The 45799-nt window shown below is 71.3% G+C and carries 38 protein-coding genes and 1 pseudogene (1 of these 39 cut by a window edge); 27 read left to right on the top strand and 12 right to left on the bottom strand.

Annotation, left to right across the window (positions count from 1 at the left end):
- The first annotated feature begins 524 nt into the window (after positions 1–524).
- Entirely contained in the window at positions 525–1592 is a 1068-nt protein-coding gene (locus ACFYT4_RS26590; protein WP_389274021.1) for a PPK2 family polyphosphate kinase, read from the top strand.
- A 2-nt stretch (positions 1593–1594) separates the two neighbouring features.
- Positions 1595–4480, top strand: a complete 2886-nt coding sequence (locus tag ACFYT4_RS26585; RefSeq protein ID WP_389274018.1) for an HAD-IC family P-type ATPase — start codon at positions 1595–1597, stop codon at positions 4478–4480.
- 148 nt (positions 4481–4628) lie between these two features.
- On the opposite strand, the pseudogene ACFYT4_RS26580 reads toward ACFYT4_RS26585, so the two are convergent.
- The 3 genes and pseudogenes from ACFYT4_RS26580 to ACFYT4_RS26570 form a co-directional block, all read right to left on the bottom strand.
- A pseudogene (locus tag ACFYT4_RS26580) lies at positions 4629–4956 on the bottom strand (MFS transporter); the annotation flags it as partial.
- A 713-nt stretch (positions 4957–5669) separates the two neighbouring features.
- The gene (locus tag ACFYT4_RS26575) at positions 5670–6674 is read right to left on the bottom strand and encodes a helix-turn-helix domain-containing protein (RefSeq protein ID WP_389274015.1); all 1005 of its coding nucleotides are present in this window, start codon (positions 6672–6674) and stop codon (positions 5670–5672) included.
- A gap of 783 nt (positions 6675–7457) precedes the next feature.
- Positions 7458–8225, bottom strand: coding sequence for a TetR/AcrR family transcriptional regulator (locus tag ACFYT4_RS26570; protein ID WP_389274012.1), 768 nt, complete (start codon positions 8223–8225; stop codon positions 7458–7460).
- A gap of 379 nt (positions 8226–8604) precedes the next feature.
- Here ACFYT4_RS26570 and ACFYT4_RS26565 point away from each other — a divergent pair, with 379 nt between their 5' ends.
- Together ACFYT4_RS26565 and ACFYT4_RS26560 are read left to right on the top strand one after the other, a co-directional pair.
- Positions 8605–8985 carry a VOC family protein gene (locus ACFYT4_RS26565; RefSeq protein ID WP_389274009.1) on the top strand — a complete coding sequence of 127 codons (381 nt, stop codon included), beginning with the start codon at positions 8605–8607 and terminating at the stop codon, positions 8983–8985.
- Positions 8986–9173: 188 nt separating this feature from the next.
- Positions 9174–9614 (top strand): VOC family protein, encoded by a 441-nt coding sequence (locus ACFYT4_RS26560; RefSeq protein ID WP_389274006.1) that lies wholly within the window; start codon positions 9174–9176, stop codon positions 9612–9614.
- Between the two features lie 627 nt (positions 9615–10241).
- Here the strand turns inward: ACFYT4_RS26560 and ACFYT4_RS26555 are convergent.
- Positions 10242–12530, bottom strand: a complete 2289-nt coding sequence (locus tag ACFYT4_RS26555; protein ID WP_389274003.1) for a N,N-dimethylformamidase beta subunit family domain-containing protein — start codon at positions 12528–12530, stop codon at positions 10242–10244.
- Positions 12517–13986 (bottom strand): sodium:solute symporter, encoded by a 1470-nt coding sequence (locus ACFYT4_RS26550; protein WP_389274000.1) that lies wholly within the window; start codon positions 13984–13986, stop codon positions 12517–12519. Before ACFYT4_RS26550 ends, ACFYT4_RS26555 begins: the two co-directional genes overlap by 14 nt.
- Positions 13987–14365: 379 nt before the next feature.
- Here ACFYT4_RS26550 and ACFYT4_RS26545 point away from each other — a divergent pair, with 379 nt between their 5' ends.
- Positions 14366–15271 carry a DeoR/GlpR family DNA-binding transcription regulator gene (locus tag ACFYT4_RS26545; RefSeq protein WP_389273997.1) on the top strand — a complete coding sequence of 302 codons (906 nt, stop codon included), beginning with the start codon at positions 14366–14368 and terminating at the stop codon, positions 15269–15271.
- 198 nt (positions 15272–15469) lie between these two features.
- On the opposite strand, the gene ACFYT4_RS26540 is transcribed toward ACFYT4_RS26545, so the two are convergent.
- Entirely contained in the window at positions 15470–16333 is an 864-nt protein-coding gene (locus ACFYT4_RS26540) for an SDR family oxidoreductase (RefSeq protein WP_389273994.1), read from the bottom strand.
- A gap of 398 nt (positions 16334–16731) precedes the next feature.
- The gene (locus ACFYT4_RS26535) at positions 16732–18381 is read right to left on the bottom strand and encodes a class I adenylate-forming enzyme family protein (RefSeq protein ID WP_389273991.1); all 1650 of its coding nucleotides are present in this window, start codon (positions 18379–18381) and stop codon (positions 16732–16734) included.
- Between the two features lie 207 nt (positions 18382–18588).
- Between ACFYT4_RS26535 and ACFYT4_RS26530 the strand changes: the two genes are divergently transcribed.
- Both ACFYT4_RS26530 and ACFYT4_RS26525 read left to right on the top strand, forming a co-directional pair.
- Positions 18589–19743, top strand: coding sequence for an acetyl-CoA C-acetyltransferase (locus ACFYT4_RS26530; RefSeq protein ID WP_389273988.1), 1155 nt, complete (start codon positions 18589–18591; stop codon positions 19741–19743).
- A gap of 4 nt (positions 19744–19747) precedes the next feature.
- Positions 19748–20941, top strand: a complete 1194-nt coding sequence (locus ACFYT4_RS26525) for an acyl-CoA dehydrogenase family protein (protein WP_389273985.1) — start codon at positions 19748–19750, stop codon at positions 20939–20941.
- A 398-nt stretch (positions 20942–21339) separates the two neighbouring features.
- Here the strand turns inward: ACFYT4_RS26525 and ACFYT4_RS26520 are convergent, their stop codons facing one another.
- Together ACFYT4_RS26520 and ACFYT4_RS26515 are read right to left on the bottom strand one after the other, a co-directional pair.
- Positions 21340–22497 (bottom strand): acyl-CoA dehydrogenase family protein, encoded by a 1158-nt coding sequence (locus ACFYT4_RS26520; protein WP_389273982.1) that lies wholly within the window; start codon positions 22495–22497, stop codon positions 21340–21342.
- Between the two features lie 73 nt (positions 22498–22570).
- Positions 22571–23713: a CaiB/BaiF CoA transferase family protein gene (locus ACFYT4_RS26515; RefSeq protein ID WP_389273979.1), complete on the bottom strand. Its 1143-nt coding sequence runs from the start codon at positions 23711–23713 to the stop codon at positions 22571–22573.
- 115 nt (positions 23714–23828) lie between these two features.
- Between ACFYT4_RS26515 and ACFYT4_RS26510 the strand changes: the two genes are divergently transcribed.
- On the top strand, positions 23829–24491 hold the full coding sequence (locus ACFYT4_RS26510) for a TetR/AcrR family transcriptional regulator (protein WP_389273976.1): 663 nt from the start codon (positions 23829–23831) through the stop codon (positions 24489–24491).
- A gap of 184 nt (positions 24492–24675) precedes the next feature.
- Here ACFYT4_RS26510 and ACFYT4_RS26505 read toward each other — a convergent pair whose 3' ends face one another.
- Positions 24676–25335 (bottom strand): TetR/AcrR family transcriptional regulator, encoded by a 660-nt coding sequence (locus ACFYT4_RS26505; RefSeq protein WP_389273973.1) that lies wholly within the window; start codon positions 25333–25335, stop codon positions 24676–24678.
- Positions 25336–25512: 177 nt separating this feature from the next.
- On the opposite strand from ACFYT4_RS26505, the gene ACFYT4_RS26500 reads away from it, so the two are divergent.
- Positions 25513–26439, top strand: a complete 927-nt coding sequence (locus ACFYT4_RS26500; RefSeq protein ID WP_389273970.1) for an HpcH/HpaI aldolase/citrate lyase family protein — start codon at positions 25513–25515, stop codon at positions 26437–26439.
- On the top strand, positions 26436–27467 hold the full coding sequence (locus tag ACFYT4_RS26495; protein WP_389273967.1) for a MaoC family dehydratase: 1032 nt from the start codon (positions 26436–26438) through the stop codon (positions 27465–27467). Before ACFYT4_RS26500 ends, ACFYT4_RS26495 begins: the two co-directional genes overlap by 4 nt.
- Before the next feature lie 251 nt (positions 27468–27718).
- Here ACFYT4_RS26495 and ACFYT4_RS26490 read toward each other — a convergent pair whose 3' ends face one another.
- Positions 27719–28516, bottom strand: coding sequence for an SDR family NAD(P)-dependent oxidoreductase (locus ACFYT4_RS26490; protein WP_389273964.1), 798 nt, complete (start codon positions 28514–28516; stop codon positions 27719–27721).
- Positions 28517–28651: 135 nt separating this feature from the next.
- Here ACFYT4_RS26490 and ACFYT4_RS26485 point away from each other — a divergent pair, with 135 nt between their 5' ends.
- The 3 genes from ACFYT4_RS26485 to ACFYT4_RS26475 are packed head-to-tail and all read left to right on the top strand — an operon-like array spanning position 28652 to position 30505.
- Positions 28652–28888, top strand: coding sequence for an SDR family NAD(P)-dependent oxidoreductase (locus tag ACFYT4_RS26485; RefSeq protein ID WP_389273961.1), 237 nt, complete (start codon positions 28652–28654; stop codon positions 28886–28888).
- Positions 28885–29649 (top strand): enoyl-CoA hydratase/isomerase family protein, encoded by a 765-nt coding sequence (locus ACFYT4_RS26480; RefSeq protein ID WP_389273958.1) that lies wholly within the window; start codon positions 28885–28887, stop codon positions 29647–29649. Before ACFYT4_RS26485 ends, ACFYT4_RS26480 begins: the two co-directional genes overlap by 4 nt.
- A gap of 1 nt (position 29650) precedes the next feature.
- Positions 29651–30505, top strand: a complete 855-nt coding sequence (locus ACFYT4_RS26475) for an enoyl-CoA hydratase/isomerase family protein (RefSeq protein WP_389274029.1) — start codon at positions 29651–29653, stop codon at positions 30503–30505.
- A 196-nt stretch (positions 30506–30701) separates the two neighbouring features.
- Here ACFYT4_RS26475 and ACFYT4_RS26470 read toward each other — a convergent pair whose 3' ends face one another.
- Entirely contained in the window at positions 30702–31736 is a 1035-nt protein-coding gene (locus ACFYT4_RS26470) for an MBL fold metallo-hydrolase (protein ID WP_389273955.1), read from the bottom strand.
- Between the two features lie 81 nt (positions 31737–31817).
- Between ACFYT4_RS26470 and ACFYT4_RS26465 the strand changes: the two genes are divergently transcribed.
- The 14 genes from ACFYT4_RS26465 to ACFYT4_RS26400 form a co-directional block, all read left to right on the top strand.
- The gene (locus ACFYT4_RS26465) at positions 31818–32615 is read left to right on the top strand and encodes an enoyl-CoA hydratase/isomerase family protein (protein WP_389273952.1); all 798 of its coding nucleotides are present in this window, start codon (positions 31818–31820) and stop codon (positions 32613–32615) included.
- A 157-nt stretch (positions 32616–32772) separates the two neighbouring features.
- The gene (locus ACFYT4_RS26460; RefSeq protein ID WP_389273949.1) at positions 32773–34488 is read left to right on the top strand and encodes a class I adenylate-forming enzyme family protein; all 1716 of its coding nucleotides are present in this window, start codon (positions 32773–32775) and stop codon (positions 34486–34488) included.
- Positions 34485–35744, top strand: a complete 1260-nt coding sequence (locus ACFYT4_RS26455) for an aromatic ring-hydroxylating dioxygenase subunit alpha (protein ID WP_389273946.1) — start codon at positions 34485–34487, stop codon at positions 35742–35744. The genes ACFYT4_RS26460 and ACFYT4_RS26455 overlap by 4 nt, the downstream gene beginning before the upstream one ends.
- A 2-nt stretch (positions 35745–35746) precedes the next feature.
- Positions 35747–36244: an aromatic-ring-hydroxylating dioxygenase subunit beta gene (locus ACFYT4_RS26450; RefSeq protein ID WP_389273943.1), complete on the top strand. Its 498-nt coding sequence runs from the start codon at positions 35747–35749 to the stop codon at positions 36242–36244.
- 1 nt (position 36245) lies between these two features.
- Positions 36246–36503, top strand: a complete 258-nt coding sequence (locus tag ACFYT4_RS26445; protein WP_389273940.1) for a hypothetical protein — start codon at positions 36246–36248, stop codon at positions 36501–36503.
- A complete protein-coding gene (locus ACFYT4_RS26440; protein WP_389273937.1) occupies positions 36496–37788 on the top strand; it encodes an acetyl-CoA hydrolase/transferase family protein in 1293 nt (430 codons plus the stop codon). The genes ACFYT4_RS26445 and ACFYT4_RS26440 overlap by 8 nt, the downstream gene beginning before the upstream one ends.
- Entirely contained in the window at positions 37785–39008 is a 1224-nt protein-coding gene (locus tag ACFYT4_RS26435; RefSeq protein ID WP_389273934.1) for an acetyl-CoA C-acetyltransferase, read from the top strand. The genes ACFYT4_RS26440 and ACFYT4_RS26435 overlap by 4 nt, the downstream gene beginning before the upstream one ends.
- Positions 39008–40396 (top strand): OB-fold domain-containing protein, encoded by a 1389-nt coding sequence (locus ACFYT4_RS26430; protein WP_389273931.1) that lies wholly within the window; start codon positions 39008–39010, stop codon positions 40394–40396. Before ACFYT4_RS26435 ends, ACFYT4_RS26430 begins: the two co-directional genes overlap by 1 nt.
- Positions 40393–41586 carry an acetyl-CoA acetyltransferase gene (locus ACFYT4_RS26425; protein ID WP_389273929.1) on the top strand — a complete coding sequence of 398 codons (1194 nt, stop codon included), beginning with the start codon at positions 40393–40395 and terminating at the stop codon, positions 41584–41586. Before ACFYT4_RS26430 ends, ACFYT4_RS26425 begins: the two co-directional genes overlap by 4 nt.
- Before the next feature lie 82 nt (positions 41587–41668).
- Complete coding sequence (locus tag ACFYT4_RS26420) at positions 41669–42937, top strand: enoyl-CoA hydratase-related protein (protein WP_389273926.1); 1269 nt, start codon at positions 41669–41671, stop codon at positions 42935–42937.
- A gap of 4 nt (positions 42938–42941) precedes the next feature.
- Entirely contained in the window at positions 42942–44102 is a 1161-nt protein-coding gene (locus ACFYT4_RS26415) for an acyl-CoA dehydrogenase family protein (RefSeq protein WP_389273923.1), read from the top strand.
- A 30-nt stretch (positions 44103–44132) separates the two neighbouring features.
- On the top strand, positions 44133–45437 hold the full coding sequence (locus ACFYT4_RS26410; protein ID WP_389273920.1) for a phytoene desaturase family protein: 1305 nt from the start codon (positions 44133–44135) through the stop codon (positions 45435–45437).
- A gap of 34 nt (positions 45438–45471) precedes the next feature.
- The gene (locus ACFYT4_RS26405; protein WP_389273917.1) at positions 45472–45663 is read left to right on the top strand and encodes a ferredoxin; all 192 of its coding nucleotides are present in this window, start codon (positions 45472–45474) and stop codon (positions 45661–45663) included.
- Positions 45664–45740: 77 nt separating this feature from the next.
- Positions 45741–45799 carry the start of an NAD(P)/FAD-dependent oxidoreductase gene (locus tag ACFYT4_RS26400; RefSeq protein ID WP_389273914.1) on the top strand. It continues 1207 nt past the right edge of the window, so the window shows 59 of its 1266 coding nt (coding positions 1–59); the start codon lies at positions 45741–45743; the stop codon falls past the right edge of the window.

Below are 45799 nucleotides of genomic sequence, written 5' to 3'. Positions count from 1 at the left end.
CCGGTGCACGAACCGCTCATGCAGAGCGTCCAGCTCACCCGCCCACAACCTGACACCAGCAAGGTCCCCACCCATAACTGCATCAACGACCGAGCCTGCCACCAGTCACGCCAAGCACCGTTGCAGTACTAGCGGACCCCGCCCGCGACGAGGTCCGGCAGCACCCACACCCACCCGTTGCGACCGCCGTCCGCCGGTCCGCGACGGCAGCGGCTCGAACTCCGTTCCCAACAGGCGGTCCAGGGCCGATGCAACTACTGGGACAGAGCCCGCTCCACCGGTGCAGGGCGCGTACGGGAACGCGGCCCGGCCCTCGAAACCTGCCACCGCCGGTGGGGAACGGGCACACCCCTGGACAGGCCGTACGCGGCGTGGAGCGGCGTACGGGGACGGCCACCGCCCGGATCGTCCCCCGGACGGAGTCAGGCGAACGGCCGCCGTGCGTTTGACGCGCGGTACCACCCGGCGGAGCGTGGCATTACCTCCCCCTGTCGGCGCGGGGCGGCACGGAAGGCTGGTCGGAGATGGCGCGGAAGAAGTCCGGGACGGGCGGGAAGGCGAAGGCCGGCACGAGGCGACCCGAGACGGACGGGGACCGGAAGGCCGGCAGGAAGCCGGAGGCCGGTACGGAACCGGGCACGGCAGAGCGTCTCGCGCGCGTCGCGGAGTTCGTCGCTCCCCTGCGGGTTCCCCCGGGGAGCCAGGTGAACCTGGCCGAGGACTACGACCCCCGGTACAAGGCCCAGGTGAAGAAGAAGGACGGCCCCGGACTGCTCGCCTGGGGGGTGTCGCTGCTCACCGAGTACCAGGCGCGGCTCGCGGCCCAGGACACCTACGGAGTGCTGTTCTGCCTCCAGGCGCTCGACGCCGCGGGCAAGGACGGCACGATCCGGCACGTGATGAGCGGGATGAACCCGCAGGGGGTGACCGTCAGCAGCTTCAAGGTGCCGTCCGCCGAGGAACTGGACCACGACTATCTGTGGCGGTACGCCGAACGCCTGCCCGCACGAGGCGACATCGCGGTCTTCAACCGTTCCCACTACGAGGAGGTCCTCGTGGCCCGGGTGCGCCCCGAGGTCCTGGACCGGCAGAAGCTGCCGGACCCGGCGCGCGGCGCGGGGATCTGGGAGCGGCGCTTCCGCGAGATCAACGACTGGGAGCGCCATCTCACCGACAACGGCTTCAAGGTGGTGAAGATCTTCCTCAATCTCTCCAAGGAGGAGCAGCGCATCCGCTTCCTCAAGCGGATCGACCGTCCGGAGAAGAACTGGAAGTTCTCCGCCGCCGACGTCCGGGAGCGCCACCGCTGGGGCGACTACCAGCAGGCGTTCTCCGAGATGCTCTCGGCCACCAGCACCGAGTGGGCGCCCTGGTACGTCGTGCCGGCGGACCGCAAGTGGTTCGCCCGGGTCTGTGCCGCTGCCGTGCTCGTCCACACGCTCATGGAGATCGACCCACGGTTCCCCGCGATCGGTGAGCAGGCCCGCAAGGACCTGCAGACGGTCAGGAGGGAACTGGAGGAGGAGGCCCCGAAGGGGGCCGCCGCCGACCCGTACGCGGCGCGCCGCCGGGTCGCCGGGCCGGAGAGCTGAGCATGGCGGCACAACCGGGCCCGGAGCGCGGGAGGCCGTCCACCCCGGCCGGCGGACGGCCTCCCGCGGTCGAGGGCCCGGCCTGGTACTCCCGTACCCCCGAGGACGTCGCCTCCGCGCACGGTGTGGATCCCGCCGCCGGGCTCACGGCCGCCCGCGCCGCCGAACTGCTGGCCGCCCACGGCCCGAACGCGCTGCCCGAGGAGAAACCCGCCCCGGCCTGGCGGCGGTTCCTCGGCCAGTACCGCAGCTACATGCAGATCATCCTGGTGGCCGCGGCCGTCGTCTCCCTGGTCGTCCAGCAGTGGAGCACGGCGATCCTGCTGGTCCTGCTGACCCTGCTGAACGCGGTCGTGGGCCTGCGCCAGGAGGGCAAGGCCGAGAGCGCGATGAACGCGCTGAAGTCGATGATGAAGGCGACGGCCCGGGTACGCCGCGACGGCACCGAGTCCGAGATCCCCGCCGAACGGCTGGTCACGGGGGACATCGTGCTGATCGCCGCCGGGGACCAGGTCCCGGCCGACGGGCGCGTCGTGGAGGCCAGCGCCCTCCAGGTCGACGAGTCCGCGCTCACCGGTGAGAGCACCCCGGCGGCCAAGGACACCGGTACCCTGCCGGACACCCGGCTCGGACCGGGCGACCAGACGAACATGGCTTTCATGAACACCCCCGTCACCCACGGCAGCGGGGTGCTCGTGGTCACCGGCACCGGGGCCGGTACGGAGCTCGGCAAGATCTCGGGGATGCTGTCCGCCACCGCGGTGGAGGAGTCGCCGCTCACCCGGCAGCTCAACAATCTGACGCTGTGGATCGCCGGGGCGGCCGGCCTCACCATGATCGTGATGTTCGCCCTCGGCCGTACCCGGGGCCAGGCGTGGGACACGCTGTTCGTCAGCGGGGTCTCGCTGGCGATCGCCGCCATCCCCGAGGCCCTGCCCACGGTCACCCAGGTGATCCTCTCCGTCGGCAGCCTCAACCTCGCCAAGCGCAACGCGATCGTCAAGGAGTTGCCGTCCGTCGAGACCCTGGGCTTCACCTCGGCCATCAACGCGGACAAGACCGGCACCCTGACGATGAACCAGATGACCGCCGTCGAGGTCGTCACTCCCGCCGACCGGTACACCGTCTCGGGCACGGGTTACGGACTCCAGGGCCGGGTCCACCACGCAGTGGGATCTTCCGCCGGCATCGAGGACGCGATCCTGCCGTATCTGATCGCCAATGACGCCGAACTGGCGGACGGGGAGGTCGTCGGCGATCCCACCGAGGGCGCCCTCCTGGTACTCGGCCACAAGGCGGGGCTCGACATCGCGGCCACCCGGGAACGGCTGCCGCGACTGGCGACCCTGCCGTTCGACCCCGGCTACAAGCTGATGGCCACCTTCAACTCCGCCACCGACGCGCAGGGCCGCCCGGTGGTGCGCTGCTTCGTCAAGGGGGCCGCCCCGGCGGTCACGGACCGGGCCGCCACCGCCCTCTCGGACGGCACCGAACGTGTCTGGGACGAGGCCCTGAGCGAGCGCGCCCGCCGGGAGACCGAGCGGATGGGAGGCGAGGGGCACCGGGTGATGGCGGCCGCCACCCGGGACATCGACCCCGCGCGCTTCGACCCCGACGGAGACCTCCTCGCGCTGGTCACCGGGCTGCGGATGACCAGTCTCGTCGGCATGGTCGACCCGCCGCGCGCCGAATCCCGGGCGGCGGTGGAGAGCGCGCAGCACGCCCACATCCGGGTCCGCATGGTCACCGGCGACGACGTCACGACGGGCGCGGCCATCGCCCGGCAGCTCGGGATTCCCGGCGAGGCCGTCCTCGGCGCGGACTTCGCCGCGCTGCCGGAGCACGAACAGATCGACCGGATCGACCGGATCGGCGTCGTCGGCCGGGTCGCCCCGGAACACAAGGTCCTGCTCGCCGACACCCTGAAGAAGAAGGGCGATGTGGTGGCGATGACCGGGGACGGCGTCAACGACGCGCCCGCCATCAAAGCCGCCGACATCGGCATCGCCATGGGCACCGGCACGGACGTGGCCAAGAACGCGGGCCGGATGATCCTCTCCGACGACAACTTCGCCACGATCGTCTACGCCGTCGAGGAGGGCAGGAAGCTCTACGACAACCTCACCAAGTACATCCGGTTCGTCCTGCTGCTCCTGGTCGCGTTCGTCCTCACGTTCCTCGGTGCCGCGATCCTCAACATCGCCGCCGGCGAGCCCTTCACCCCGGCCCAGGTGCTGTGGATCCACTTCGTCGTGAACGCGCCCTTCGGCTTCGCCCTCGGCTTCGACCGGGAGAGCCCGGGCCTGATGCGGCGTACCCCGCGCCCCCGGGGCGAATCGGTCCTCACCCGGTCCCTGCTGCTGACCGTCGTGCTCAGCGGGTTCGCCGTCACCGTCATCCTGCTCGGGTTGATCAAGCTCGGTGAGGCGCGCTTCGGCAGTGTGGAGGCGGGCAGTTCCATGGCCTTCACGGCCTTCGCGCTCTGTCTGATCGTGGCGGCGTTCGAGTGCCGCAGTGAAACCGCTTCGGTTGTGACGACCGGCACGTTCGACAGCAGGCAGATGAACCGGGCTGCTCTTTCGGAGTTCGTGCTCGCCGTGCTCGTGACTCAGATGGATGCCTTCCGCCGGGTCCTGGGTACCACCCGGATCGATCTGCGGCAGTTCGGCTGGGCGCTGCTGTCCGCGCTGGTGCTGCTGGTGGTGTGGGAGCTGGCCAAGTTCCTCGCCCGCCGGGCGGGAGCGGGCGAGGAGACCCGTACGGATGGAGGCGGGACCGACACCGCCGTCGGGGCCGCCGAGGGCACCGGCGGCGGTACGGGCACGGACGCCCTCACCCCGTCCGGTGCGAGCGCCGATGGCCCTGGGCTCGGCGCCGGGGCGCAGTGACGTCGATCGCCGCCGGATTCCCCCTGGTTGTTGTGCGGACCGCGTCGCGCCGGGACTCACCGGTTCGGCCGCCACCGTGCGGATACCCCCGCACGGTACGTATGGTGCGGGCGGGGTTCGGCAGTCGTCGGGTGCTCCGGAGGTCACCTCACCCCGCGCGCCGCTCGTTGGCCGACTCGGTCGCGGCGGGGCCGCCGCGCATGAAGAGGGCGGTGAGGAGCCCACCGGCCGCCGCGATCGCCGCCGCGCCGACGAAGGCGGAGCCGAAGCCGTTGGTCAGCGCGGGCAGGTCGCCCGGCTTTCCGGCCCCCTGGGAGGTGGCGACCGCGGTCAGGGCGGCCAGGCCGAGTGAGGAGCCGACCTGGTAGGTGGTGTTGACGATGCCGGAGGCGAGCCCGGCCTCCTCCTGGCGCCCCCCCGGAGATCGCGGACATCATCGCGGGGATGTACGCGAGGGACATCCCGGTGGCGGCGACAGAAGCATCCGACCTGTGGGCGGGCTTCCGTGGCCTCGCACGCTCTACGGCCGGGTTTGTGCAGGAATGGCCAAGCGCTGTGTGCGGATGGGCAAAGACCTCCGGCCCCGGCCGCCTGAGAATGGGTACCGCAGCGCAACGGAGCATCAGGGAAAGGGGAACACGATGCGTGTGCGGCGTTTCGTTACGAGCGGGGTGTTGGGTGGGGCGATCGTTCGGGGAATCGCGGCGGTGCCGGCCACGGCAGCCGACAGTACGCAGCGGGCGATGCCGAGGGCGGGTCCCCCGGGCGCTGGGAGCGGCGGGTGAGGTCTGGTGGTCCAAGGTCCGTTTCGACCCCTAGGGACGAGTGGTCCGGCTCTTGGACGGAACGGAAGTACTGTGCGGCATGGGTCCGCAGCCGGTCATCGGTTGCGGACCCGTGTCATGTGCGGCCGGACATACGGTTGTCGGTGGCTCCCATGCCGGGCCGACGGCGAGGAGGTGCGGGCCGGGGTGCCAGGCTGACTTCCGTGACGGTCGCCTTGCGTCCGTGCGCCGAACAGCCCTGCCGGGGCGGAGTTTCACCCGGCTGCATGGTGCAACGGTCCGCGGTAGCGGATGGTGAGGTGCGTTCGTGGCCGTGATCCCGGTCGGCTTTGCCGTGAGTGCCACCGGTCCATGCCCGGGAGCGCCGTTCTGAGGGACCGTGCGATGACCCCGTCCGCCGCGGCTCATGTGCCGGTACCGTCCCGGAGTCCGGCCTTCGGTCCGGCGAGCGCTTGGCGCCGGTAGTCCCGGGGCGTGGTGCCGTAGGCGCGGTGGAAGAGACGGCTGACGTGCGCGCTGTTGGTGAATCCGCGCCGTGCGGCGAGCGCGGTGATCGAGTGCGAGTTCAGCCGAGGGTCGGTGAGGTCGCGTCGGAGGCGTTCGAGGCGCTGGGAGCGGATCCACGCGGCGAGGGACGGGCGCTGGTCGCTGAAGATCCGGTGGAGGTAATTGGCGGATATGTGGTGGGCCGCGGCGATGGCGCTGGGGGTGAGAGCGGGGTCGTCGAGGTTGCGCCGGACGAAGTCGCGGATCTCCGCTCGCAGCGCGTGCGGGCGGGCCTGTGGCTTCGCAGCCTCCTGGCCGGCTGTGTGGTGGTCGATCAGTGTCGTGAGCAGTTCGGTGGTGATGTCGGCCAGGGTGGGAGCGTCGGCGGGCTGGAACTGCGGGGCGAGAGTGCTCAGGTCGGCCAGCCAGCGTGCGAACACGGCGCCGATTCCGCTGTGCGCGGGCACGGCGGTGGCGGTCAGGTCTCTCAGCGTCCTCTGCGGAAGGGGCAGGCCGCGGCGGGGGAGTAACAGCACCAGTGAGCAGGGCGCGCCGAGATCCGCGGTGACGGTCCCGCGGTAGGGGCGCGAGCTGTCGACGACTACCAACTGCATGGGGCGCACGGACGTTTCCCCTTGACCCTGGGCGAAGGTGCCCGTGCCCTGGAGCAGGATATGGAACTGGAGGACCTCCGAGTCGTTCCCGCGGATGTGCTGGAGTGAGCGGTTCACTTCCAGGTGGGGGTAGGCGAGGGAGGTCACATGAAGGCTGCCGAGATCCAGAATCCGCATGCTTGCCCGGAAGTCGTCCCCCTGGTCACTCCTGAAGGAGTTGGGCACATGCCATCGGTCGGCTACTTCCTGGAACAGGGCGAACCGCTCCGGCCGGCTCACACTCTCCGTACTGAACTCCGTCACCAGCATCGCCGTCACCTCTGTGATAGGTCCGTCCCCCGTGACGACCGACAACAACGGGCCTTGTGAGAACCCGCACGATCGGAACCGAGGATGACCGCTTCATCCTTGACGGTCCATGCGCATCAGTCCACAACACTTGTCTTTCCGTGCACAACGGGCGAGTCACGGCCGGGACCGCTCCCTCGATCGCGTCAGCGCCGGTTCACCAGTCCGGCCCGGAGCCCTCTGACCAGGACGGGGCAACCCGGTCGCCCGAGGGATCCCGGACGGAGCAGACGCGGACGCCGTACGACTGCTCGGCGGGATTCCGCACGACCTCGGCCCCCGGCGTTCTCCCGCCCGAAGGCCCCGAGGCCGGCCGTGGCCGGGAGGGTGTTCGCGTAGGTGCCCTCGGCCGTCATCTCGGTGATCGTGCGGCGCTCGTCGCAAGCCGTCGCGGCCCCACAACGTTGCGGACCTCGGAACCGGGCGTGTCGGGGTACCAGGCGAGCGAGGCGTCCGGGCCTGCGGGGGAGGAGGCTCGCGTGAAGGGCGATGTCATGCCCTCACGCTAGACACGGCTCGGGCGCAAGCGCTTCTCCAATCCTGATCGCTGGGAAGTGGCCTGGGAGGGGCTGTCCAGGTCCGGAACACAGTCGCCCTCGCCGTGAGAGCGGGCCGTCGCCCACCGCAGGAGGCGCCTGTTCGGACGGCGAGCCGGGGTCGGCTGCGCCCTGCGCGGGCCGTGCCTGCAACCGGGCGAGGCGCGGGGCCCGGTGGGGCGTTCCCCGCGTCCGTTCCGTCCCGGTGTCACTGGTCGGGCATTCCCCCCGTGGATCCTGCGGCCGGTATGCGCCGATGGATGTCCTCCAGCATGTTCCGCATGGACACGGAGAAGATCTCGCCCTGGTGGGCGCCGATGAACGCGGTGTGCCCCATCACCTCCAGCATCACCAGGCCGTGCATGTGCCCCCACGCGCTCAGCAGGAGGGAGACCCCGGGGGGTGGCAGCGCGCCGAAGCCGCTCACCGGCAGCCGCTCCAGGTGTTCCCGCAGCGCGGGTGAGAGAGCGGGGGCGTCGGCGGCGTCCAACTGCGCCGTGGTGAAACCGCCCAGCAACTCCCGCTGGAAGATCGCGCTCATCCGGCGGAGTGCCAGGGTGGTGGAGCCTCCGGCAGGCGCCGCGTAGTTGCGCAGCGGGACGCCGTAGATGAGCTGGAACCGTTCGGGGTGGGTGACGGCCCACCGGCGGTAGCCCTCGGCCGCGACCACCATGCGCGGTACGGCCGGGTCGTCCGGCGTGCCGTCGACGGCCGCCTGTACGGCGTCGGCCAGATCGTCGTACGCCTTCGTGACGAGCACCGTGACGAGGCTGTCCCGGCTCGGAAAGTAGTGGTAGAGCGCCTGCACGGTCATTCCGAGACTGCGGGCGACCGCCCGCAGGGACAGGGAGTGGGGCCCGTGCTCGGTGATGTGGACTTCGGCGGTGCTCACGATCTCCCGGACGGCGACGGCCCGGCGCCGCTCGCGCAGGGAAAGCCCGGGCGATGCGGACGGTGCGGATTCGGCTGCGGTCATGCCGCGACCGTACGACGCCGGACCTGGCGGGGTCACTACAGAGTTCCCATGTGCAGGGAATCCGAACACTGTCAGATAAATTTCATACTGCTCAGACTTCCCTCGTCCTACCGCACCATCGGGCCGCCATCGACCTGATCGCGGACCGGCCGGCGGCAATCGCCCGCAGTCGTCAGCCTGTACGGACCGACTGACACGCCGACGGTCGGTCCTGTGTCCCGGTCGAAGCTGCGCGATGCCCGAACAGGGGCGGCCCTGAAATCCCTTCGCCCGTGCTCGCCTCGTCCGGTACGGTCGCGGGGTCGTTTTCACTGCTGGGAGCCCATGAGGTTCGCGTGTGGTCTCCCCGGCAGTTCCCAGGCTGAGAGCAGGTTCCGCTATGGCATGTCGTATCAGTGAGCTCGTGCTCGAATGCCGCGACCCTGAGGCGCTGGCGCGGTTCTGGTGCGAGGTTCTGGACTTCGTCGTGCTCGATCGCGAGGACGACGGCTCGGTGGAGATCGGGCCGCGCGAAGGGTTCGGTGGTCCGCAGCCGACGATCATCCTCAGTCCCCGGGATGAGCCGGAGGAGGGGAAATCCCGGCTGCACATCGACGTCAACGCCACCGACCGCGATCAGGACGCCGAGCTCGAACGCCTTCTGGAGCTGGGTGCGCGCCCGGCCGACATCGGCCAGACAGGGGAGGAGCCGTGGCATGTCCTGACCGACCCCGAAGGCAATGAGTTCTGCCTCCTCAAGGCCCGCCTCAACCCACTCTGATGCTCATCGGGCACGCCGCGGCACCAGGTACCCGGGTCTGCCGCAGCGGTACGCCCGGCGGGTGACGGCTCTGCCGCGTCAGAAGGTTCTCGAAGAAGACGGGGCAGAGGATGTCGAGAACGGCCTGGCCGCTCCGTCCCAGGGGCAGACGCGGCCACCGAGGCCGTACCACACCAAGGAGACCCAGCATGACGATTCAGCGGATGGACAACGTCCTCATCGTGGTCGACGACCTCGACGCTGCTGTTTCGTTCTTCGTCGAGATCGGCATGGAGCTGGAGGGCAAGGCCCCGATCGAGGGACGTTGGGTGGAGCGTGTCATCGGGGTCGACGACGTACGCCAGGACATCGCCATGCTGCGGACGCCGGACGGCCACGGCCGAGTCGAGCTGGCCATGTTCCACACGCCGAAGGCGATCAGCCCCGAGCCGAGGGACGCACCGGCGAACACGCTGGGCATTCGTCGCATCATGTTCGCCGTCGACGACATCGAGGACGTCGTTGCCCGCCTGCGCACCCACGGCGCCGAACTCGTGGGCGAGCTGGCGCAGTACGAGGACAGCTATCGGCTCTGCTACGTCCGCGGCCCCGAGGGCATCATCGTCGGGCTGGCGGAACAGCTCGGCTGAAGGCCGCCGAAGGGACCGCGCGGTCCGCAGCACCTGCTCGCCGACGCGAAGCGGGAGCCGGACGACACCCGCGACGACCTGGAGGAATACGTCGCTGACAACCTCGGCAAGGACGGCGGAGTCCGGATCGTCGACGACGCCGGAGCCGATCGCGGCGTGCACCGGCGCAAGGCGCCGGGCCGTCGCGCGGGCACTCGGCGAGCCCCTGGTCCGTGCTGGGCTTCCCGGTTGCCCAGTAGCCCCGGGGGCGTAGGCAGCCGTCGGCCGGGCAGGCAAGCCGCCTCATGAAGGCGGCTTGCCTGCCCTTTCGGGTGACTGGCCGTCTGGTCCCGGGGTGCGGGACGTCCGCGTACACCCGAGCCCCGACCCCGGGCCGGCCAGGAGCGCGCCGGACTGAGAGCCGGCCCGGGTGCCCCCGGCCTTTCCCGTGCGCTCATCACCGCGACGACGGTGTCCTCGCCGGTGCCGGTGATGTCCGGGACGGCCGGGCCCGGCCGGAGGGTGGCCGGCGCCCGTCCTTGGCAGACCTGGCATCGGCCGACCTGCGCCGCTGCCGTGCCGCGGTCCCGTACCTCGGGTGGGCGGCCGGGGACATCAGGGTGGCGGGCCGTGCGGTCCGCCCACGGCCTACCGGTCCTGGGTGAACCTCGCCAGCACATTGCGGGTGACCCGGGCCACGTTGTTGTCGAAACCGTTCCAGGCGAGGCTGCCCGCCCAGCAGATCGATCCCGTGGAGAAGACGGCGCCGCCCCCGTCGATCTCGAAGTAGGTGAGATCGGAGCGCACCAGCTCGTTCTCCGTGCCGCCCTGGCCCGGCGCGGTCATCAGCAGCTCCTCCTGGGTGATCTGGTAGCGGTCGTCCAGTCCGGTCGACGTCGCCAGGCGGAAGGCGTTCGCGGGCGTCCCCAGGTCGAAGCCGAATCGGTCGACCTCGTCGCCGGCCGCGCCGCCCAGCACATAGCCGAAGTCCCCGATCACCTCGTCCGCCGCGATGCCGTCGAAGACGAAGGCGACGGACTCGTCGTGGCTGTCGTCCAGCCGCCGGTACCCCGCGGCCTCACCCCAGCCCTGCGCGGCCATGCCCACACCCACCAGCTGCTGCGGCACGTATCCGTTGAAGCGCCACAGACCGCCGCGGTCGCCGCTCGCGCTGTGCACGAGCTCGCCGGGGGGCGAGTCCCAGCACCTGGTTCCCGAGTTGCCCCGCCGGACCTCGATGAGGTGCGGTCGGTCCTCGAATGCGCTGGTGACCCAGTAGAACCCGTTGCCGCCCAGGTACATGAGCCGTCCGCCGTCGCCCAGGTACGCGGTCAGCGAGTCCATCATGTCCCGTGTCCAGTACTCCGGGTGGGAGCCCGTCACCAGGGTCTGGTACCGCGCGAGGAGTCCGGGCCCCTCGCGGTGCAGGTCCTCGTCGAGGGCCACGTCGAAGTCGTACTCCTCGCCCAGGGAGCGCAGCCACCCGAGGATGAACAGGTCCGCCGCCAGGTGCCGTACATGGCCGGACAGCCAGTTGTGGTAGTGCGGGCGGAGGTTCAGCACGGGGCGCAGCCGGGACGAGTAGGCGACACCGCTGCCGTCCGTATGCGTGTCGTACAGCGACTTCCCGACCTCGTCGTGGCGCACGATGAACTCGTCCTGGGGCGCGAGTGCCATGTCGTGGACCATGAAGTCCTCTTGCAGACCGGACTCGAACAGCCGCTCGTTCGCGTACGCCTGGTACGTGAAGCTCGGCACCAGGAAGAGCACCTTCGCGCGGCTGTTCTCCGGGCGGCGGACGAAGAACGGGATGTGGTCCACCTCCTCGCCGGCCCGCAGCCGCAGTGCGTAGGCCCCGGGGGGAGTGCCGGCGGGCACCGCCCAGGTCAGCGACGGCCGCCACCCGGCGTCCTCGATGTCGTCCTCGTGGAAGTGGACCGCCGCGTAGTGTGCGGGCGCGGAGTGGAAGTCCGCATGCCGTCCGTTCCAGCGGCTGCTCGTCACACCCCGCTGCGGTGCCTGGTGCAGCGTGCCGTGGTAGTTGTTCCCCGAGAGGTCGTGCAGCCGGCTCGACGAGAAGTCCCTGCCGAGGTCGTAGTCGGCCACCAGAGCAGTCGGCCGGACCGTCCCGCCGATCTCGGCGGCCTGCACCTCGGCCGGGTCCAGTACGCGGCCGTAGCAGCGAGGGTTCTCGATCTTGCCGTTGAAGTGCCTGTCCAGGTACGGCCGGCCGTCGATCACGGCCGGTGCCGCGGCCAGATACGTCCGGGCGGCCCGGGCTCCGGTGAAGTCCGGCGCGGCGGACGTTTCGGCGGTGTCCCGCTGGACCCGCCGCTGCCAGCCGCTCGTCTGGGCGACATACAGCCGTGCCCGGCCGCTCTCCCCGTCGTGGTCCGCGCTCACGAAGAACCAGCAGCCGGACCGCAGTTCCACGTCGGAGACCAGGCGGACGTCACCGGAAGCGCCGTGGAGGGTGAGGGCGAGCCTGCCGTCGGTGCCGATGGCCAGCTCGACCGAGTGCCCTCGGCCCTCCCCGTCCCCGTCCGCGGAGTCGCCGGAGTGGAAGAGGACCTGCTCGTGTGCGGCCTGCGGCATGGTGGGCAGGAAGCGGAGCTGAACGCTGAAGGCACCGCCGGCGAGCCAGTGCTCCGGAAGCGGCAGCGTGGCGTACGAACCGGTGTCGGTGTGCTGGACGGTGCCCGCGTGGACGCCGTCGCAGTCAGCCCCGACCTCCCGCACCGGGAGTTCCGTCGACCGCGGGTCGGTCATGCCCCCGAGCAGTTCCACGATCTCGGCCCGGTATTCGGGGCGATTCGTGCTGACGTGGAAGGTGACCGGCTCACCGGGGCGTGCGCTCCAGCGGTCGGCGTATCCGGTGATGTTGAGGATGTCGCCGTTCTCGTTCAGCCGGAGGTAGGCCTCGTCAGGCTTCGACATGCTCCAGCTCTCCCTTCTTGCCGTGGGCGGTCGCGTAGAACTGCTCCACCCGTGGATCGATTGCCTTCCGGCCCGCCGCCAGCGTCATGATCGTGCCGACGACGGCGCTGAGCGCGATGCCGACGGGGCTGACGAAGTGGTACGGGAAGTCCGCCAGCAGCGCGATGACGACGTACACGACGCCGACGGCCAGCGAGCCGAGTGCCGCCTCGGTGGTGAAACGCTTCCAGTACAGGCCGGCCAGGATCGGGAAGGCGAGCAGGGCGGTGAACACGGAAACGTAGGTGAGGACGAGGAGGATGTTGCCGACGAAGGTGAGCGCGAACACCAGGGTCGAGATGCCGAGCACCAGGAACACGACGCGGCTGGACTGCACGTAGAACCGGTCGGTGCGCTCGCGGAACACGTACCTCTTGAGCAGGTCGTTGACGACGATCGACACCGCGGAGTTCCAGATCGCCACCATCGTGCTGATTCCGACCAGGAGCAGCGTCACCAGCAGCAGGCCCTGGATGATGGGCGGGGTGTACTCCAGCACCAGCCTCGGCAGCGCCTCCTCGGGCTTGTCGAGGCCGGGCATGACCACGCGGCTGAACATGGTGGCCATCGCGACGAGCGCGTACAGCACCACGATCAGGACGGTGTTGACCAGCATCGCCCGGTAGGCGACCCGCTCGTTGCGCGCGGAGAAGATCCGCTGTCCGTACCACGGGGCCGCGACGTAGAGCATGATGTTCTGGAAGCACCACGTCAGGATCGCGGCGAACCCGAAGTTCTCCAGATCCCAGATGGGTTCGAACGACAGGTACTCGGGGTCGAAGACCTTGCTCAGCTCGCCGAAGCCGCCCGCGTTGGAGTATCCGACGTAGAAGATCACCGGTATGAAGACGAGGATCATGACGTAGGCCACGATGTCGAACGAAATGGCCGTCATGAAGCCGCCGGCCAGGGACAGGACCAGGCAGAGCAACGTGATCACGATGACCGTGGTCAGCGGTTCCACGCCGAGCAGTACCGACGCGACCACCGAGAGGCCGGCGAGGTAGGTCGCGGGCGCGATCCAGGTGAAGGTCAGGGTGACGACGCTCGCCAGCGCCCGGGTGGTCTCCGCGCCTCTGCCGTGGAAGCGGCGCTCGAAGAACTCGGCGATGGTCGAGATCTGCAGGCGCCGGTAGGGCTTGGCCACCGTCCAGGCGTAGATGCTGAAGACGAAGACGAAGATGAACGACGTGTACCAGAGCCCCACGGTGCCGTAGAGATAGGCGACCGAGGCACCTCCGATCAGCGTCGCGGTATTGAACTCGGCCGCGCCCAGAGTGGCGACGAGCGCGAGGAAGCCGGTGTTGCGCCCCGCCAGGTTGTAGTCCTGGTAGCTGTTGATGCGCCGGTAGGACCGGTAGGCGAGATAGATCAACAGGGCGGTGAACGCGATGGTCATCGCGTACTTCTCTGTCACAACACTCCCTAGTTCATGTCGTGCCTCCTCAGCGGGCGCCACTGCCACGGAGGCGGAAGCGTCTCGTGCCCGGACGCCCAAGGCGCTGGGAGTGCGTGGGCCGCAAGCCCGATGAAGACTGGTTCTGACTGCAAACGTGGTTTTCTGTGAGTTCCGATGGTCATGTTGACTGTCCCTGTGGTGATTGACAAGGCCTTGTTCGTTTCGTGACCAACTCGACCTCGTCACTCTGTGCGGAAACCGCTGTTCACACATGGCCAGGCAACGGCGAGACACGGCCGTGGGGCTCTCTGGGTGCCCGGAAGTCTTGACTGGCATGACCGCGGCGACCAATACTTCGGCTCAGAAGGCCATACTTCGCCACAGGAACGGTCTGAATATGCTCTCAGTCGAGCGGCACGCCCTTATCTCGCAGGCGATCCAGGAAGGTCGCGTGGTGTCGACTGCCGAACTGGCGGACACCTTGCGCGTTTCCGCCGAAACCATCCGCCGCGACTTCGCCGAACTGGAGGCCAAGGGGCTGCTGGTACGAGTCCGCGGCGGCGCCACCCGTACCGATCACCTCAGCAACGAGCCGTCGTTCGGGGAGCGCTTCGGAGCCGCCGCGGAGGCGAAGTCGGTCATCGGGAAGCTCGCCGCCGGACTCGTCCGGCCCGGACAGACGGTGGTCATCGACGTCGGCACCACGGCGATGCACGTCGCCCGCGCCCTCGCGGGCAACTTCACCGGCGTGGTGCTGACGTGCTCGGTGCTGGCCGCCAACGAACTGGCCGAGGCCACCGGCATCGAGGTCCACCTCAGCGCCGGCCGTATGCGCCGAGGCGACCTCGCGCTCTCCGGCCCTCTGGCGCAGAGATTCTTCGAGGACGTCTACGCCGACGTGGCGTTCCTCGGCTCCGGCGGGGTGCACGACGAGGCCGGGCTGACCGACTTCCACCTCGACGAGTGCCATGTCCGACGGGTCATCATGCGCAACTCGGCGATGACCTATGTGCTCGCGGACAGCTCCAAGCTTCAGCGCGTCGCCCCCTACCGGGTGGCACCGCTGGAACAGACAGGCGGCCTGATCACCGATCGGCAGCCGCCCGGGGAGCTGACCCGCGCCCTCACCGGCGCGGGCGGTCGCGTCATCTGGCCGGGACACCTGCCGGACGACGCTGGCGGAACCGGCCGGCGGTACGAGAGCATCGCACCCGGCCCCGCGGACAGAGGCGGCCATGACCGCCATCCCGGCGACCGGGCAGGCGACCTCAGGCACCAGGCCGACGGTGGGGGACGCCGCTGAGACGGTCCACGGCGCGGCCGAACCCGGCTCCCGTCCCGGCGGCGGAGCCGCGCAGGGCGGGCGGAGTTCCGCTCCGGTGAGCCTGACGCCGTGGTCGGTGGCGGTGGCGTCGCGCGCTGTGCGGTGCCGCCGACTCGCGGAGCGATGGGGCAGGGTGCGCGGGCAGGGCCGGGACGTCCCCGGCGTAGGGCGCGCTCCTCAGCCGAGAGGGTTGGTGCCGGGCAGCGCACCTTCCATGTCCGTGATCTCGCCCCAGCGTTCGGCGACCTGCTCGATGGTGGGTACGAAGTCGAAGGAGGCGCCCCGGGACCGGTACAGCCGGGTGCGGTGCACCTCGCCGCCGCCCGCCACGACGACCGTGCCGCTGTCGGTGCACTCCTCGGTGAGCAAATGGCCCACGACGGGTGCCACGAACGCGGGGTCCAGCTTCCCCTGCAGCTCGGGCGGGGTGACGTCCTCGGTCATCCGGGTCGATGCGAGCGGCGCCACGGCGTTGGTCAGGATGTTGTACTTCGCGCCCTCCACCGCGAGGGTGTGGGTCAGCCCGACGAGACCGGCCTTCGCCGCACCGTAGTTGGCCTGGCCGAAGGAGCCGTAGAGCCCGGAGGTCGAGGTGGCCATCACCACCCGGCCGTACTCCTGCTGCCGGAAGTACGGCCACACGGCGCGGGTGACGTGGAAGGCACCGAAGAGGTGGACATGCTGGACCGCCTCCCATTCCCCGGCGGTCATCCTGGCGAAGGACCGGTCGCGCAGGATGCCCGCGTTGCTGACCAGACCGTGCACCGTGCCGAAGGCGTCGACCGCGGTGCGGACGAGCGCGGCGGCGCCCTCCTCGGTGGCCACGCTGTCGTAGCTGGCGACGGCCTCGCCGCCGGCCCCGCGGATCTCGGCGACCACTCCGTCGGCCATCGTGGTGCCGGAGCCCGAGCCGTCGCGGGCGCCGCCCAGGTCGTTGACCACGACACGCGCTCCGGCCCGGGCCAGCAGCAGGGCGTACGTGCGGCCCAGGCCGCCTCCCGCGCCGGTGATGACGATCACGCGGTCCTTGACTCCAGGCATCTGTCTTCTCCCTCGGTGGGTGGGGTGGGTCTCGGCGGGTACGGGGACGGTTCGGCACCGACCTCCGGTGCCCGGAGCGGGGCCTTGCGCGGGGCCGTCGACAACCGTGGAGGGGTCGCTTCGGTCCGTACGCGCCGAGGCGTCCGCGGCCGGGGCCGGTCGCGGACACAGCGGCGGACCTCCGGCGGGGGCTCGTGTCCGGAAGTCCGGATGCCGCGGGGGTTTTGATGGCCGCCGCAGGCGCCGAAGCGTCTGCTCCGAGGGCCGGTCGGCCGTCCCGGAGGGCGTCGCCGGGGGGTTCCGTACGACCGGTTCGGACCATCCCCACCGCAGGGCGACGGCCTTCGCCGGATCGTCGGTGCGCTCCTCTAGTACGCGCGACGGCTCTTGACGCGGCGTCAGGGCAGCGGCTCCAGGCGGCCCTCGGTGATCGCCTCCAGCAGCTTGAACCGCTGCACCTTGCCGGATGGCGTGATCGGCAGCTCCGGGACGTGGAACCAGTGCTGGGGCACCTTGTACGGGGAGAGCGCCGCGCGGCAGTGCGCTTCGAGGGCGGCGCGGACTCCCGGGGCCGCCGCTTCCCGCAGCCGGACGGCCACGCCCACCGTCTCACCCCACTTCTCGTCGGGTACGCCGACGATCGCGGCCTCCAGTACGGAGTCGTGCTCGACGAGACACGATTCGATCTCCGCGGGGGCGATGTTCTCGCCGCCCCTGATGATCAGGTCCTTCAGACGCCCGGTCAGGGTGATCACTCCGCGTTCGTCCATCGCGCCGAGATCGCCTGTGTGCACCCAGCCGTCGGCGTCCACGGTCGCTGCGGTCGTCTCCGGGTCGTGGAGGTACTCCAGCAGCTGCTGGTAGCCGCGGGCGCAGATCTCCCCGGGGACGCCGAGCGGCTGGACGGCGCCGCTCTCCGGGTCGACGATCTTGCAGTCGACCTGCGGCAGCGGTCTGCCCACGGTCAGCACGAGGTCGTCGTGCGAGTCGGAGCGCCGGGTCATGGTGAGCACCGGGGCCAGTTCGGTCTGGCCGAAGAGGTTGTGGACGGTGGCGCCGAAGGTCCGCTCGGCGCCCTCGATCATGACCCGGGGCACATTGGCGGCTCCGCCCATCGCGGTGCGCAGCGCGGGCGCCGGCTCGTCCGAGGTCCGCGCGGCCTCCAGCAGCGCGCCGAGGATCATGGGGACGTAGAACAGCACATCGGCGCCTTCGCGGCGCATCAACTCCAGGACGCCCCCCGGCTCGAAGCGCTCGACCAGGGCGACACAGCCGCCCAGCCAGAGCGGGCCGAGGGTGGAGATCACGCACCCCGCGGTGTGGAACATCGGCAGCGGGTTCACGCACATCGATCCGGGCGCGACCTCGGCGGTCTCCAGGGTCAGCTTGGCGACGTTGACCAGCGACCGGTGCCGGAGGAGTACGCCTTTGGGGAGGCCGGTGGTGCCCGAGGTGTACTGGAGCATCGCGGGGGCGTCCGGGTCGACCGGTGCGAGGGCCCCGTCGGGGTCGGTGCCGTCGAGCCAGCCGTCCCATCGCGACAGGCTGATGACATGGCGCAGCCGGGGGCAGTCGGCGCGTACCGAGGCGACGGCGGCGGCCAGGTCGTATTCACGGCTGCGGTCGGCGTGCAGCAGGACCGTGGCTCGGGAGTGGTTGAGGGCGTAGGCGAGGTCGTGCGGACGGAGAACGGGGTTCAGGGCGACGAGTGTCACCCCGGCGAGCGCGGCCCCGTACTGGATGACCGGCCACTCGACGACGTTCGGGGCCCAGACGGCGACGAAGTCACCCGGGCGCGCGTCGCGCAGCAGGGCGTGGGCGACGCGTCGGGCTTCGGCGTACAGCTCGGCGTAGGTGAGCCGTCGCTCGGCGCCGGTGCCGTGGGCGGTGCCGATCAGGGCGGGGGAGGAGGGCAGTTCGCGGGCGCGTTCCTCCAGCAGGGAGCCCACGGTGTGGTCGGTCAGGGGGACGCTCTCGTCCCGGGACCAGAGGGACTGTTCGATGCGTCTGCGCGGTGCTCGGGGTGTCGTCGAGGGGGATGTCGTCACGGCTCAACCTCCATTGGCTGATGGCTCGTGGGGGCGCCTTGCGTACCTGGCGCGGCACGGACTTTACCTAAATTAGATTCGAAAACCACCCTCCCGTGCAGGGAGTGTCACGGGCGGAACCGCCATCGAGCGGCGGCCTACTGTCAGTTTTAAATCTATGTTAAATTCAGAAATCGGTGCCGGGCAACCCAGCGAAGGAGTCTCACCATGGCCGAGGCATACATCGTCGACGCGGTGCGGACGCCGGTCGGCAGGCGCGGCGGCGGCTTCGCCGACACGCATCCGGCGGACCTCGGCGCCCATGTGATCGCGACCCTCGTGGAGCGCGGCGGCTTCGATCCGGCCGCCGTCGACGACGTGATCTTCGGCTGTATCGACGCCATCGGCTCGCAGGCCGGTGACATCGCCCGGACCTGCGCGCTGGCCGCGGGGCTGCCGGAGACCGTCCCGGGGGTGACCGTGGACCGGCAGTGCGGTTCGTCCCAGCAGGCGGTGCACTTCGCCGCCCAGGCGGTCATGAGCGGCACGGCCGATCTCGTGCTGGCCGGCGGTGTACAGAAGATGAGCCAGTACCCGATCCTCAGCTCCTTCGCCGCGGGCGAGCCGTACGGGGCGAGCGACCCGTGGACCGGCTCGAAGGGCTGGTACGCGCGGTACGGCGATCAGGAGATCTCCCAGTTCGCCTCGGCCGAACGGATCGCGTGCGAGGAGAAGCTGACCCGCGAGGACATGGAGCGGTTCGCGCTGGAGAGCCACCGCCGTGCCCTCCACGCACGCGACAGCGACCGGTTCGACGCCGAGATCACCCCGTTCGAGGGCGTCAAGCACGACGAGGGCCCGCGCGCGGACACCTCCCCGGAGAAGATGGCCGCGCTCAGGACCCTGGTCCCGGGCGGCCTGCTGACGGCGGCCGTCTCCAGCCAGATCTCCGACGCCTCGGCCGCGCTGCTGATCGCCTCGGAGCGGGCGGTACGGGCCCACGGCCTCACGCCCCGCGCACGGATCCACCATCTCTCCGCCCTCGGCGCCGACCCGGTGAACCTGCTCGTCGCCCCGCTGCCCGCAACCCGCCGCGCACTCGACAAGGCCGGTCTGACCACCGGCGACATCGACCTGTTCGAGGTCAACGAGGCGTTCGCCAGTGTGGTCCTGGCCTGGCAGCGGCACATCGGCGCGGACCCCGCCAAGGTCAACACCAACGGCGGCGCCATCTCGTTGGGCCATCCGCTCGGCGCGTCGGGCGCGCGGATCATGGTCACGCTGCTGCACGAACTGGAGCGCACCGGCGGCCGGTACGGGCTCCAGACGATGTGCGAGGGCGGCGGCATGGCCAATGTGACGGTCATCGAGCGGCTGGGCTGAGGCGATGGAGCGCGGCCTGTTCACCGAGGACCACGAGCAGTACCGGGAGACGGTACGGGAGTTCCTGACCCGCGAGGTCGTACCGCACCACGCCCGCTGGGAGGCGGAACGCTGGATCGACCGGGACGTCTTCGCCCGCGCGGCGGAGCAGGGCGTCTACGGACTCCAGATCCCCGAGGCGTACGGAGGCGCGGGCGAACAGGACTACCGCTACCGCATGGTGGCGGCCGAGGAGATCGCCGGGGCGCACGCGCTGTCCTTCGCGGTGACCGTCTCGCTCCAGGACGACCTCGTACTGCACTATCTGCTCGATCTGACCACCGAGGAGCAGAAGCGGCGCTGGCTGCCGGGGTTCGCCCAGGGGCGGCTCATCGGGGCCCTGGCGATGACCGAGCCGGGCGCCGGCAGCGACCTCCAGGGCATGACCACGTACGCGCGGCGCGAGGGCGGGCACTGGATTCTCAACGGGCAGAAGACGTTCATCAGCAGCGGGATCATGGCCGATGTGGTCATCGTGGCCGCCCGGACCGGGTCGGCCGGCGGGACGGAGAACCCGGGATCACCCGGCTCCGGGGCGAAGGGCTTCAGCCTCTTCGTGGTCGAGCGGGACATGCCCGGATTCAACCGGGGACGCAAGCTGGAGAAGATCGGCCTGCCGGCCCAGGACACGGCGGAGCTCTTCTTCTCGGACGTACGGATCCCGGCGGCCAACCTGCTGGGGACCGAGGGGCGGGGCCTGCACCATCTGATGAGCCATCTGCCGCGCGAACGCCTCGGGGTCGCGGTGAAGGCGATCGCGAACTGCCGGGCGGTCTTCGAGGAGACCCGGCGGTACTGCTTCGAGCGGAAGGCGTTCGGGCAGCCGATCGGCGACTTCCAGCATGTGCGGTTCGAGCTCGCGGAGATGGACACCGAGATCGATGTGGCGCAGGCGTATGTCGACCGCTCGGTGCTCGCGTTCAACGCGGGCACGCTCAGCGCGGTGGACGCGGCCAAGGGCAAGTGGTTCGTCAGCGAACTCCAGAAGCGGGTCATGGACCGCTGCGTCCAACTGCACGGTGGCTACGGCTATATGACGGAGTATCCGGTGGCACGGGCCTTTGTCGACACCAGGGTCCAGACGATCTACGGCGGGACCACCGCCATCATGAAGGAGATCATCGGCCGCGACCTCGCCCGGCGGTCGGGAACCGGCTGACGGACACGGGGCCATGGCCCGCCCTCCCGATCGCCCGGGCCGACGGCCCCGGCGGTAGTGAAGGGGAGGGCCTCCGGCGGGGCCGCCTGCCGCGAAAGGCTCGCCGTGCCCCGTACCCGGTACGGGGCCGGCCGACAGGGATGCTCCGCGTGGTTCTCCCGAGCCGGGAGCGCCGCGGGCCCCTGGGGCCCGTGGGCAGGACCCGCGCCGCTCCCAGCCGGTCCTCACCGCCACCGACGCTGGACTCGGGTCACCAGCCGGAGTGTGCCGTCGTGTGCGCGCGGGCCGGGATCCGCCCTGCGGCCCCCGGCCCGGACACGCTTCCGGCGGGGGCCTGTGGGAAGGCTCCGGTGTTGCGGGCGACGGTCCGTCCGGGGCTGTGGGGCCGTGAGGAGACGTCAGTCCGTCAGGCCGCCCCGTCGTACCAACTGCTGGACGATGACGTTGCGCTGGATCTCGTTCGTGCCCTCGCCGACGATCATCAAAGGCGCGTCCCGGAAGTAGCGCTCGACGTCGAACTCGGTCGAATAGCCGTATCCGCCGTGGACCCGGACAGCGTTGAGGGCGATCTCCATCGCGGTCTCGGATGCGAACAGCTTCGCCATCCCCGCCTCCATGTCGCAGCGCTGTCCTGCCTCGGCGCGCTCGGCGGCGTACAGGACCAGTTGGCGCGCGGCCGTCAGCTTGGTGGCCATGTCGGCCAGATAGTTGCCGATCGACTGGTGCTGCCAGATCGGCTTCCCGAAGCTCTCCCGCTCCTGTGCGTAACGCAGGGCGTCCTCCAGCGCGGCCCGGCCCACACCGAGGGCGCGGGAGGCGACCTGGATACGTCCCGTCTCCAGGCCCTTCATCATCTGGGCGAAGCCCCGGCCCTCGACCCCGCCGAGGAGCGCGGTGGCGGGAACGGCGCAGTCCTCGAAGACGAGTTCGCAGGACTCGACCCCCTTGTAGCCGAGCTTCGGCAGATCGCGCGAGACCGTCAGCCCCGGCCCGTGCTCGACCAGCAGGATGCTGATGCCCCGGTGCGCCGGGGTGGCCCCGGGGTCCGTCTTGCAGAGCAGGGCGATCAGCTGGGAGCGACGTGAGTTGGTGATCCAGGTCTTGGAGCCGTTGACGACATAGCGGTCGCCGTCCCGCCGCGCCTTGGTGGACATCGCCTGGAGATCCGAGCCGCCACCCGGTTCGGTGAGCGCCATCGTCGCCCGTACCTCGCCGGTCGCCATCCGGGGCAGATAGCGCTCCTTCTGCTCCTGCGTACCGAACTCCAGCAGCAGCTTGGCGACCACCGTGTGCCCGCCCATGGCCCCGGCGAGGGACATCCAGCCACGGGCCAGTTCTTCCGTGACCATGGCGTAGCAGGGCATCGAGACCGGCGCGGCGCCGTACGGCTCGGGGATCGCGAGCCCGAAGACCCCGAGCTGCTTCATCTGCTCGATCAGCTTCTCCGGGTACGTGTCGGCATGCTCCAGCTCGCGGACGACGGGCCGGACCTCCCGGTCGACGAACTCGCGGACGAGTGCGACCACTGCCCTCTCTTCCTCGGAGAGAACGGCCATGGGGACTCCTTTGTCTGGGGTGTGAGGGCGGCGGAACCCGCCCGTCGGGTCACGTGGATACCGGCTGCCGGGATCAGGTCTGCACCGCCGCGCCCGAGGAGATGAGCTCCTCGGCGTCCGCCACCCCCCATGTGGCGAGCACCTCGGCGGTGTCCCGGCCCGGCGGAGGCGGCGGGGAAGCCGGTGACGGGGGAGTGCGGGAGAACCGGGGCGCGGGCGCCGCCTGTACGGTTTCGTTCCGCTCCACCAGCGTTCCCCGTGCCTGGAGCTGGGGATGGGCGGCGGCGTCGCGCAGGCTCACCACCGGGGAGACACAGGCGTCCGAGCCGGCGAAGACGTCGGTCCAGTCGGCCTGGGTACGGCTCAGGAACGCGTGCGCCAGCCGTTCGCGGAGGGCCGGCCAGCGGCTCCGGTCGTGCTGAAGGGCCGGATCCTCGTCCACCTCCAGCAGCTCCAGCATCACGCGGTAGAAGCGGTTCTCCAGGGCGCCGACGGCCATATGGCGGCCGTCCATCGTTGCGTACACCGTGTAGAAGGGGGTGCTTCCGTCCAGCAGGTTCGTCCCCCGCGCGTCCTGCCACTGCCCGCTGGACATCAGCGCGTGGGTCCCCGTGAGCAGATGGGCGACCCCGTCCACGATGGCCGTGTCGACCACCTGTCCCCGTCCGCTGCGCGCCGCCTCGTGGAGTGCGGCGAGGACACCGATCACCAGATACGCGCCACCGCCGCCGAAGTCGCCGACCAGGTTGAGCGGGACGGCGGGCGGCCCGTCCGCGTCCCCCATGGCGTGCAGGGCACCGGTCACCGAGAGGTAGTTGATGTCGTGTCCGGCCGTGCGGGCCAGCGGCCCGGTCCGGCCCCAGCCGGTCATCCGCCCGTAGACCAGGCGGGGATTGCGCTCCAGACAGACTTCCGGACCCAGGCCCAGCCGCTCGGCGACACCGGGGCGGAACCCCTCGATGAGGACGTCCGCCGCGGTCACCAGCGTCAGGGCCGCCGCCACCGCCCGAGGCCGCTTCAGATCCAGGGCGACCGACTTCTTGCCCCGGTTGAGGAGATCCTTGTCCTCCACGCCCGGGAAGAATTCGCCGCGACCGGGCCGGTCGACGCGCACGACCTCGGCTCCGAGGTCGGCGAGCGTCATGGCCGCGAAGGGACCGGGTCCGATCCCGGCCAGTTCCACCACGCGGCAGCCCGCCAGGGGTCCAGTCGTCACCGTGTGCCGTCCCTTCCACGAGGATATGCGGTTGCGTGACAAATTTAAATTAGATTAAATTAAAGTTCAAGGTGTACACCGTACCGGCCGGTACGCAGGGGAGGAGGCTCGACGGATGTGTGACGCCCCCCGTGGTGGGTCCGTGCACGGCAGGCCGCGCTACAGCCTGGACCTGCTGGTGTCCGTCTCGGCGCGCGTCTTCAGCGAGCACGGTTACGACGGGACGAGCATGGCGGATCTGTCACGGGCGACCGGACTCGCCAAGTCCGCCATCTATCACTACGTGGACGGCAAGGAGCAGCTCCTGCGGCTGGCCCTGGATCGCGCGGTCGGTCCTCTGCTCGCCTTCGCGGCGGAGAGCCGGAACGGGCCGGGCCCCGCCGTCGACCGGCTGTCCCGGCTGATGAGCCGCCAAGTCCTTTTGCTGACCGATGAGTTGCCCTGTGTCGCCCTGCTGCTGCGCGTCCGCGGGAACACCGAGACGGAACGCTGGGCGCTCGATCGTCGGCGCGCCTTCGACCGGTGTGTGGCCGGGTTGGTGCAGGAGGCGATCGACGAGGGTGATGTGACGCCGGTGGGGGACGCCCGGCTGGTCAGCCGGCTGCTGTCCGGAATGATCAACTCGCTGGTGGAGTGGTACCAGCGGGGAGCCTGCCCCGAGGAATCGGACGGCGCGGACGGCGGGCGAGAGGCCGAAGCCGCCCGGCTCGCGCGGGAGGTGGTGCGCATGGCCTTCGAGGGGCTGGGCGCGGTGCCGGTGGCCGCCCCGCCGCCGTGACCGGGCCCCTGGTAGGGCCGGGTTCCGGCGTCGCGCCGACCGGGAGCCCAGCCGCTCGGCGCCCGTTCCGGCCGGCGGTGGGTCGTCCGGGGCGCGTGACGTCTCGTGCGCACGGAAGGGGCGGGACCGGCCCGTCGGCCCGCGCCCCCGTGCGAGCCGGGCGGCCGAGGACGGACGGCCGCGGTCAGGCGTCGGCCGGAGGGCCGGTGAGCCGGGATCTGCTGCTCAGGCCGTGACGGACGAGCGACTGGGCCGTGCGGACCGTGACCTCGATCGAGTCACGCTCCGGATTCCACCACTCCGCCGCCCAGTTCAGCGCGCCGATCACCAGCCGCTGCGCGGTGCGGCGGTCGAGGTCGGCCCGGATTTCGCCCGCCTCGTCCGCGGCCTGGATCAGTCCGCGCCACAGGGTGCCGTACTTGGCGTCCTCGCTGCTCTGCCGGGCACGGATCTCCTCCGGGATCTGGCCGGAGTTGCGGATGATCGCGGTGGCGAAGTCCGACAGCTCCAGGGCGACCTGGAGATGGGCCTCGATCGCTGTGGCGATCCGGTCCATGGGCGAGGTGTCGGCGGGCAGCGCCTCCAGGGTGTCGGCCACGTGCTGGTGCAGCCGCTGGATGCCGACCCACATGACCTCCTCGATCAACTGCTCGCGCGAGGGCCAGTAGTAGTAGATCGCCGGAGCCTGCAACCGGGCTTCCACGGCGATGTCGCTGAGGCGGGCCCCCGCGTACCCCTTTTTGCTCAGGACGTGCGCCGCGGCGTCGAGGATGCGCTCCCGGGTCCGGTTCGACTTGGGGTCGTCACCGCTTCTGGATTTCGACCTCGTGGCTTTTCTGGACACGGCCCGATCATACGGTGCGCGTTCCCCGGCGGTCCTCGGCCGTCGTGGGGCGGCTTCCTGGGCGGCGAGTTCGGAGGTCACGGTCCTGCTCCTCGATACGTCTGGGGGTCTCCCTTATCTTAATATAGATTAATGTCGGCCGGTCGCCGGCGCACAGCGTCCCCGAGGAGTTCCTTCATGGCTGAGCGGACTGCCCCCCGCCCGCGTTCCTGTCTCTCCGTACCCGGCGGTGACGAGCGGAAGATCCTCAAGGCGTGGGAGTCGGCCGCCGACGAGATCGTCATCGATCTGGAGGACGCGGTGCCCGTGCCGGGCAAGGCCGCCGCCCGGGAGACCGTACGGGCCGTTCTGGACCGGGTGGGCCCCCGCGCGAACGGCGGGCGCGTCGCGGTGAGGGTCAACGCTCCCCGTACCCCCTGGTGCCATCTCGATCTCCTCGTCTGCGCCGGAGCGCGCGAGCTGCCGGACTCCGTGGTGGTGCCGAAGGCGGAGGGCCGGGGTGACATCGCCTACGTCGAGCGGCTGCTGGACGGCGCGGAGGCCGCCGCGGGCCGTGGCCGGCCCCTCGCCGTCCAGGCGCTGATCGAGACCGCGGCGGGTCTCGGCCGGGTGCGGGAGACGGCGGCCGAGTCGTCACGGCTGCGGGCCCTGGTCCTCGGGTACGCCGATCTGGGCGCGTCGCTGGGCAGATCCGCCGACGCGCCGCCGGAGATGTGGCTGGCCGCGCAGGAACGGGTGCTGGCGGCCGGGCGGGAGGCGGACCTCGCCGTGATCGACGGCCCCTACCTCGGCATCGCCGACGACGAGGGCCTGATGCACCGGGCCGACTGGGCCCGGCGGCTGGGCTTCGACGGGAAGTGGGCCGTCCATCCGCGCCAACTCGACACCCTGAACGCCGCCTTCACCCCGACCGAGGACGAGACCGCGCGGGCACGCGCCGTGCTGGCGGCCCTGGACGAGGCCGTGCACCGGGGCGCGGGGGCGACACTCCTGGACGGGCAGATGCTCGACGAAGCGGTCGCGGTAGCCGCCAGGGACACCCTTGCGCGGGCGGCCCTCGCGGGGCCCGCCGCGCACCACGGGAAAGGCGGAACCGCGTCATGACCTCCGTACCGGCGGGAGAGGAACCCCCCGCAGCCGCCCTGCCCGCCGTCGCCGAAGGCCCCTACTTCGACGAGCTGCGCGTGGGCCAGGTCTTCGACACCGCCCCCGGGCTCACCCTGACCTCCGGGCGCGCGGCGGCACACCAGGCCATCGTGGGCGACCGGCTGCGGCTGCCGCTGGACGCGGCGCTGTGCGCAGAGGTCACCGGGGGGAGGGAGCTGGCGCATCCCGCGCTGGTGTGGGACGTGGCGATCGGCCAGTCGACGCTTGCCACCCACCATGTGAAGGCCAATCTGTTCTACCGGGGCCTGGTCTTTCACCGGGCCCCGGCGATCGGCGACGCCCTGCGCACCTCCACCGAGGTGGTGGCGCTGCGCCAGAACGGTTCCCGGCCCGGCCGGGCGCCGACCGGGCTGGTGGCCCTGCGGATCACCACGACCGACCAGTGGGCCCGGCCCGTACTGGACTTCTGGCGGTGCGCGATGCTCCCGCTGCGGGACCCCGAGCGGTCGACCGGTCACGCGGCGGATCTGGCGGCCGTGGGCCGCTCGCCCTCGGACGCCGCGCTGAGCGGTGCGTCCGCCGGCTGGCGGCTGGAGCGGTTCCGCGAGGCCGCGGGCGGCCCCCACTTCGCGGACCTGGAGGAGGGCATGGCCTGGGAGGTCGGCGGCGGGGACGTGGTCTCCAGCGCGCCCGAACTGGCCCGGCTCACCCTCAACGTGGCCCAGGTCCACCACGACGCGCGGGCGGCGGGCGGTGCCGGCCGACTGGTGTACGGCGGGCACACCATCGGGATCGCCCTGTCCCAGGCGACCCGGGCCCTGCCGGGCCTTGTCACCGTGGCGGGCTGGCACGGCTGCGATCACACGGGTCCGGTACGGGAGGGCGACACCCTGCGCAGCGGCCTCGTCGTCGAACGCCTGCAGCCGTTCGCGCGGTCCGGCGGGCTCGTCCATCTGCGGTCGCGGGTCCGGGCGGACGGCGACCGGCCCGTGCTGAACTGGCGGTTCGTGGCGGTCATGGCCTGAGGTGTGTGCCGCGGTGTGAGCCGACACCGGCGCCCGGGTCTCCCTTGGCCCCGGCCGGCTCCGTCGGGCGGTCGACTCGTCAGGCGTTCGGAGCGGCCGGGCGCCCGGTCCGCCCGGCCGGTGAGGGCTGGGGCACGGGGGCGCGCTTCGGATCCGGTCGGGCCGGAACCGGGGGAGTCCCGGCCACGGCCCGTGCCCCGCCCGGACCCGACGCGTTCCCCGCGCGGGATTCCGTACACCACGGCCGATCGTCACGGCATGGCGTAACCGCCGCTGACCGACAGGACCTGGCCCGTCACCTGGCGCGCCGCCTTCTCCGAGGCCATCCAGACCACACTGGCCGCGATGTCCCCCGCCGTGCTCAGCCTGCGCAGGGGAGTGGCTTTGAGCAGATGGTCGACCTGTCCGTCGTTGAAGATCGCGTCCTGCCCGCCCGCCCACAGGCTGGTGGCCCCCACCGCCTCCGGGCCCTCGGGGATGACCAGTCCGGGGCAGACCGCGTTGGCACGGATGCCGTGGCGGCCGTGCTCCTTGGCGACCGTGCGGGTCAGGGCCACCAGCGCGGCCTTCGACGCGCCGTACACGCCCTGCCGGATCTCGCCGAAGGCCGCGTCGCTGGCAATGGTGATCACGGCGCCCGCCCCCGACTGCCGCATGGGCGGGACGGCCGCCTGGACGCACTCGATCGCCGCGAACAGATTGACCTCGAACATGCGCTGCCACTGCGAGCGGTCGGTGTGCTCGGCGATGAACGACGGGATGCTGATGCCCGCGTTGGCGACCAGGACGTCGATGCCGCCCCAGAGCTCCAGGATCGTCCCGACGGCCCGCTCGCCCGCGCCGGGCCCGGCGAGATCGGCGGCGAACGTCCCGGCCGCGGCGGCGCCGCGCTCCAGGGCCTCGTCACGCACCCGCGCGGCCTGGTCGCCGTCGAGGTCGCAGATCAGTACGCGGGCCCCTTCGTCGGCGAAGGCGTGCACGATGCCCCGGCCGATGTTGGACGCGCCTCCGGTCACCAGTACCCGGGCGTTCCTGAGACCTAGATCCATGGTGATGTGCTCCTTCTGGCGGAGGTCGTGGCCTTGAAGAAGAATCGTATCTAATTTAAATTCGAAACCCGAGTATCGGGACGGATCAGAAGGGCGGGGCATGAAGAAGGGCCGCAACGGGAGAAGGGCTGAGCTGTGAGAAGCACGGAGAGCGGCGGACCGGTCGGGGGGCGGACCGCCGCCGCGACCGGCACGGCCCGGGGCATCGGGCGGGCCATGGCACGACGGCCGTACGAGCACCGCGCCCGGGTGGTCCTCGCGGACCGGGACGCCGAGAAGGCCCGGGCCGCCGCGGCCGATCCCGCGGCCGATCCCGCGGCCGATCCCGCGGGGGAAGCCGTACTCGGAGCCGGCGGCGGGAGACCGATGTGAGCGACGTCGTACAGACCCATGTCGACGCGGGTGTGGGGCACCTCGTCCTCAACCGGCCGAGGGCCATGAACGCGATCACCGTCGCACTCGGCCGGGAACTCGGCGCCGCGCTGGCGCGCCTCGCGGAATCCGCGCGGGTCATCGTCATCCGGGGCGCCGGAGGCAACTTCTGCGTCGGCGGCGACTTCACGGAACTCGAAGCGCTGCGGGACGGGGGGCCCGAAGCGCTCCGCCCGCTGTTCGAGAACTTCGGGCGCGCGTGCTCGTCGATCGCCGAGCTGCCCGTGCCGGTCATCGCCGCTGTGGAGGGCCATGCCATGGCGGGCGGGTTCGAACTGATGCAGGCGTGCGACATCGCACTCGTCCACGAGAACGTGAAGCTCGCCGACAACCACGCCCGGTTCGGACAGATCCCCGGCGGGGGCGGCAGCCAGCGGCTGCCCAGGCTCGTCGGCCGCCAGCGGGCGCTCGGTCATCTCCTGACCGGCGACCGCATCGGCGCGCAGGAGGCCGTGGCCTGGGGGCTCGCGTACCGGAGCCTGCCGGCGGACGGCTTCGACGAGGCGGTACGGGCGTTCGCCGGGGCTCTCGCGGCGAAGGACCCGCAGGCCCTCGGCCGCATCAAGCGACTGGTCCACGAGGGGATGCGGCTGCCTCTGGAGGACGGGTTGGCCCTGGAGCGGCGGATGGTCGTCGAGCATCAGAGCGGAGAGTCGGCAGGCGCCGGGATCGCCGCCTTCACAGGACGGAACGGTGGCTGAGATGACAGGCAGGCCGACGGAGGCCCGGATGGTGACGGAGACCCGGATGGCACGCACGCTGATCGACTCGGGGCCCGTGCTGCTGGACCTCGACGACGCGGGCGTCGCCCGGCTGAGGCTGAACCGGCCCGAGGCGTCCAACGGCATGGACGTACCCCTGCTGACGGGGCTGCACCACGCCGTCATGCGGATCCACGGAACGCCCGGCGTACGGGCCGTCCTGCTCAGCGGTGAAGGGCCCCACTTCTGCGCCGGCGGCGATGTGAAGACCTTCGCGGCCAAGGGCGCGGACCTGCCCGCGTATCTGCGCGAGGCGACCTCGTGGCTCCAGAACGCGGTGTCGGCCCTGATGCGGCTCGAAGCCCCCGTGGTGGCCGCGGTGCACGGCTTCGCCGCGGGCGGGGGCGGCTTCGGGCTGGTCTGCGCGGCCGACCTGGTGATCGCCGCCGAGTCCGCGCGCTTTCTGGCGGGGGCCACCCGGGTGGGCATGGCGCCCGACGCCGGTGTCTCGGTGACGCTCACCCGGCTCGTCGGGCTGCGCAAGGCGATGGAGATCGTGCTGACCAACCCCGTCCTCACCGCCCCCGATGCGCTGGAACTGGGGCTGATCACCAGGGTTGTCGCCGATGACGCCGTGTACGAGGAGGGGCTGGCCCTGGCCCGTACGCTGGCGGCCGGAGCGCCCCGGGCGAACGCGGCGGCCAAGCGGCTGCTGTGGGACGGGCTGGGTTCGACCGTGGAGGCCCGGCTCCCGGAGGAGGCACGGACCGTCGCCGAGCTTTCCGCGACGGCGGATGCGCGGGAGGGGCTCGCGGCGGTGATCGAGCACCGGGCACCGGTGTTCGGCGGGGGGTGAGGTGTCGGGCCGGGTCCCCCGGGGCCGGCCGCGACCGGGCCCGCCCCCGGCGCGCCCGGGGCACGCTCCGTGGGGGAGCCCCCGGTCGGGCCGGGTCCGGTGACCCGGCGTCTGTGCCGTCGGTCCGCGAAGTCTCCGAGGGGGCTCCGAACGCGCGCCGTGGAACGGGTTGGTGGCGCGCTTCCGGGGCTGGTGGTCAGGGGGCGGGGGAGTAGGCCCGTACGCCGTCCGTCAGTTCGGTCGCGCTCAGCGCGCCCTGGTCGGTCAGCAGGTCGAGGTGGGCGTCCGTTTCGATGACCGCGAGCATCTGGCTCATCGGATCGAGCTGGCCGAGGGTGCGGCGGCGGCGCGTCCAGGGGAGGGCGCGGGCGACCGCGTAGGCGGTCGACGCGCCGTTCTTCACCTCCTTGAGGCAGGCGTCCAGACGTTCCCCGTGGTGGACGAGAAGCTCCTCCACCCGGGTGTGGACGCTGGCCGTCACCGGGCCGTGGGCGGGCAGCAACAGGGTGTCGGGCATGTCCTGTACGAGGCGGAGGGAGTCCAGGTAGCTGCGCAGCGGCTTCGGCTCCGGCACGGACTCCAGCGCGAGCGACGGGGTGATGTGCGGCAGGACGTGGTCGCCCGCGAAGAGGAGTCCGCCGACGGCGTCGCGCAGCACGATGTGCCCCGCGGTGTGGCCGGGGGTGGCCAGGACGTCGAGGGCGCGTTCGCCGAGGGGGACCTGCTCGCGGTCGTCGAGCCAGGAGTCCGGCGAGCCCCAGGGCATCGCCCGTTCCTCCTCGGTGAGTCCGGTGGCGTCGACACGCTCGGCGATGTCGAAGGCTCCGCAGCGGCGCAGCAGTTCGGACTGCGGCCGGTAGAGGCCGTCATCGGGGGAGTACCGCTCCACCGAGGCGCGTGAGCCGCGGCCGAGGAGGACCGGGATGCCGTACGCGGCGCGCAGCGCCATCGCGTTGCTGTAGTGGTCCCAGTGGACATGGGTGACCACGATGCGGCTGATGTCGGGGATCCGGTGTCCGAGGGAACCGAGCGCGCCCCCCAGGGCCTTCGCTGTGTCCTCGCTCGCCCAGCCCGGGTCGACCAGGACGAGGCCGTCGTCCGCTTCGACCAGGTAGGCGTTCACCGCGCGCAGCGCGTCTCCGGGAAGCGGCAGCGGTATCCGGTGGACTCCGGTCCGTACGACGTGGGCGCCGGGTTCCGTCCAGTCGTCGGGCTGTTCGGGGATCGTCATCTGCGAGCTCCTTGCCGCTGTCTCACCGGTGTTCTTCCGGCCCACTCTATGTTTGAATCTATTTTTGAAAAAGGAGAGTCCATGACGAGTCGGGATCCCCGGGCCGAGGAGAAGCACCTCCTCGTGGCCGATCAGGGTGCCGTTCGGGTGCTGACCCTGAACCGGCCCCACCTGCGCAACGCCCTCGACATGCCCCTGCGGGTGGCGCTCGCCGAAGCGCTGGAGAGCGCGATGGCCGAGACGTCCGTACGGGCGGTGGTGCTGGCGGGCGCGGGGGGTACGTTCTGCTCCGGCGGGGACGTCTCCGCCATGCGCCGGCAGCCGGAGGCCGAGAGCCGTCCGAGGGCGGAGGCGGCGCAGCGCGTCGTCCGGGCCGTCTGGCGGGGACCGAAGCCGGTGGTGGCCGCCGTCGAGGGGTTCGCCTACGGCGCGGGCGCCTCGCTCGCGCTCGCCTGTGACCGGGTGGTCGCGTCGTCGGACGCCGTCTTCAACACCGCGTTCACGGGGGTCGGGCTCGCCGGTGACCTCGGTATCTCCTGGTCGCTGCCGCGCCGGGTGGGCGCCGCCCGCGCCCGGCAGATGATGCTGATGCCCGAGCCGGTACGTGGCGCCCGCGCGCTGGAGCTGGGGCTGGCCGACGAACTGACCGAACCCGGCGGGGCGCTGGCCCGCGCGATCGCGGACGCCGGGCGGCTGGCCGCCGGGCCGCCGCTGGCCCTGGCGGCGATCAAGCGGCTGCTGCTGGCCGGTCCCCATGATCCGTACGAAACGCTGGACCGCGAGATCGAGAACCAGGTTGCTCTGTTCGACAGCGAGGACTTCGCCGAGGCCGTGGCCGCGTACGGGGAGAGGCGGAAGCCGGTCTTCCGGGGTCGGTAGGCGCAGGGGCTCGTCCCGTGGTCCCGCGCGGGCTCCGGACGGGGTTCCCGGGGCCGGCGGAGAGGTCCCGGGCCGGAGGTCCGGAGCGTGAGGTTCCAGAGGGCTTGTCAATTTAATCTACATAAGATTAAATTCGATCGGAGGCAGGATCATGATCGTGAGTATCGAAGCGCGCCGCAGGGAACTGGAGCGGCGATTCCCCGTCTGGACCCCGCTCACACTGGACCAGCGGCTCGACCGGTGCGCCGAGGAGTTCGGCGCGCGCCCCTTCGTCCTCACGGACGAGCACACACTGACCTACGCGGAGACCGCCGAGTGGTCCGTACGGCTGGCCGACGGCCTCGCCGCGCTCGGCGTCCGCAGGGGAGACCGGGTCGGCCTGCTGATGGCCAACTACGCCGAGTTCGTCCCCCTCAAATTCGCGATCGCGCGCGCCGGCGCGGTGGCGATCCCCTTCAACTATCTGTACCGCCAGGACGAACTGGCCTATGTACTGCGCCAGTCGGCCTGCAAGGTGCTCATCACCATGACCGGCTTCAGCGGTCTGGACTACCTCGGCATGCTGGACTCCATCGCACCGGGCTGGGAGACGGGCGCCACCGCCGAACTGCCTGCGCTGGAGCGCGTGGTGGTCATGGACACCGGTGAACAGGGCGGCCGGGACGGCGTGGTCTCTGTGAGCGGGCTCACCGCTCTCGGCGAGGAGCGGGCGGGAGCGGTCGCCCGGGCCGCCGAGGAGTTCGGCCGCAGCCGCCCCGAGGACATCGGCGACATCCTCTACACCTCCGGAACGACGGGCTCGCCCAAGGGCGTTGGGGTCACCCACGACGCCGTACAGCGCACCGGGTACGCCTCCGCGCTCACCCGCGCCTTCGAGGACGGCCGCCGTGTGCTGTTCTCGCTGCCCTGCTACCACATGTTCGGCTATGTGGAGGGGATGCTGGCGGCCATGATGGTCGGCGGGGCGATCATCCCCCAGACCGCCTTCGACCCGGCCCGCTACTTCGAGGGCATCGAGCGCCACCGCGCCACCGAGATCCTCTGTGTGCCGACCATGACGGTGGCCCTGCTGGAGCACCCGGACCGCACGAAGCGCGATCTGTCCTCGCTGGTCTCGATGCTCTCCGGGGCCGCGCCGTCCCCGCTGTGGCTGTGGCAGCGCGTCAAGGACGAACTCGGCGCCCGCGAGGTCGTCACCGGCTACGGGATGACCGAGTGCGGCGGCGCGATGACCATGACGCTGCCCGAGGACGACATGCGGCTGGCCGCCACCACCGTCGGCCGGGTCAAGCTGGCCGGCTCCGCCGGGCTTCCCGGCCACGGCGGCGACCTCTGTGTGTACCGCACCCTGCATCCGGTGACCGGCGAGGAGCTTCCCGAGGGCGCCGAGGGCGAACTCACCTCCACCGGCCCCACCCATATGCTCGGCTTCTGGGACAAACCCGAGGAGACCGCGCTCGCCCTGGTCGACGGCTGGGTGCGCTCCGGCGACCTCGGCCGCATCCGCGAGGACGGATATCTCGAACTGACCGGCCGCAGCAAGGAGCTGTACAAGAGCGGTGGCGAACTGGTCATGCCCAAGGAGATCGAGGACCTGCTCACCCAGCACCCGGGCATCAGCCAGGCGTACGCCATCGGCGTGCCCGACGACCGCTGGGGCGAGGCCGGCTGCGTCTGGGTAATCCCCGAAGCGGGCACCTCGGTCACCGAGGACGAGGTCATCGCGCTCTGCAAGGAGAACCTGGCCCGGTTCAAGGTCCCCAAGCATGTGATCTTCGCGGAGCCGGGAGACCTGCCCACCACACCGACCGGCAAAGTGCAGAAGTTCCGGCTGGTCCAGCAGTCCGCCCGGCGACTGGAGGAAAGGCGATGACCACGCGGGAGACCACGAACGGGAAGTACGCCGATCTGGTCCAGGAGACCAGGGTCCACGGCTCCCTCTACACCGACCCCGGCATCTTCGCCGACGAACTGGCGCGGATCTGGTATCGCACCTGGGTGTGCGTCGGCCACACCAGCGAGGTCGCCAGACCGGGCGACTACGTCCGCAAGAGCATCGGCCTCCAGGACCTCATCATGACCCGCAGCCGCGACGGCGAGGTCAACCTCCTGGTGAACCGCTGCGCGCACCGGGGCGCCACCGTCTGCGAGGACCTGCGCGGCAATTCGAGCGCCTTCCGCTGTCCGTACCACGGCTGGACGTACGACAACAAGGGCGGGCTCCTCGGCTACCCCTACCACCAGGGGTACGGGGGCAAGAACAAGCTCGACGTCAGCATGGGCCGGGTGCCCCGGGTCGAGGCGTACCAGGGCTTCGTCTTCGCCAGCTTCGCCCCCGACGGACCCAGCCTGAAGGAACACCTCGGCGGAGCGGCGGGCGAACTCGACCGGCTGTCCCGCCTCTCCCCGGAGGGCGAGTCCGAACTGACGGCGGGCTGGCTGCGCCACCGTACCCACACCAACTGGAAGATGGTGATGGAGAACGAGACGGACGGCTACCACCCGCAGTTCGTCCACGGCTCCATCTTCGGCGTCACAGGCAGCCCCATCGGCGCGCTCTACAGCGAGAAGTCGACGGCCGTCACCCGCGACCTCGGCGGCGGCCACAGCGAGAACGACCTCCGGCCCGAATTCCGCGACAGGGCACAACCGCTGGGCTGGTTCGGCACCACGGAGGACAAGGTCCCCGACTACGTCGCCAGGATGCGCGCCCGGTACGGGGAGCAGGCCGAGGAGATCCTCATCGACGGCGCCCCGCACGTCGCCGTCTTCCCCAATCTCTTCATCGCCGAGATCAGCGTCTTCATGATCCAGCCGGTGTCCGTCTCCGAGACCATCCAGAACGTCACGGCCGTCCAGCTCAAGGGCGCGCCCGACATGAACCGCAGGCTGCTGTCGCAGTCCGTCGGCTCGGTGGGGCCCGCCGGGATGCTGCTCGCCGACGACGCCGAGATGTACGAGCGCAGCCAGCGCGGGGTCAACGGCAATCTCCCCGAGTGGCTGGCGCTGCGCCGCGGCGCACACCGTGAACGCACCGACGACCAGGGCTACCTCGTCGGTGACGTCACCGACGAGACAGGCATCCGCGGCTTCTGGTCGCAGTACAGGACCGTCATGGAGGAGGGCTGACCATGGCCACCCCGGCAGCACAGGAACAGGGCCTCGGCCTGCGGGACATCGAGCGGTTCCTCTATCTGGAGGCGCGGCTCGCCGACGAGCACGCCTACGAGGCGTGGGAGGCCCTGTGGACCGACGACGCGCTCTACTGGGTGCCCATCGGCGGCCCCGGCACCGACCCGTCCCGGCAGGTGTCGGTCATCCACGACAACCGACGCCGTATCTCCACCCGGATCGCCCAGCTCAGGACGGGCAAGCGGCATGCCCAGGAACCGCGCTCCGACCTGCGCCGGCTCGTCTCCAACATCGAGATCCTCGGCACCGAGGGCGAGGACACCACGGTGGGCGCCAACTTCCTGCTCGTCGAGGCCAGGCCCCGGGGCAAGGAGATCTGGGCGGGCCGCACCACCTACCGGCTGCGGAGGGTGGACGGCGAGATCCGGCTGGCCGGCAAGACCGTGGTCCTGGTGGACGACACCGGGCCCGTCCCGACCCTGTCCTTCCTGATCTGACATGACCGGATCCGAAGGGGAAGCACCGGACAGAGCACATGCCGGCTGGGTCGTGGGCGGCGAGTTCGCCGAGGTGTCCGTGTCGTACGACCGGAGCGCCAACGGCCCCCGCCTGCGACTGGAGGACCTGAGGACCGGCCGGGTGCGCCTGGTGGACGCCCTGGAGCTGGAGACCATCGTGTGGCTGACCGAGGAGCAGCGCCACCGCATGCTCGACCCCTCGGCGGGCCGGTGGCGGGACGGGGCGGCCGATGTCTGACGTACACGGAGTTACTCCCGGCCCGGACGATCCGTACGGCCATGAGGCACCGGACTTCACGGCCCTCGTCCGGGCCGGTGACCTGGTGCTCTGGGGCCAGGCGTGCGCCGAACCGCGCACCCTGACCGAGGCGCTGCTCACCCAGCGGGCCGCGATCGGCGGCTTCCGCTGCTTCCTCGGGATTCCCGCCTCGGACACCGTACGGGCCGAGCACGCCGACCATGTGTCGTTCCTGTCGTACTGCGGCAGCGGCGGCAACCGGGAACTCCACCGGGCCGGCGCCCTGGACGTGCTGCCCTGCCACTACTCCGACCTGCCCGGTCTGCTCTCCCGTGGCCCCCTGCGCGCCGATGCCGTCCTGCTCCAGCTGCCCCCGCCCGACGCGGCGGGCCGCTACAGCCTCGGCCTCGCCGCCGACTATCTGTCCGCCGCCGTCGACACGGCCCGCGTTGTCGTCGCCGAGGTCAACGACCAGGTGCCCTGGACCCACGGGGGACGCGTCCTGACCCGCGACGACCTCGATGTGGTCGTACGGGTCTCCCGCCCGCCCGCCGAGGTGCGCCGGGGCGTCCCGAAGGACGTCGAACAGCGCATCGGCGACCGGGTCGCCTCGCTCATCGACGACGGCGCGACGCTCCAGTTCGGGCTCGGGGCCGTGCCGGAGGCGGTGCTGTCCCGGCTCGGCGACCGCAGGGATCTCGGGATCCACTCGGGACAGATCGGCGACACCGTCGCCGATCTGATGGAGGCCGGGGTCGTGACCAACCGGCGCAAGACCCTGGACCCGGGGCGCACGGTCACCGGGATGCTGATGGGCACCGAGCGGCTGTTCCGCTACGCCCACCGCAACCCGGCGATCGAGGTACGGGACACCGGCCGCACCCACGACCCGGCGGGACTCGCGGCGCAGGAAAGGTTCGTGGCGATCAACTCGGCCGTCGAGGTCGACCTCCACGGCCAGATCAACGCCGAGGTGGCCCGGAAATCCTACGTGGGAGCCGTCGGCGGGGCCGTCGACTTCCTGCGCGGTGCCGCCCGCTCCCGGGGCGGGGTGCCCATCGTGGCGCTGCCGTCCACGGCGGGCCGGGCGAGCCGCATCGTGACCCGGCTGAGTGGCCCGGTCAGCACGCCCCGCGCCGACGCCGGGGTCATCGTCACCGAATACGGCACGGCGGATCTGCGCGGACTGCCGCTGCGGGCGCGGCGGGAGCGCATGCTCGCCGTCGCCCACCCCGACCACCGCGCGCCGCTGGAGAAGGCCATGGAGGACGAGCTGTGCCCATGAACACCCCGCGATTGAGGAGAGCGGCGATCGTCTCACCGCTGCGAACACCCGTCGGCACCTTCGGCGGGACCCTGCGGCCCGTCCCCGTCGAGGATCTGGCCGCCACGGTCGTCAGGGCGGTGGTGGAGCGGACCGGCGTCGACCCCGGGCGGATCGGCGATGTCGTCATGGCGCAGTCGTACGCCAACTCCGAGACACCGTGCGTCGGCCGCTGGGCCGCCCTCCACGCCGGTCTGCCGGTCGAGGTCCCCGGTCTCCAGCTCGACCGGCGCTGCGGCGGCGGCCTCCAGGCCGTCGTCACCGCGGCCATGATGGTCCAGACGGGCGCCGCCGATGTGGTGCTCGCCGGCGGTGTGGAGAGCATGAGCGGCATCGAGCACTACTCCACGCAGGTGCGCTGGGGCAGCCGTTCCGGCGGGGTGCAGCTCTACGACCGGCTCGACCGGGGGCGGGAACGCTCCCAGCCCGAGGCGCGGTTCGGCCCGATCTCCGGAATGATCGAGACGGCCGAGAACATCGCCCGGGAGTACGGGATCACCCGCGAGGAGGCCGACGCGTACGCGGCCCGCAGTCATGAACGGGCCGCCGCCGCACAGGAGTCGGGGATCTTCGACGAGGAGATCGTGCCCGTCCCGGTACCGCAGCGGCGCGGTGAGCCGGTGCTGTTCGACCGGGACGAGGGCATCCGGCCCGCGACCACACCCGATTCGCTCGCCCGGCTGTGGCCCCTGCTGCCCGGCGGCACGGTGACGGCGGGGAACGCCAGCCAGCAGAACGACGCCGCCGCGGCCTGTCTGGTCGTCGCCGAGGACAAGCTGGCCGAACTGGGCCTGGAACCCCTCGGCTATCTCGTCGGCTGGGCCGCCGCGGGCTGCGAACCGGCGACCATGGGCCTCGGCCCGGTCCCCGCCGTGGCCAAGCTGCTCGCCGCCACCGGTGTCCCGTTCGACGCCATCGATCTGATCGAGCTGAACGAGGCGTTCGCCTGCCAGGTGCTGGGCGTCCTCAAGGGATGGGGCCTCACGGACGACGCCCGGACCGCGGACCGTCTCAACGTCCACGGATCCGCCATCGCGCTCGGTCATCCGATCGGCGCCACGGGTGTGCGGATCCTGGCCACCCTGCTGCGGGAACTGCGGCGGCGCGGCGGGCGGTACGGCCTGGAGACCATGTGCGTCGGCGGCGGCCAGGGCATGGCCGCGCTCTTCGAGGGGGCCTGATGACCGAGCCGGAACTCCACGGGATCGTGCCGGAACTCCACGGGATCGTGGCGTACGCCGCGTACCTTCCGCGCCACCGCCTGCGGCCGGGCGAGCAGACCGGAACAGGGGCGGGCAGCCGGATCGCCGCGTCCTACGACGAGGACAGCACCACCCTCGCGGTGGCGGCGGCACGGCGGCTTCCCCGCGCGGGGGAGCGGCCGGAGGCGGTGTACTTCGCCACCACCTCGCCCGCGTACGCGGACAAGACCAACGCCACCGCCGTGCACGCCGCGCTCGGGTTCGACCCGGAGTGCTTCGCCGTCGATCTGGCGGGCTCCGCCCGCTCCGGAACCGGTGCACTGCTCGCAGCGGCCGTGAGCGGGGGCCTCGCCGTGTGCGCCGATGTGATCACCGGGCTGCCGGGCTCGCCCGACGAGCGCCGCGGCGGTGACGGAGCGGCGGCCTTCCTCTTCGGCGATCCGTCCCGGGCCCTCGCGCGCATCGTGGGCCGGGCCTCGCTGACGGCCGAGTTCCTCGACCGGTGGCGGGCCCCGGGCGAGCCGGCCGCCCGCCGCTGGGAGGAGCGCTTCGGACTGGAGAACTATCTGCCGCTGGTGACCGAAGCCGGGCAGCGGGCCCTGAGGCAGGCGGGGGTGACCGAGCCCGACCATGTCGTGATCTCCTCGCCCAACCCCCTGGTGGCCGGGCGGGCGGGCATCCGGGGCCGGATCACCTCCCCCTGGCGGCGCGGCTGGAGCGGAGCCGCCGACGCCGGGCTCGGGCTGTCCGAGGTCCTGGACCGGGCCCGGCCGGGGGAGACGGTGCTCGTGCTCGCCGCCGTGGACGGCTGCGACGCGCTCGTGCTCCGCGTCACCGACCGTATCCTGACCGGACGTCAGACCCGGTCGGTGGCCGGCCAGTCGGCGTCCGGCCGGGACGTACCGTATACGACCTATCTGTCCTGGCGCGGACTCCTGGAACGGGAGGCACCACGGCGTCCCGAGCCCGATCTGCCCGCGGCGCCGCCGTCGGCGCGGTCGCGGGCGTGGAAGTACGCCTTCACCGGCTCGCGCTGCCGTGACTGCGGCTTCGCCCATCTGCCGCCCGCCCGGGTCTGCAAGAGCTGCGGGGCACCGGACGCGATGGTCCCGCTGCCGCTGGCGGACGCGCGCGGCACGGTCGCCACCTTCACCGTGGACCGGCTCGCCCACTCGCCCTCCCCGCCGGTGATCGACGCCGTGATCGACTTCGACGGCGGCGGGCGCTGCACGCTCGAACTCACCGACGCCTCACCCGGCGAGATCGCGGTCGGCACCCGGGTCACGCCGAGTTTCCGGCGGCTCTACACCGCCCAGGGCGTGCACAACTACTTCTGGAAGGCCCGGCCCGTGGAGGACGACCGATGAGCACACAGGGCATCAGGGACCGCGTGGCCGTCGTGGCCATGGGCTGCACCCGCTTCGGTGAACGCTGGGACAGCTCCGCCGGCGATCTGCTGATCGACGCCGTACGGGAGTGCCTGGACGGTGTCGGGGGCACCGAGCCGGCCGATGTGGAGGCGTACTGGCTGGGCACCCTCGGCTCCGGGCAGTCCGGGCTCACCCTCAGCCGTCCGCTGGGCCTCGGCCACCGGCCCGTCACCCGCGTGGAGAACTACTGCGCCACCGGCTCGGACGCCTTCCGCAACGCCTGCTACGCCGTAGCGTCCGGCGCGTACGACCGGGTCATGGCCGTCGGAGTGGAGAAGCTGAAGGACTCCGGATTCAGCGGGCTGACCCGGATGGACCCGCCCGGCGACGGCACCGCGCCGGAGAACACCCTCACCGCACCGGCGGCCTTCTCCCTGCTCGACCCGGCCTACTGCACCAAGTACGGGGTCGACCCGGCGGCCATGCGGGAGGCGATGACCCATGTCGCCTGGAAGAACCACGCCAACGGGGCCCGCAACCCGCGTGCCCAGTTCCGTACCCCGGTGTCGAAGGAGAAGATCGCCGCCGCGCCGCTGGTGGCGGGCAGGCTCGGGGTCTTCGACTGCTCGGGGGTCTCCGACGGCGCGGCCTGCGCGCTGATCGTGCGCGCCGAGGACGCCCATCGGTACACCGACCGCCCGGTGTATGTGAAGGCGTTGTCGCTGACGGCCGGGGCGGGCTTGGCCGCCACCGATCCCGCGTACGACTACACCACGTTCCCCGAGGTCGTCCACAGCGCCCGGGAGGCGTACCGGCAGGCCGGGATCACCGACCCGCGTACGGAGATCTCCCTCGCCGAGGTGCACGACTGCTTCACACCCACCGAGGTGGTGCTGATGGAGGACCTGGGCTTCGCCGAACGCGGCCGTGCCTGGCGGGACGTCCTCGACGGCGACTTCGAACTCGGCGGGCGGCTGCCCGTCAATCCGGACGGCGGGCTGAAGTCCTTCGGGCACCCGGTGGGGGCCAGCGGGCTGCGGATGCTCTACGAGTGCTGGCTCCAGCTCCGGGGCGAGGCGGGCGAACGGCAGCTGAACGACCCCCGGCTGGCCCTCACCCACAATCTGGGCGGCCGTCCCGGCGCCTGTGTCTCGTTCGTGTCGGTGGTGGGGGCGGAGCGCGGCTGAGCCGGACCGGGGGCGGCCGGGGGCACAGGCTTGACGAGCGTGTTTATTTTAAATTAAATTCTATGAGAAGGAGGTTGCCGCGATGACGAGCGAAACCGAAGCGCCGGACGCCATCGGCTCCGAGGCCGCGGTCGAGTCGGCCCGCCGGCTGTACGACGCCCTGGCCGACGGGGACCACGAGGCCCTGGCCGAGGTGCTGGACCCCGGCTTCCGCGGACACGCCAGCGAGGGACTGCCGCTGGATCTGGGCGGTGTCCACACCGGACCCGACCGGATGCGCCGCGACTTCTGGGGCCGGATCGCCCGCCACTTCCGCGCGCGGGCCGAGCCGCGGGAGTTCCACCGCGTCGACGACGGCCGACTGCTCGTCATCGGCCGGTACACGGGGGAGGGCAGGACGAGCGGCGCCCCGCTCGACGCGTCCTTCGTACACCTGCTGCGCTTCACCGGCCACCGGATCGCGGAACTCGTCCAGTACACGGACACCGCGCGCTGGGCGCGGGCGCTGACGGGCGAGGAGGCCGGGCCCCCGCCCGAGCCCCCGCCCGCGACCCGGCTCGCCGAACTGACCCGCATCGAGTTCGACGTCACCGACGGCCTCGCCCACATCAGGCTCAACCGGCCCGCCGCCCGCAACGCGCTGGACGCCCGGACGGCCGACGAACTGCTGGAGGCCGCCCACCGCTGCCAGGAGGACCCACGGGTGCGGGCGGTGCTGTTCAGCGCCGCCGGCCCGGCGTTCACCGTCGGTGGCGACATCGAGGTGTTCGCCGGGGCCGCCGAGGGCGAACTGCCCGCACTGCTCGACAGCATGGCCGGTGTCTACCACCGGGCGCTCGCCCTGTTCAGCGCCCTGGACGTGCCGATCGTCTGCGGTGTCCACGGTGCCGCCGCGGGGGGCGGCCTCGGCCTGGTGTACTGCGCCGATCTCGTCTACGCGGCGGAGCGCACCCGGTTCGCCCTCGGCTTCGCGGCCCTCGGACTGACGAGCGACGGCGGCACCTCCTGGTTCCTGCCCCGCCTCATCGGAGTCCGGCGTACCGCGGAACTCTTCTACGAGCAGCGGACCCTGACGGCGCACGAGGCGGCCGAATGGGGCCTGATCACCCGGGTCGTGCCGGACGACACCCTGCACGAGGAGGTGCTCCGGGCCGCCAGAGGGCTCGCCGCCGGGCCCACCCGCGCCTACGCGGGAATGCGCCGGCTGCTGCGCGCCTCCGGGACCGGCACGCTCACCGGGCAACTCGCCGCGGAGGTGCGCTCCCTGAGCCGCACCGCGGCGACGGCGGACGCGGCCGAGGCCATCGCGTCGTTCATCGGCAAACGCGAACCGCACTACCGGGGACGGTGACGGAATGACCGGACTGATCGTCGACAGCACGGAGCACGCGGCGCTCCGCGAGAGCGTCGGCAGGATCGCCCGACGGTACGGCCACGCCTACTTCGCCGACCGCGCACGCGAGGGAGGCCATGTCGGCGAACTCTGGGACGAACTGGGCCGCGGCGGCTTCCTCGGCGTCCACCTCCCCGAGGAGTACGGCGGGGGCGGCGGCGGTCTCGCCGACTACCAGGTCGTCCTGGAGGAGCTGGCCGCCCACGGCATGCCCCTCCTGATGGGGGTGATCTCACCCGCCATCACGGGATCCATCGTCTGGAAGCACGGCTCGCCCGGGATGAAGGCCGAGTGGCTGCCCGGGATGGCCGACGGCAGCAGGAAGATGGTCTTCGCGCTCACCGAGCCGGACGCCGGATCCAACAGCCACAAGGTGTCCACGACCGCACACCCCGACGGCGACGGCAGGCGGCTGACCGGCACGAAGTACTACATCTCCGGCGTCGACGAGGCCGAGGCCGTCCTCGTGGTGGCCCGCGACGGGGACCCGGACCCCTCGGGGCGTACACCACTGTCCCTCTTCGTGGTCCCCACCAACGCCCCCGGCGTCACCAGACAAGCCATCCCCACCGAACTGACCGTCCCCGAGAAGCAGTTCACCCTCTTCTTCGACGATGTGCGCGTGGGGCCCGAAACCATCGTCGGCGAAGCCGGACGCGGACTGCGCCAGGTCTTCGCCGGTCTCAACCCCGAACGCATCCTGGCCGCCGCGCTCAGCAACGGCATCGGGCGGTACGCCCTCGACAAGGCCGCCGCCTACGCGCGCGAACGCACGGTGTGGAACGCCCCGATCGGCTCCCACCAGGGCGTGTCCCACCCCCTTGCCGAAGCCTACGTCGCCGTCGAACTCGCCCGGCTGGCCGCCGCCCGCGCCGCCGAGCTGTACGACAGCGGGCAGGACGCGGCGGAGACGGCCAACATCGCCAAGTTCGCCGCGGCGGACGCCTCGCTGAAGGCACTCGACCAGTCCATCCAGACGCACGGCGGCAACGGCCTGTCACGCGAGTACGGCCTCGCCGACCTCTGGTTCGTCGCACGGCTGCTGCGCACCGCCCCGGTCAGCCGGGAGATGGTCCTCAACTTCATCGCCCAGCACAGCCTGCGTCTGCCCGCCTCGTACTGACGCGGCGCCCACGGAAACGGAGAGAACCGGATGAAAAATGTCGACGCGCTGGTCGTCGGGGCCGGAGCCGGCGGTATGTTCACCGCCGCACGGCTCGCCCACCGCGGCTACCGCACCCTCGTGGTCGAACGCCTCGACCGGATCGGCGGGCGCGCCTCCACGCATGACATCGACGGATTCAAGGTCAACAACGGCGCCATCGTCCTGGAGGCGGGCGGCGTCACCGAGGAGACCTTCGCCGAGGTCGGCGCCGCCTACGACATACGGATGCCCCAGCCGCCGCTGCTGTACCGGATCGGCGGCAAGGACATCGACGTCACCAAGGGCGGCTGGGGCCTGCTGCTCGGGCAGCTCACCCGGCAGGGCGCCAAGCTCATGAAGGGGATCGGCGCGGCCCGCGAGGACGACGGACTGCCCGAGGAGGAGCTGACCACGGCCGAGTGGGTGGCCAGGTACACCAAGAACGAGAACGTCCATGCCGTCTTCCGCAACATCTGCGGATCGATCTTCGCGGTGGGCTCGGAGGAGCTTCCGGCGAGGGTTTTCCTCACCTACTTCACCCGCAAGAGCGCCTTCAAGAAGTTCGGCTTCCACCCCGAGGGCACCATCGGGGCCTGGCGGGCGCTCGCCGAGGTCGTCACCCGGCACGGAGGCGAGATCTGGCTGAACAGCGAAGTCACCTCGCTGACGATCGAGGACGGCCGGGTCACCGGCGCGACCGTGGTGCGCGACGGGGAGACGACCGCGGTCGGCTGCGGCTTCGCGGTGAGCGACGCGGGACCTTCCGCCACCGTGGCGATGGCCGGTGAGGAGAATCTGCCCGCCGACTACCGCGCCGAGGTGAAGCGCCGCGACCGGCCCTCATCCATGATCACCGTGAACTTCGCCAGCCAGGAGCAGCTGATCGAAGCGCCCGGCATGCTGAGCTTCGGCAGGACCCGGCGGCTCTGCTACGTCGCCAACTTCTCCGGGCTGTGCCCCGAGATGTCCCCCGAGGGCTGGAATCTCTACTCCGCCTCCGGAGTGCCCAAGCCCGCCGTCGGCGCGTTCGACGAAGCGGCCGAGACCGAGCTGGTCATGGCCGACCTGCGGGAACAGATCGCCGGTTTCGACCGGGCCCGGGTGCTGTCGACCGTGGTCACCCGCGACGGCTGGCCGCCGCAGCGCGCGGTCGCCGGCTTCGACCTCGCGCCCACCACTCCGATTCCCAATCTGTGGAACGTCGGTGACGGCGTCAAGGAGTACGCCAACGGCGGGACCACGGCATGCGCCGAGACGGCCAAGCTCGTCGTCGAGCAGATCGCCGAGCGGCATCCGGCCGGCGCCCCCCGCTGACGTACGCCGTCATCGGCCCATCCCTGGAGAAGACATGAAGATCACCCTTGACCGCGGCAAGTGCACGGGACTCGGCGTGTGCGAGGCCCTGGCACCCGACTTCTTCGAGATCGACGAGGACGGCGAACTCGTCCTGCTGAAGGAGGACGCGTCGGACGACGACCTCGACGCGGTACGCCAGGCGATCGAGGCGTGCCCCACCGAGGCGCTGCGGCTGGCACCATGAGCACCGCACCGGGACCGGTGGGCAAGGGCCCGACGAGGGCGGGCCCGGCGAGGGCGGGCCCGGCGACCCCGGGCCCCGTGAGCGCCGCGCCCGGACCCGTCGGCGACCCCCGCACCCTCGTGGTCGTCGGCGCGTC

This window comes from Streptomyces sp. NPDC004609 (genome assembly GCF_042873655.1).
GTDB lineage: Bacteria > Actinomycetota > Actinomycetes > Streptomycetales > Streptomycetaceae > Streptomyces.
The sequence above is the reverse complement of the archived record's forward strand: the minus strand, read 5'-3'. Positions and strand labels throughout refer to the sequence as shown.

Excerpts from the sequence above, each read along its gene's own strand:
- ACFYT4_RS26590 (WP_389274021.1), top strand. The coding sequence starts at position 525 with ATGGCGCGGAAGAAGTCCGGGACGGGCGGGAAGGCGAAGGCCGGCACG.
- ACFYT4_RS26585 (WP_389274018.1), top strand. The coding sequence starts at position 1,595 with ATGGCGGCACAACCGGGCCCGGAGCGCGGGAGGCCGTCCACCCCGGCC.
- ACFYT4_RS26575 (WP_389274015.1), bottom strand. The coding sequence starts at position 6,674 with ATGCTGGTGACGGAGTTCAGTACGGAGAGTGTGAGCCGGCCGGAGCGG.
- ACFYT4_RS26570 (WP_389274012.1), bottom strand. The coding sequence starts at position 8,225 with ATGACCGCAGCCGAATCCGCACCGTCCGCATCGCCCGGGCTTTCCCTG.
- ACFYT4_RS26565 (WP_389274009.1), top strand. The coding sequence starts at position 8,605 with ATGGCATGTCGTATCAGTGAGCTCGTGCTCGAATGCCGCGACCCTGAG.
- ACFYT4_RS26560 (WP_389274006.1), top strand. The coding sequence starts at position 9,174 with ATGACGATTCAGCGGATGGACAACGTCCTCATCGTGGTCGACGACCTC.
- ACFYT4_RS26555 (WP_389274003.1), bottom strand. The coding sequence starts at position 12,530 with ATGTCGAAGCCTGACGAGGCCTACCTCCGGCTGAACGAGAACGGCGAC.
- ACFYT4_RS26545 (WP_389273997.1), top strand. The coding sequence starts at position 14,366 with ATGCTCTCAGTCGAGCGGCACGCCCTTATCTCGCAGGCGATCCAGGAA.
- ACFYT4_RS26540 (WP_389273994.1), bottom strand. The coding sequence starts at position 16,333 with ATGCCTGGAGTCAAGGACCGCGTGATCGTCATCACCGGCGCGGGAGGC.
- ACFYT4_RS26530 (WP_389273988.1), top strand. The coding sequence starts at position 18,589 with ATGGCCGAGGCATACATCGTCGACGCGGTGCGGACGCCGGTCGGCAGG.
- ACFYT4_RS26525 (WP_389273985.1), top strand. The coding sequence starts at position 19,748 with ATGGAGCGCGGCCTGTTCACCGAGGACCACGAGCAGTACCGGGAGACG.
- ACFYT4_RS26520 (WP_389273982.1), bottom strand. The coding sequence starts at position 22,497 with ATGGCCGTTCTCTCCGAGGAAGAGAGGGCAGTGGTCGCACTCGTCCGC.
- ACFYT4_RS26510 (WP_389273976.1), top strand. The coding sequence starts at position 23,829 with ATGTGTGACGCCCCCCGTGGTGGGTCCGTGCACGGCAGGCCGCGCTAC.
- ACFYT4_RS26500 (WP_389273970.1), top strand. The coding sequence starts at position 25,513 with ATGGCTGAGCGGACTGCCCCCCGCCCGCGTTCCTGTCTCTCCGTACCC.
- ACFYT4_RS26495 (WP_389273967.1), top strand. The coding sequence starts at position 26,436 with ATGACCTCCGTACCGGCGGGAGAGGAACCCCCCGCAGCCGCCCTGCCC.
- ACFYT4_RS26490 (WP_389273964.1), bottom strand. The coding sequence starts at position 28,516 with ATGGATCTAGGTCTCAGGAACGCCCGGGTACTGGTGACCGGAGGCGCG.
- ACFYT4_RS26475 (WP_389274029.1), top strand. The coding sequence starts at position 29,651 with ATGACAGGCAGGCCGACGGAGGCCCGGATGGTGACGGAGACCCGGATG.
- ACFYT4_RS26470 (WP_389273955.1), bottom strand. The coding sequence starts at position 31,736 with ATGACGATCCCCGAACAGCCCGACGACTGGACGGAACCCGGCGCCCAC.
- ACFYT4_RS26465 (WP_389273952.1), top strand. The coding sequence starts at position 31,818 with ATGACGAGTCGGGATCCCCGGGCCGAGGAGAAGCACCTCCTCGTGGCC.
- ACFYT4_RS26455 (WP_389273946.1), top strand. The coding sequence starts at position 34,485 with ATGACCACGCGGGAGACCACGAACGGGAAGTACGCCGATCTGGTCCAG.
- ACFYT4_RS26450 (WP_389273943.1), top strand. The coding sequence starts at position 35,747 with ATGGCCACCCCGGCAGCACAGGAACAGGGCCTCGGCCTGCGGGACATC.
- ACFYT4_RS26445 (WP_389273940.1), top strand. The coding sequence starts at position 36,246 with ATGACCGGATCCGAAGGGGAAGCACCGGACAGAGCACATGCCGGCTGG.
- ACFYT4_RS26440 (WP_389273937.1), top strand. The coding sequence starts at position 36,496 with ATGTCTGACGTACACGGAGTTACTCCCGGCCCGGACGATCCGTACGGC.
- ACFYT4_RS26435 (WP_389273934.1), top strand. The coding sequence starts at position 37,785 with ATGAACACCCCGCGATTGAGGAGAGCGGCGATCGTCTCACCGCTGCGA.
- ACFYT4_RS26430 (WP_389273931.1), top strand. The coding sequence starts at position 39,008 with ATGACCGAGCCGGAACTCCACGGGATCGTGCCGGAACTCCACGGGATC.
- ACFYT4_RS26425 (WP_389273929.1), top strand. The coding sequence starts at position 40,393 with ATGAGCACACAGGGCATCAGGGACCGCGTGGCCGTCGTGGCCATGGGC.
- ACFYT4_RS26420 (WP_389273926.1), top strand. The coding sequence starts at position 41,669 with ATGACGAGCGAAACCGAAGCGCCGGACGCCATCGGCTCCGAGGCCGCG.
- ACFYT4_RS26415 (WP_389273923.1), top strand. The coding sequence starts at position 42,942 with ATGACCGGACTGATCGTCGACAGCACGGAGCACGCGGCGCTCCGCGAG.
- ACFYT4_RS26410 (WP_389273920.1), top strand. The coding sequence starts at position 44,133 with ATGAAAAATGTCGACGCGCTGGTCGTCGGGGCCGGAGCCGGCGGTATG.
- ACFYT4_RS26405 (WP_389273917.1), top strand. The coding sequence starts at position 45,472 with ATGAAGATCACCCTTGACCGCGGCAAGTGCACGGGACTCGGCGTGTGC.